Below are 57,461 nucleotides of genomic sequence, written 5' to 3' on the forward strand. Positions count from 1 at the left end.
ATGACGGCCTGCGCGGCGAACTTATACGCCTGCGCGCGCGGCATTCCACCAAGCACGGCGGCGTCGGCCATCGCTTCTAAAAACATGAACACATAGGCTGGGGCTGAGCCACTCACGCCGACCACCGGATGGATCATCGATTCGGCAATCACTTCTGCTTCACCGAAGCAGCGGAAAATATTCAGCACGTCGGCCACTTCTTCTGTGGTCACCAGCGCGTTAGGCGTGACGGAGGTCATGCCGGCATTGACCAGCGAGGGGGTGTTGGGCATCGCGCGGACGATTTTACGATCGTGACCGAGCGCGCGCGCCAGCTGATCGAGCGTGACGCCTGCGGCAATCGACACGACCAGCGTCTCTTTATTCAGGCTGGAGGTGATATCGCTCAGCACTTTGATCATGATGTTCGGCTTGACGGCGCCAAAGACGATATCGGCGACCTGGGCCACTTCCTGCGCGCTTTCGGCGGCGTTGATCCCGTATTGATCGCGCAGCGCGGCGACTTTGTCTGGTGACGGGGTATAGACCCAGATCTGACCCGGCAGCACCTGCCCGCTGGCGATCAGACCGCCCAGGATGGCTTTGCCCATGTTACCGCAGCCGATAAACCCGATTTTCTTGTCCATCACGATTCTCCGTCATTATGCGTTGTTTTCTCTGATTGATAGCTTAACAACGAAATGCAGGCGACAATAGTCGGCAGAGTCATTATGGGGAGACAATATGGCGATTTGGGTTGATGCGGACGCGTGTCCGAATGTGATTAAAGAGATTTTATTTCGCGCCGCCGAGCGCGTTCAGATGCCGCTGACGCTGGTGGCTAACCAGAATATTCGCGTACCGCCTTCGCGGTTCATCCGCTCTTTGCGCGTGCCGGCCGGGTTTGACGTGGCGGATAACGAAATTGTTCGCCTGTGCAGCGCTGAGGATCTGGTGATCACGGCGGATATTCCGCTGGCTGCCGAAGTGCTCGAGAAAGGGGCGGCGGCGCTCAATCCGCGCGGTGAGCGTTACTCGCCTTCGACCATTCGCGAAAAGCTCACCATGCGCGATTTTATGGATACGATGCGGGCCAGCGGCGTTCAGACCGGGGGACCGGACAGCCTGTCCCAGCGCGACCGTCAGCAATTCGCTGCCGAGCTGGATAAATGGCTGCTGGAAGTGAAGCGCCGCACAGCGTAATGATAATTATTGTCAATTTGTGGTACAGTGTGGCCTCCACAGGGTTGTCATCCCGTACCGCTTTGCAGTAAAGTAATCGCAACATCTTCTGCAATTATTTCTTTACACTCTTCAGCCATTCGGCATCAAGGGGAACACCTGGCATGACCCAACCCATCTTTTTAGTTGGCCCCCGCGGCTGTGGGAAAACCACCGTTGGCCTGGAGCTGGCACGCGTGTGTCATCGCCAGTTTGTTGATACCGACCACTGGCTGCAAACCGAGGCCGGAAAAACCATCGCCGAGATCGTTGAACAAGAGGGATGGGAGAGCTTTCGCGCGCGCGAAACGGCCGCGCTGAAAGCGGTCACTACCCCGTCTGCCGTGATCGCGACCGGCGGTGGCATCGTTCTGGCGGAGTGCAATCGTCACTTTATGCGCGAAAAGGGGATTGTGATTTATCTCAGCGCGCCGGTGTCGGCTCTGGTAGGGCGGCTGGAAGCCTTTCCGGAAGAGGGGCAACGCCCCGCGCTGACCTCCAGGCCGCTCAGCGAAGAGGTGAGCGAAGTGCTGGCCGAACGCGATGCGCTATACCGCGAAGCGGCTCACCACGTGGTGGATGCGTCAGCCTCTCCCGAAGACGTTGTGATTCAGATTATTACCGCCCTGCGTTTGGCTTGTGCCAGCTAACCGGCGTCTATACTTATAGCTCAGACATAAAAAAAGGATGAGCTATGCCAACCAGACCTCCCTATCCGCGTGAAGCGCGCGTTGTTACCGTTGAAAAAGGCCATACGGGTCATACCGTGACCTGGTATCAACTGCGTGCCGATCACCCCAAACCGGACTCGCTGATCAGTGAACACGAGACTGAACAGGAAGCGCTGGACGCGAAACGGCGCTACGAAGATCCCGATAAAACCTGACCGTTTTCCTAAACGCTCCAATATCGTGCCTGAATCACACTTTTTACTCATCGGGAAAGTTAAGCAGGAGTTAATATTTAGTTATTACAAGTAACTCCGGTATCGGCAGGCGATCTTTACATTTCGATGTCGGGATCACCTGCTACGCTTGGTGCTGTTTTGTTGAAAAAATGAACTGTGCAGCGTAGTGAGCCTGTACCTGTGTGCACGATGTTGGAGTAATGGAAGGCGATCAAGATGAAGGCAACGTTGGCGATCCTCACCATTGGTGTGGTCCCTGTAAGCGAAGTGTTACCGCTCTTAACCGAGCATGTATCTGAACAACAGATAACGCATCTTAGCCTGCTGGGTAAGATGAGTCGGGAAGAGGTCATGGAAGACTACGCTGTCGAGGCGGGGGAGGATCCCCTGGCGACGTTATTAAGCGACGGTAAACTGGCGCATGTTTCACGTCAGAAAATCGAGCGCTCGCTGCAGGGCGTAATAGAAGTGCTCGATAATCAAGGTTATGACGTTATTTTGCTGATGAGTACCGCGCCCATTAAGGGCCTCACGGCGCGTAATGCAATTTTGCTGGAGCCGATGCGGATCATTCCACCGCTGGTGGCCTCCATCGTGGATGGTCATCAGGTGGGGGTGATTGTACCTATTGAGGAGCTCATGGATAACCAGGAGGCAAAGTGGCACGTGCTGGAAAAAGTGCCCTTGTATGCGCTGGCAAATCCGTTCTGGGACAGTGAGGCCAAGCTCATTGCTGCCGGGAAGGAGCTGCTTGAGAGAGGGGCAGATGTCTTGATTCTGGACTGCCTCGGTTTCCATCAGCATCATCGTGATCTGCTGCAAAAAGCGCTGGATGTCCCCGTGCTGTTATCTAACGTTCTGATGGCTCGCCTGGCCTCGGAACTCCTCATGTAATGATTTTTCGTGACAGGTGATGAGCATGGCCCCTATAGTGAATTTTTATCTAAAAATATAAGGGCCAGTTCATGCTTCAGAGTAACGAATACTTTTCCGGTAAAGTGAAATCCATTGGTTTTACCAGCAGCAGCACTGGCCGCGCCAGTGTCGGCGTTATGGCGGAAGGGGAATACACCTTTGGCACGGCGGAAGCTGAAGAAATGACGGTCGTCAGCGGGGCGCTGAACGTCTTACTGCCGGGTGAAACGGAATGGAAAGTTTACGCTGCCGGGCAAGTTTTCAACGTCCCTGGCCACAGCGAATTTCATTTGCAGGTGGCTGAACCTACCTCTTATCTGTGCCGCTACCTGAAATAAAAAATAAGCCGGGTGGCGCTCACGCTTACCCGGCCTGCGTTTTGCCTGTTATCTCTGCGCTTCACCGCCGAGACCTTCCACCAGATTCTGAATCAACGCGGCCAGCTCGCCGGTCATGAGGATGAAGTCCGCGTCAAAACGCTGGGCGTAATCTTCCCTGTCGATATCTTCGTTCTGATCGCGCAGCTCGTCGCAGAACTTCAGACGCTTCACGGAGCCGTCGTCGCACATCACGAACTGAATGCGCTGCTGCCAGTCGAGCGCCAGTTTAGTGACCACTTTGCCCGCTTCGATATGGACGGCGATCTCGTCGCTCACCAGATCCTGCTTCTTCGCGCGGATCACGCCGCCATCTTCCAGCAGGGCTTTCAGCTCGGCTTCATCAAGGATCTGGAAACCCTGAGCCGCAGCGCCGCTGCGTACCCATTCGGTCAGCGTCAGCTCGATCGGCGTTTCCAGCGCCAGCGGAACGACCGGTAAAGAGCCGATGCTTTTACGCAGCAGGGCCAGCGTATCTTCTGCTTTCTTGGCGCTGGCGCAGTCCACCATGATCAGCCCGTTGACGGTGTCGATCCACATCATGGTCTGGCTGAAGCGGCTGAAGGCGCGCGGCAGCAGGGAGTGCAGCACTTCGTCTTTTAGCGAATCTTTCTCGGTCTTTTTCAGCTTGCGGCCCTGTTCGGCTTCCAGCTTGAAAATTTTCGCTTCGAGCGCCTGCTTAACCACCGGCGTCGGCAGAATTTTCTCTTCTTTACGGGCGCAGACGATGATTTGACCCGTGCTGCTGGCGTGGGTCAGTGCATCGCTTTGTGAACCCATTGGCGGAACCCAACCGGTTTTCGCCATATCCTGGCTACCGCAAGGGGAAAAGGTATAAGCGGCTAACTGTTTTTCCATCTCTTCTGCACGCAGCGAAACGTCGCGGCTGAGACGGTAAACCATCAAATTTTTGAACCACAGCATGATAATTTCCACGGCCTTGTCGTTAAATCAGCGGGCATGATAACGAATTGTCGCATCGCTTGCATTGCTAATCGGGAAGCGTGCTTCTACTCTGTTGATAATCAAAATAATGAGGAGAGTCTTGTGCGTATTGGGATCGATTTGGGCGGCACCAAAACAGAAGTCATCGCACTGAGCGAGCAGGGGGAGCAGCTGTTCCGCCACCGTCTGCCGACGCCGCGCGATGATTATCGCCAGACTATCGAGACGATTGCCAGTCTGGTTGAGATGGCAGAGCAGGCGACAGGGCAAACCGGCAGCGTCGGGATGGGGATCCCGGGGTCGATCTCGCCGTATACCGGGGTGGTTAAAAATGCCAACTCCACCTGGCTCAACGGTCAAACGTTTGATAAGGATTTGAGCCAGCGTCTGAACCGGGAAGTGCGTCTGGCCAACGACGCTAACTGTCTGGCAGTGTCTGAGGCCATCGACGGCGCGGCGGCCGGTGCTCAGACCGTGTTTGCCGTGATCGTCGGTACCGGCTGCGGCGCGGGCGTGGCGTTCGGCGGGCGCGCCCATATCGGCGGTAACGGCACTGCGGGCGAGTGGGGACACAACCCGCTGCCGTGGATGGATGAAGACGAGCTTAAATACCGCGCTGAAGTGCCGTGCTACTGCGGAAAGCAGGGCTGTATTGAGACGTTTATCTCCGGCACCGGTTTTGCGACCGACTACCACCGTCTGAGCGGCCAGCCGCTTAAGGGCAACGAAATCATGCGTCTGGTCGAAGAACAGGATCCGGTCGCCGAGCTGGCCCTTAGCCGCTACGAAATGCGGCTGGCGAAATCCCTGGCGCACGTGGTGAATATTCTCGACCCGGACGTGATTGTGCTCGGCGGCGGCATGAGCAACGTTGACCGGCTGTACGCCACGGTACCGAACCTTGTCAAACAGTGGGTGTTTGGCGGCGAGTGTGAAACCCCGATCCGCAAAGCTGTCCACGGTGACTCCAGCGGCGTGCGCGGCGCGGCGTGGCTGTGGCCGGAATAAAAGCAAATAATGTTTATTCCCTCTCCCTGTGGGAGAGGGCCAGGGTGAGGGCACCAGACCGCACCATCCCCCCATTTATTCCACCGCAAACACCTTATCCAGCCTGCTGTACCCCAGCCCGTTGATCTTCTTCACCTTGATCTGCACCGGAATGCGCTCTTTCATCGCCTCTACGTGGCTGATCACGCCGATGGTTTTCCCGGTGGCGTTCAGCGCGTCGAGCGCATCCAGCGCGGTATCCAGCGTTTCACTGTCGAGCGTGCCGAACCCTTCATCCAGGAACAGGGAATCGATCCGCGTCTTATGACTCACCAGATCGGAAAGCGCCAGCGCCAGCGCCAGGCTGACCAGGAAGCTCTCGCCGCCCGAGAGGGTGCGGGTATCGCGCACCGCGTCCGCCTGCCAGGTATCGACCACTTCCAGCTCCAGCGCGTCGCTGGCCTTACGCTGCAGCAGATAGCGCCCGTGCAGACGGTTAAGCTGCTGGTTAGCAAGCCAGACAAGATTGTCCAGCGTCAGCCCCTGCGCGAATTTACGGAACTTGTCGCCGGTGCTGGAGCCGATCAGCGCGTTCAGATAACCCCAGTCGTCCGCCTGGCGCGCGGCCTCTTCAATTTGCTGCATCAACGCCAGCTGGTGCTGACGGTTATCGCTGTCCTGCTTCAGCTGCTGGCGGATCTCGCCCTGATGCGTCGTGTTCTCGCGAAGCCGTTGCGCCAGCTGCTGCAGCTGGCTTTGCAGCGCAGGAGCATCTGCATCGAGACCTTCCGGCCGCAGCGCCAGATGAGCCTGTAGCTGCTGGTTAGCCTGGCCGGAAAGGGCCGCGGCCTGCTGTATCTGGCTTTCCAGCGACTGTTTCAGCTGTTCGAGGCGACGTATAGCGTCGTCATCCAGCAGAGCGGCAAGGAAGGCGTCCCGATCGGCAAAACAGCTCGCTGAGAGCGCCGCGGTGAACTGCGTCTGCGACTGAAGCAGGCGCTCTTGCTCTAGCTTTTCCTGCTGCTGCTGCGCGGTGAGCTGGCTCTGTAGCGACACGCATTCGTCGTGCACATCGCGCCAGCCGTCAGGAATGGCCGGTTCGGCCTCTTCGCCGTTCGTTTCCGGAAGCGTGTCGAGCAGCGGCTTCAATGCGTTTATGCGTTCCAGAAGCACGCCGTGATGCGTTTGTTTCTCCTGCCACTGCGCGAATTCCGCTTCGCGGGCGTGCAGCCAGGCTGCTTCATTGCCGTCTTCAGGTACGTTAAGCGATAGCGAAAGCAGGGTGCTTTCCAGCGCCTGACGCGCGGCCGTCAGCTGCTGCTGATGCTGTCGCTCCTGCACTTCCTGATCGTTTAGCTGGGTTTGCAGGGTCAGACGCTGGCTGAGCTGATAGAGCTGGCGCTCGTACTGTTCCTGCTCGTTCATCCATGGTGTGATATCTTCCTGAATATTCAACGCGATGTTCAGGGAAGTGCAGGCTTCCATCCACTCTTTAGTGAGCGCCTGCTCTTCCTGAGAGAGCACCTGCGCGTCGTCACTCTCGCGCTGGATCTGCTGCGTCAGGGCATTAACCTGTCCCAGCACCAGCAGACCTTCCTCTTTAAGCGCGGCGACCTCTTTTTCCAGAGCATCACGGCGGCGCTGGTTATCCGTCAGCTCAAGAGACTGGTATTGCTCAACGGCGGGATGCTCGCTGGAGCCGCACAGCGGACAGGGTTTGCCTGCCTCAAGCCGGGAACGATAGCTTTCCAGGTCTTTAATCGTCGCTTCGCGTTCGCACAGGGCCTTCAGGTCCAGATAGTGCTGGTGTTTCTCTTTGTACTGCTGGCGGCGCAGCGTCAGCGTTTCATTGAGTTTATATTGATCGGCCTGGGCCTTCTGCACGCTTTCACCGCTCTGGCGCAGTCGCTTTTGCAGCGGCTGATAGCGGGCATGCAGCGACGTTAGCCGCTGGCGCAGCGTGCGTGACCGGGACTGCTGCTCCATGGCCGCGCTGACCTCATTCGCCGTCAGCGTCAGCGCATTTTCCGGCATCTCGGCCAGCCTGTTGCGTAATTCACTCATCTTCGCAGCAAGCGAGGCTAACTGCGTTTTATCGCGGTTAAGCTGTGAGAACTGAGCACGCCAGCCGGCAATCTCCTGCCCCAGCAGGCGATAGCGCTCGTGCTCCGCCAGCCACTGCGCCAGCGCCGTCAGTTCGGTCTGAAGCTGCTGATGATTCCGCTGGGCGGTATGACGGATCCGCGCGCGCAGCGCGGTTTTGGCTTGTAAGCGAGTATTTACTTCGATAATTCGCTGCTGGGTTTGCGTCAGGCGAGCGGTTTGCTCCTGCTGATGCTCCCAAAGCGGTCGAAGCTGGGCGGCAGGCAGAGCAAGCTGGAGCTTTGCCAGCTCTGGCGCAGCGTTCGTCAGCGCCTGCTGCGCCTGCTGCTGCATCGCGGTGACGCGCTGTTGCTCAAGCACGAGCTCATCATGGCGCGTAAGCCACTGAAAATCTTTCTGCTGGCTTTGCTGCTGAACCAGCAGAGTTTTCTCTTCGTCAGTAAGTGCCTGCAAACTTTGCTGCAACTGCTGCTGTTGCTCTTCGCTCAACAGCACGACGCCCGCCGCCTGCGCCTCGCATTTTTCAAGCACGCTGCGGGCGGCTTTGTGTTTCTCAAACACCATGGCGGAAATCTGGCCGTAGATCTCTGTGCCGGTCAGCTCCTCCAGCAGCTCGGCGCGATCGCTCGGCTTGGCATTGAGGAAGGCGGCAAACTGCCCCTGTGAGAGCAGCATGGAGCGGGTAAAGCGGCCATAGTCCAGCCCGGTGAGCGCGGCGGTTTGCTCCAGTTTATCCGTCACTTTATCGGCCAGGATTTTGCCATCTTCACAGCGCGCCAGCTCCACGCGCGGCGCCTGCAGGTTCCCGTCCGGCTGGTTGCGCGCCCGGTTCTGGCTCCAGAAGGCGCGATAGGCGGTGCCTTTTACCTCGAACTCCACTTCCGCCAGGCACTCGGCGGTGTCGCGCGTCATCAGGTCGTTTTGCGCCTGAGAAACCTTCTGCAGTCGCGGCGTTTCGTGATAAAGCGCCAGACAGATGGCGTCGAGCAGGGTGGTTTTGCCTGCCCCGGTCGCACCGGTGATGGCAAACAGACCGTTGCTGGCAAACGGCTCCGCGGTAAAGTCAATTTTCCACTCGCCCTTGAGGGAGTTGAGGTTTTTCAGGCGCAGGCTCAAAATTTTCATGCGTTTTCTTCCTCATCATTGAGCGCATGCAGGGTATGGCTGAACAGTTCGCTGAGTCTTGCACGCTTCGCGTCGTCAATTTCCTCCTGCGAGAGCCTGCGTTCAAACACTTCTTCAACCCGAAGCTCACTGAGCGTTTCGCGTTGCGCGCTTAACAGAATTTTCTCGCGCTGCTCGCGGCTGCGGCGTACCAGTAAGACTTCGACGGGCAAATCTTCCGTCAGCGCCTGAATTTTACGCTGCATATCGTGCAGGTAGTCATCGGTGGTGATTTCGATATCCAGCCAGACGGGCGGGTTAAGCGTCGCGCCGCGCCACTGCTCAAGCTGGGCGGTAATGGTGTCGAGATCGCCCTTCAGCACCGCCAGCGGCTGGGTGACAGGCACCGCCAGCGTCTCGACGGCGTGAAGTTTCCCTTCGGAGAAGCTCACCAGATGGACGGACTTGGCCTTGCCCGTTTCGTCAAAGCTGAGCGAAATTGGCGAACCGCAGTAGCGGATGTGCTCGCTGCCGCCGACGATCTGCGCCCGGTGAATGTGTCCGAGCGCAATGTAGTCGGCTGGCGGGAAGTTTTGCGCCGGAAAGGCGTCCAGCGTGCCGATATAGATCTCACGTACGGCGTCACTTTTACTGGCCCCGACGGTGGTGAGATGGCCGGTCGCAATCACTGGAATCGGCTGGTCGCCGCGCAGGGCGCAGGCATCGGCGTGCTGCTGGTGATAATAGTCGGTGATGGCCTGTAATAAATGCTGCTGCTTTTCCGCACCCGACAGCCCCGCCTGGCTTTGCACGATGTCGCGCGGGCGCAAAAACGGAATGGGGCACAGCACCGCCCCCGGCGTGCCGTCGCGTTTTTTCAGGATCTGCGGGGCGTGCCCGGCGCTGGCGACGACGGTGGTATTGAGAAATGCCAGGATGTCGCGGGATTCATTGAGCGTCGCGACGGAATCATGGTTACCGGCGACAATCACCAGATGACAGCCGGTTTGCTGCAAATTCACCACGAAGCGGTTGTACAGTTCACGCGCATAGCTGGGGGGCGAGCCGGTATCAAAGATGTCACCCGCCACAATAATCGCGTCCACCTCGTGCGTCCGGGCCGTTTCCAGCAGCCAGTTCAGGAACGCTTCATGTTCAGCCGCACGGCTTTTGCTGTAAAAATTTTGACCCAGATGCCAGTCCGAGGTGTGAAGTATGCGCATAGCTGATCCGTGGCAAAAAAGAGAAAGCAGGATTATAAACGTTCAGAGACGGGAAAATAACCGCTGTAATAAAACAACAGTTTGCCCGTTATCGTGGTACTGTTTTTCATAAATCTGTCATAAATCTGACGCATAATGGCGCCGAATTACAAACTTGTAACTTAAATAAGATAAGACAGGGCAAAGTATGGCGAGACGTATTCTGGTCGTAGAAGATGAAGCTCCAATTCGTGAAATGGTGTGCTTCGTGCTCGAGCAAAACGGCTTCCAGCCGGTTGAAGCGGAAGATTATGACAGCGCAGTGAACCAGTTGAATGAACCCTGGCCCGATCTGATTCTGCTGGACTGGATGTTGCCCGGCGGCTCCGGACTGCAGTTTATCAAACACCTGAAGCGTGAGGCGCTGACCCGCGACATCCCGGTTGTGATGCTCACGGCGCGCGGAGAAGAAGAGGATCGCGTTCGCGGTCTGGAGACCGGCGCGGACGATTACATTACTAAACCGTTTTCCCCAAAAGAGCTGGTTGCCCGCATTAAAGCCGTGATGCGCCGTATTTCGCCGATGGCGGTGGAAGAGGTGATTGAGATGCAGGGGCTGAGCCTTGACCCCACCTCACACCGCGTGATGACCGGTGAAAATCCTCTCGACATGGGGCCTACCGAATTTAAACTCCTGCACTTCTTTATGACCCACCCGGAACGCGTGTACAGCCGCGAGCAGTTGCTGAATAACGTCTGGGGAACTAACGTGTATGTCGAAGACCGGACGGTTGACGTACATATTCGCCGCCTGCGAAAAGCACTGGAACTGAGCGGCCACGATCGCATGGTGCAGACGGTCCGCGGCACGGGTTATCGTTTTTCTACCCGTTTCTGAACAATGACAGGAGTGTGACGCGTGCTGGAACGTCTGTCATGGAAAAGGCTCGTCTTTGAACTGATCTTATGCTGTATTCCGGCCTTCCTTCTGGGGGCCTTTCTTGGACACCTGCCGTGGTTTCTGCTGGCGTCGGTCACCGGGCTGCTGATCTGGCATTTCTGGAACCTGCTGCGCCTCTCGTGGTGGCTGTGGGTTGACCGAAGTATGACGCCGCCGCCGGGAAGCGGCAGCTGGGAGCCGCTGCTGTACGGTCTGCATCAGATGCAGATGCGTAATAAAAAGCGTCGCCGCGAGCTGGGAAGCCTGATTAAGCGTTTTCGCAGCGGTGCAGAGTCGCTGCCGGATGCCGTTATTCTGACAACCGAAGAAGGGACAATCTTCTGGTGTAACGGCCTTGCGCAACAGCTGCTGGGCCTGCGCTGGCCCGACGACAATGGCCAGAATATCCTCAACCTTCTGCGCTATCCCGAGTTCACGCTGTATCTGAAAAAGCGTGATTTTACCCGCCCGCATAATCTGAAGCTCAATAATGGTCGCCATCTGGAAATCCGCGTGATGCCCTACAGCGATAAGCAGTGGCTGATGGTGGCGCGCGATGTTACCCAGATGCACCAGCTGGAAGGGGCGCGTCGCAACTTCTTCGCCAACGTCAGTCACGAACTACGTACCCCGCTGACCGTGCTTCAGGGCTACCTGGAGATGATGCAGGAGCAAACGCTTGAAGGCGCGCCGCGTGAAAAAGCGCTGCACACCATGCGCGAGCAAACGCACCGGATGGAAGGGCTGGTCAAGCAGCTGCTGACGCTCTCGAAGATTGAAGCGGCGCCGACGCTCGCGCTAAATGACACCATTGATGTCCCGATGATGCTGCGGGTCGTTGAGCGTGAAGCGCAGACGTTAAGCCACAAAAAGCATCACCTGACCTTTGAGGTCGACAATACGCTGAAGGTGCTGGGCAGCGAAGATGAACTGCGTAGCGCCATTTCCAACCTGGTGTATAACGCGGTGAATCATACACCGGAGGGGACGAATATCGTGGTGCGCTGGCACCATGCCCCAACGGGGGCGGAGTTTAGCGTGGAAGACGACGGGCCGGGGATCGCGCCTGAGCATATTCCGCGCCTGACCGAGCGCTTTTACCGTGTGGATAAAGCGCGATCCCGGCAGACAGGCGGAAGCGGCCTGGGGCTGGCGATTGTTAAACACGCGGTGAATCACCATGAAAGCCGTCTCGATATTCAGAGCACGCTGGGTAAAGGAACCCGCTTCAGTTTCGTTATTCCGGAACGATTAATTGCCAAAAAAATAGCCTGACGGCAGGCGTGTCATTTTACCTTTCCACGGGTCAGCGTCTGCTGGCCCGTTTGCTTTGCAGTCAAGCGAAACGCGGATGAATTTTATACGGCTGACTGTTTTTTGTTCGCATGATTAGCCATGGGTTTTTCTTATAAATAGCGTATTATTCTAACGTGCATTTTCATGCTGGCATATTGTTCTGGTTTTACGATCCCACCTTGCCTTTAAACGTTATAAGCGTTTAAATTGCGCCCCAGATACTGTCAGACCGACTGTATTTGCGTGGTAAATCGAAAAACTATTCTTCTCCACGCCAGGACGGGAGCATTTCCCGCTGAAATTGAGCAAATTTTCGGCTGTATCGTCCCGTCTGGGATATCGAAAATCTCAATATTTTCAACACCACATCCACAGGCAGTAAGGTTTTATGACCCATCACTTAAAATCGCGTGACATCATCGCGCTGGGCTTTATGACATTTGCGCTGTTCGTTGGCGCAGGCAACATCATTTTCCCTCCAATGGTTGGCCTTCAGGCGGGTGAACACGTCTGGACCGCCGCGTTTGGTTTCCTGATTACTGCCGTGGGTCTGCCGGTTCTGACCGTTGTCGCGCTGGCTAAAGTCGGCGGTGGCGTGGATAGCCTCAGCACCCCGATTGGCAAAGTGGCGGGCGTTCTGCTGGCAACCGTCTGCTATCTCGCCGTTGGCCCGCTGTTTGCGACCCCGCGTACGGCAACCGTGTCCTTCGAAGTGGGTATTGCTCCCCTGACCGGTGACGGTGCGATGCCGCTGTTTATCTACAGCCTGATCTACTTTGCGATCGTGATTCTGGTTTCCCTCTATCCGGGCAAGCTGCTGGATACCGTGGGTAACTTCCTGGCTCCGCTGAAAATTGTGGCGCTGATTGTTCTGGCGGTTGCGGCCATCGTCTGGCCAGCGGGCCCGATTAGCGACGCGATGGACGCCTATAAAAACGCCGCGTTCTCTAACGGCTTTGTGAACGGCTACCTGACGATGGATACGCTGGGCGCGATGGTCTTTGGTATCGTTATCGTTAACGCCGCGCGTTCCCGCGGTGTGACCGAAGCGCGTCTGCTGACCCGCTATACCATCTGGGCTGGCCTGATGGCCGGCGTGGGGCTGACGCTGTTGTATCTGGCGCTGTTCCGCCTGGGCTCCGACAGCGCCATGCTGGTCGATCAGAACGCCAACGGTGCGGCTATCCTGCACGCCTACGTTCAGCACACCTTCGGCGGTGCGGGCAGTATGCTGCTGGCGGCACTCATCTTCCTGGCCTGTCTGGTCACCGCGGTTGGCCTGACCTGCGCCTGCGCAGAGTTCTTTGCGCAGTATCTGCCGCTCTCTTACCGCACCCTGGTGTTTATCCTCGGTATCTTCTCTATGGCGGTGTCAAACCTCGGTCTGAGCCACCTGATTCAGGTCTCGATTCCGGTGCTGACGGCGATTTATCCGCCGTGTATCGTGCTGGTGGTGCTGAGCTTTACTCGCCCGTGGTGGAACAACTCTTCACGAATTATTGCGCCAGCCATGTTTATCAGCCTGATTTTTGGTATCCTTGACGGGATTAAAGCATCAGCTTTCGCGCACATACTGCCGGCATGGACACAGCGTCTGCCGCTGTCCGAGCAGGGGCTGGCCTGGCTGATGCCTACCGTTGTTGCACTGGTTCTGGCGATTATCTGGGACCGTGCTGCAGGGCGTCAGGTCGCATCGAACGCTCATTAATCAACGGCAACAAACTGTTTAACCACGGGGCTTAAGGCCCCGTGGTTTTTTGTTTTTTTCGTGTTGAATGGCAAGATTTAAATGGAAAGCACTAACAAACTTAAACGTGGATTGAGCACGCGCCACATCCGCTTTATGGCGCTGGGCTCTGCTATCGGCACCGGTCTTTTTTATGGCTCGGCAGATGCCATCAAAATGGCCGGTCCCAGCGTTCTGCTGGCGTACATCATCGGCGGCGTGGCGGCGTATATCATCATGCGCGCCCTCGGCGAAATGTCGGTTCACAACCCGTCCGCCAGCTCCTTCTCCCGCTACGCGCAGGAAAACCTCGGCCCGCTGGCCGGGTTTATCACCGGCTGGACCTACTGCTTTGAAATCCTGATTGTGGCGATTGCCGACGTGACCGCGTTTGGCATCTATATGGGCGTCTGGTTCCCGGCGGTGCCGCACTGGATTTGGGTGCTGAGCGTAGTGCTGATCATTTGCGCCGTCAACCTGATGAGCGTGAAGGTGTTCGGCGAGCTGGAGTTCTGGTTCTCCTTCTTCAAGGTCGCCACCATTATCATCATGATCGTGGCCGGTTTCGGCATCATCATCTGGGGAATCGGCAACGGCGGGCAGCCGACCGGTATTCACAACCTCTGGAGCAACGGCGGCTTCTTCAGCAACGGCTGGCTCGGCATGGTGATGTCGCTGCAGATGGTGATGTTCGCCTACGGCGGTATCGAGATTATCGGTATCACCGCCGGGGAAGCGAAAGATCCGGAGAAATCCATTCCGCGCGCCATCAACTCGGTGCCGATGCGTATTCTGGTGTTCTACGTGGGTACGCTGTTCGTGATTATGTCCATCTACCCGTGGAATCAGGTCGGCACCAACGGTAGCCCGTTTGTTCTGACCTTCCAGCATATGGGCATTGCCTTTGCGGCCAGCATTCTGAACTTTGTGGTGCTCACCGCGTCGCTCTCCGCGATTAACAGTGACGTCTTTGGCGTGGGCCGTATGCTGCACGGCATGGCGGAGCAGGGCAGCGCGCCGAAGGTGTTCGCCAAAACCTCACGCCGCGGCACGCCGTGGGTGACGGTAGTGGTCATGACCGTAGCGTTGCTGTTCTCGGTTTACCTGAACTACATCATGCCGGAGAACGTCTTCCTGGTGATCGCATCGCTGGCGACCTTCGCGACGGTGTGGGTGTGGATTATGATCCTGCTGTCGCAGATCGCGTTCCGCCGTCGTCTATCGCCGGATGAGGCAAAAGCGCTGAAGTTCAAAGTTCCGGGCGGCGTTGCGACGACCGTCGTCGGGCTGATCTTCCTAGTGTTTATCATTGCCCTGATTGGCTACCATCCTGATACCCGCATTTCCCTGTACGTGGGCTGCGCGTGGATCGTCCTGCTGCTGGTGGGCTGGATGTTCAAATGCCGCCGCGACCGTCAGCTGGCAGAAGCGCAGTAATCTTTTTTCTCCCTCTCCCTGTGGGAGAGGGTTGGGGTGAGGGCATCAGGCCGCACTGATGCCTCCTCCTCCTTTCTCCTCCCCCAATAATCCCGAACGTGATGAGCTATCCTTAACCACCCTGTGGCAAGGTGACGTCAATTTCATCAAAGGGGATTCGTGATGTTAAACGCCTGGCACCTTCCGGTTGCCCCATTTGTTAAGCAAAACAAAGACAACCTTGTGATTACGCTCTGGCTGGCGGGGGAAAATCAGCCTGAACGCGTGACGCTCCGCGCCGAAATAGATAACGAAGAGACCGGGCTGAAAATGCACAGGCTGCGCAGCCAGCCGCAGCCGGGGATCACGGCGTGGCGGGCGAATATCGACCTGAGCAGCGGGCAGCCGCGCCGTCGCTACAGCTTTAAGCTTTTGTGGAATAACCGCCAGCTGTGGTTTACCCCTCAGGGGGTTAGCCGTTTCCCGCCTGCACGGCTGGAGCAGTTCGCGGTCGATTACCCGGATAACGGCCCGCAGTGGGTTAACGATCAAGTGTTTTACCAGATTTTCCCGGACCGTTTTGCGCGCAGCGAAAAACGCACCGCCGACCAGGATAAGATCTATCACCACCATGCGGCGGGCCACGACATTATTCTGAAAGCGTGGGACGAGCCCTTAACCGCGCAGGCTGGCGGCTCGACGTTTTACGGCGGCGATCTCGACGGCATCAGCGAAAAGCTGCCGTACCTGAAAAAGCTCGGCGTGACGGCGCTGTATCTCAATCCGGTATTTAAAGCCCCGAGCGTGCACAAATACGATACCGAAGATTATCGCCACGTTGACGCGCAGTTTGGCGGTGACGAGGCGCTGCTGCGCCTGCGCAAGAACACCCAAAACGAAGGCATGCGCCTGATTCTGGACGGCGTGTTCAACCACAGCGGAGATTCGCACGCCTGGTTTGACCGCCATAACCAGTCGATGGGCGGGGCATGTCATAACCCGGACTCGCCGCAGCGTGACTGGTACAGCTTTAACGAGGAGGGCCGCGCGCTGGACTGGCTGGGCTACGCGAGCCTGCCGAAGCTGGATTTCCAGTCGCCAACGCTCGTGAATGAAATCTACGGCGGCGAAGACAGCATCGTCCGACACTGGCTGAAGGCGCCGTGGAACATGGACGGCTGGCGGCTGGACGTGGTGCATATGCTGGGTGAAGCGGGCGGGGCGCGGAATAACCTTCAGCACGTCGCCGGGATTACGCGCTCGGCGAAAGCGGCCCAGCCGGAGGCGTTCGTCTTTGGCGAGCACTTTGGCGACGCGCGCCAGTGGCTGCAGAACGATGCGGAAGATGCGGCGATGAACTATCGCGGCTTTACCTTCCCGCTGTGGGGATTCCTCGCTAACACCGACATCTCCTACGATCCGAATCATATCGACGCTGAAACCTGCATGGCGTGGATGGAGAACTATCGCGCCGGTCTGTCTCATCAGCAGCAGCTGCGGATGTTTAACCAGCTCGATAGCCACGATACCGCCCGCTTTAAGTCGCTGCTCGGCAAGGATGCGGCGCGTCTGCCGCTGGCGGTGACCTGGCTTTTCACCTGGCCGGGCGTGCCGTGCATCTATTATGGCGACGAAGTGGGGCTGGACGGCAACAACGATCCGTTCTGCCGCAAAACCTTCCCGTGGGAGCCAGAGAAGCAGGACAAGGTGCTGTTCAGCCTGTATCAGCGGCTGGCAAAGCTGCGCAAGCAGAGTCTCGCCCTGCGCTACGGCGGCTGTCAGGTGGTGTATGCCCACGATAACGTGGTGGTATTTGCTCGCGTCTATAACCAGCAGCGCGTGCTGGTGGCGATTAACCGGGGCGAAGCCTGCGAAGTGGTGCTGGATGATTCACCGCTGCTGAAGGTGGCGGCGTGGAAGAATAAAGAGGGCAAGGCGACGATACAGGACGGCGTGCTGGCGCTGCCTGCGATATCCGCGACGATCTGGTTCGGCAGCTAAGACCTGCTAATGTTTCCACCTTTTAAGATGGCGCAAATGCAACTATTTGTGTCAATCTTAACGAATCGTTTACGGTGAAGGTGGAAACATGGACGAGCTTTACATCCTTGGCTGTTTGTTCCTGGTATTTGCGCTGGTGGTGGCACCCGTGCTTGCGGTTATCGGCTTTAACCGAAGTACGGCGGCGCGACAGGAGATCGCCCGGCTACGCCAGCGCATTGAGGCGCTTGAGCAGCGCGGCGTACCTGAAAGCGCGCCGGAGCCGGTGCGGGCCACCGCGCCGGTGGCTGTGACCGCGTCGGTGGTTGAGGACTCTCCCGCGCCTGTCGATCCCTGGCGCCCCGATACTCCAGCGGCCGTGGCAGATCCCGCCTCGGCCCATGCGCCTGCTGCAAAACAGCCTTCTGCCTTTGGCGGCATACTGACGTCGCTGGTGCGCTGGTTTATGCAGGGTAACCCGCTGGCGAAGCTTGGGATCCTGCTTCTCTTCCTCGGTCTTTCATTCCTGCTGCGCTATACCGTGGAACATTCCCTGTTCCCGCTTGAGCTGCGCCTCGTGGCAACGGCGCTGTTTGCCATCGTTCTGTTGGCGGCCGGGTGGCGGCTGCGGCAAAAGCAGCGTGTCTATGCGCTGATCCTCCAGGGCGGGGCGACCGGCGTGCTCTACCTGACGGTGTTTGGCGCATTCCGGCTCTGGCAAATGCTGCCGATGACGCTGGCCTTTGCGCTGCTGGTGGTGATTTGCGCGGCGAGCGTCGGGCTGGCGGTGCTGCAGAAGGCGCTGAGCCTGGCCATGCTGGCGAGCCTCGGCGGGTATCTTGCGCCGCTGCTCTTGTCTACCGGGGGCGGTAGCTTTGTGGCGCTGTTCTCTTTCTATCTCCTGCTTTCCATCGGCATTCTCGCTATCAGCATCTGGCAGCACTGGCGCGAGCTGAACCTGCTCGGTCTGCTGTTTACGTTCGGCGTGGGCGGCCTGTGGGGGCTGAATGACTATCAGCCTGAAGACTATTGGGTCTGCCAGCTGTTCCTGATTGCCAATACATTGATATTTGGCGTCCTGAGCGTGGCGCTGTCGCTGCGGGCGCAGGAGAAAGGGAAGCAGATTATCGACGGCGTGCTGCTGTTTGCCCCGCCGCTGATCGGTTTCGGGATGCAGTACGGCATGACCCGACACTGGGAGTATGGCCCGGCGATGAGCGCGCTGGGCTACGGCGCATTTTATCTGGCCCTCGCGTTCCTTGCGCTGCGGCGCTATCCCTCTATCGGGCGACCACTGGTCATGGCGGCGCTGGCAATCGGCGGAGGATTTGCCACGCTCGCCATTCCGCTGGCGCTGTCGGCGCGCTGGACGGCGATGGCCTGGGCGCTGGAAGGGCTGGGTATCCTCTGGCTGGGCGTGCAGCAGCACCAGCGTCGCATGAGCTATAGCGGGACGGCGCTGCTGGTGCTGGCGCTCGGCAGCGCGCTGTGGGCGCAGACAAACGGCGTTACCTCGCTGAGCCTGCTGCTGATCTTCACCATCCTCAGCCTTTGCTGGCTGGCTGCGGCCTGGCTGTGGCGGACTCTCTTCCTGCCGGTCAGCCGGGTGCTGCTGGCCGGCGGGCTGCTGTTCTGGCTCGTGGCGCTGCTGGGCGCATCGCGGCTGGTGCTGACGCAGGAATTACCGATTCTGGCGGGCGTGCTGGCGCTGACGGCGGCATCGGTCTGGGGCTGGCGGCAGGTGGCTGCGCGTCTGGCGTGGCGGGAGCTGGATGCCAGCAAATGGCTGCTGTGGCCGGTTATGCTGCTGATGGTGGGGTATCAGCTCTGGCACCAGCAGATCGTTGCCGCCGGCTGGTCAAATCTCGCCTGGTGCGTTGCGCTTCCTGCCGCGCTGATGCTGTTGCGGCGCGACGGTGAAAGACTCCTGCCGCGCATCGCGATGGGGCTGCATTTGTCGCTGTTCTGGATGATTTTGCTGGCGCTGGCCGCTGAGCTTTACTGGTTTGCCCGGTCGTTGCCGTGGGGCATGGCGGCCTGGGGCAGCGGAGTAGCGATGGCAACAGGCGGCGGGGTGATTATAGCGCTCTCTGCAGCCGTACGGCGTCGTGGGTGGCCGTTCCGGGAGTGGCCTGCGCTCTACGCCTGCCTGGCACCGATCCCCGCGGTCGTGGCGCTGCTGGTATTGCTGGTGGTGACCAATTTCCAGGACGGCGTGGTCTATCGTCAGACCTGGCTGCCGCTGGTAAACCCGCTTGAGGAAGGCGCGGCGTTCGCGCTGCTGGGGCTGGTGGTCTTTTATCGGGCGGTGGATCGCTACTACCCGGCGTGGCTCTCGCAGGCCCGACCGTGGCCTGCCGTCGCGATGATGGCGTTTGGCTTCTGGTGGCTTAACGGTGCGCTGATGCGCGCCCTGGCCTGGTACGGCGACGTGGCCTGGAATATGGCATCGCTGTGGGATTCGCGGCTTATCCAGACCAGTTTTGCCCTGTTCTGGATGCTGAGCGCGCTGGTGGTCATGATCCATGCCACCCGTCGGTCTTCCCGGCAGGAGTGGCTCTGCGGTGCCGCGCTGCTGGGCGTGGTGATGGTTAAACTGATGCTGGTGGACAGCGCGGGCGGAGGCGGTTTGTCGCGCGCGGTGGCGTTTATCGGCGTGGCGATACTGGTTCTGATCGTGGGGTATTTCTCACCGCTACCGCCCAAAACAGGAGATGAAAAATGAAATGGATGAAAGCGGTAGCCTGTACCGCGCTTCTGGCGCTTTCCGGCCCGGCGTTTTGCGACGAGGGACAAACGGAATCGCCCCGGGACTATGCTTTTGGTCTTTCACTCCATACGTCTGTTCCTTCCCAGTGGTATCGGGTGATGCTGCCGCTCGCCGTCTATGAGCAAAGCACGTCGCCGGATCTGCATGATGTCCGCGTCTTTAACCAGTCGGGCGAGCCGGTTCCCTTCAGCCTGGTCAGCGCGACGCGTCCGCAGCCGCCAGCGCAATCCACCGCGCTGCGCCTCTTCCCGCTGGACGCCTCGCCGCTTGCGGCTTCGCAAGGATCCGGCGATAGCGATAAGATCCTGCTTCGTTCCGGAAACGGCGTTGAGATTGTGCTGGAGGGGCAAAAAGCCGCCGCAGCCGGGCAACATTATCTGCTGACCCTGCCGGAACAGGCGACGGGCGAGATCGCTATATCCCAGCTGCAGCTGCTCTGGAATACCCCTCAGACGCCGTGGCAGGGAACGGCGTCGGTCTATTACAGCGAGGATCTTAAGCGCTGGTATACCCTGCGTGAGGATATGCCATTGCTGGACGTCGTCAGCGGCCAGGACCGTCTTAAGCTCGATCGGATCGATACCGATACCGTTTTATCTCCTGATGCAAATCGCTATCTCATGGTGGTGCTGAACGCGCAGAGCCAGGGGATAACCTTGACAGGCGTAAACGCAATCAGCGCACCTGCCCAGGCGGCCCCGGAAGCTATCGACCTTGAGGGGGAAGGGGAGCAGCTATCGACAAGCGAAGCACAGTGGCACTGGGCGCGCCCGCAGCCGCTGAGTGCTGTCAGCATCTCACTGAATGGCGATGGCGTCCTTCCCGTGGAGATCGCGTGGCGGAGTTCGGAAAAAGACGCATGGCATCCTCTGAAGAAAGAGGTCCTTTACCGTCTTGAGAGAAAAGCGTCGCCACCGGTTTCGCTTAACGGGGGCCTGGTGCAGGCCGTGAAAATCACGACGCTTAATGCGCGTCTGCCAGAATACCTTCCGAGCGTCACGGGACATCGCGACCGCTACGATCTGGTGTTCAACGCGCAGGGGAAAGGGCCGTACGTGCTCGCCTGGGGCAACGGCGCCGCAAAGCCTGCCAGCGTGGAGCCCGGCATGCTGATTCCGGCCGACCTGCGCAAGACCTATGATATGGCGAACCTGCCGCAGGCCGATATTCAGGCTGATGTCGCGTTAGGCGGCCAGGAGCGTCTGACCGCTACCTCTGCGGCCGAGCGGGAGAGCAGGATGAACACGCTTCTGGTATGGGGTGTGCTGATTGCGGGGGTGATTCTGCTGGCGGGCATGGCCTGGCGCATCTGGCGAGAGACGCAGCGTAAGGCATAAAAAAAGGCCCGCATAAGCGGGCCTTTTTCGTAAACCGTGCCGATTACAGGCTGGATACGTTCTCAGACAGGTATTTAGCCACGCCGTCTGGAGACGCGTTCATGCCTTCTTTACCTTTTTCCCACTGAGCCGGGCACACTTCGCCGTGCTCTTCGTGGAACTGCAGCGCGTCAACCATGCGCAGCATTTCGTCGATGTTACGACCCAGCGGCAGATCGTTCACAACCTGGTGACGAACGATGCCGTTAGCGTCGATCAGGAAGGAACCACGCAGCGCAACGCCAGCGTCCGGATGTTCGATACCGTAAGCCTGCTGGATTTCGCGTTTGATGTCCGCAACCATTGCGTATTTCACCGCACCGATGCCGCCTTTGTCGACAGGGGTGTTACGCCATGCGTTGTGTACAAATTCAGAGTCGAAGGAGACGCCAACAACTTCCACGCCACGCTTCTGGAATTCTTCATAACGTTTGTCGAATGCGATCAGCTCAGACGGGCAAACGAAAGTGAAGTCCATTGGCCAGAAGAACAGAACGGTCGCTTTACCGTTGGTGTGCTGTTTGAAGTTGAAGTTTTCAACGATTTCACCGTTGCCCAGAACTGCTGCAGCTGTAAAATCCGGAGCCGGACGAGTTACCAGAACCATATGATTCTCCTGTAGATACTAAGGTTATTTGGAACGCAACGCGAGCCAGTATAGAGAGTGTTCATGGATAAGACAAAGAGGTGGTGACAATCGTTCCGCCAGCTTTTACCTATCAATGTGAATTCTGTCAGAGCTGTTTGTTTTTCGCCTGCACCATCATCCGCGGGTAAAACTGCCAAAAACGCGCTTCCAGCGCATCGTAATGTTCATCCAGGTCATACCAGGAGTCGCGCAGCGCATCCAGTCGCGGTCGGCGGCTTGCCATCCCGTTCAACACGTTCTGGATGAAATCCATCTCGCGATAGCGCTCCAGCCAGCGTTCCGACCACAGATAGTTATTCAGATTCACAAAGCGCGGCGGCGAGTCGGGCAGAATGATCGACACCTGCTGGTGGGCATAGCGCACAAACGCCGGCAAGGGCATCTCCGGCGACAGCTGTTCCCAGTGGCGCGACAGAAAGTGGTCCCACATCACGTCGAGCGTGATCGGCGCAACGCGGCGCGTTTCAGGGCGAAACCACGCTTTGGCTTCCGTCACTTCCGGCAGCTTATCCGTCAGCACGTCGATGCGGCGGTGCATAAAAATCCCGTCGACAACCTCAGGGGAATAGTCCTCAGCGGGGTTGCCGCGTACGAAATCGGCCAGCAAATTGCCGGACAGGGAACTGTCAGCGAGGTGAGCGAGATGCAGGTGAGCGAGAAAATTCATGCGTTTTATTTGTCCGGGGGCGGCTAGTTGTTGCAGCAAAAGGGTGTGAGCACTAGACTATGCCGCCTGTTTTTAAGTCACGAGTATACGTCATGCGCGTCGCCGATTTCTCCTTTGAACTACCTGAATCCCTGATTGCTCACTATCCCATGCCTGAGCGCAGCAGCTGTCGCTTACTGTCACTGGATGGGCCAACGGGCGAGCTGACGCACGGTACTTTCACCGATTTGCTCGACAAGCTCAACCCTGGCGATCTGCTGGTCTTTAACAATACCCGCGTGATCCCGGCGCGCCTGTTTGGCCGTAAAGCCAGCGGCGGCAAGATTGAAGTGCTGGTCGAACGTATGCTCGATGATAAACGTATTCTGGCACATATTCGCGCCTCCAAGGCGCCGAAGCCGGGCGCTGAACTGCTGCTGGGCGATGATGAGAGCATCAAAGCGACCATGACCGCGCGCCACGATGCGCTGTTTGAGGTGGCGTTCGATGACGAACGCACGGTGCTCGATATCCTGAACGCCATCGGCCACATGCCGCTGCCGCCGTATATTGAGCGTCCGGACGAAGAGGCCGATCGCGAGCTGTACCAGACCGTCTACAGCCAGAAGCCAGGCGCCGTCGCTGCGCCGACCGCTGGCCTGCATTTTGATGAGCCGCTGCTGGAGAAACTGCGCGCGAAGGGCGTGGAGATGGCGTTCGTGACGCTGCACGTCGGCGCGGGAACCTTCCAGCCGGTGCGCGTGGACAGCATTGAAGATCACATCATGCACTCTGAGTATGCCGAAGTGCCTCAGGATGTGGTGGACGCGGTGCTGGCGGCGAAAGGGCGCGGTAGCCGCGTCGTGGCGGTCGGTACAACGTCCGTGCGCTCACTCGAGAGCGCCGCGCAGGCCGCGAAGAGCGATCTTATCGAGCCGTTCTTTGGCGATACGCAGATCTTTATCTACCCGGGCTATCAGTACAAAGTGATTGATGCGCTGGTGACCAACTTCCATCTGCCTGAATCGACGCTGATTATGCTGGTTTCCGCGTTTGCCGGTTATCAGCATACGATGGCGGCCTACAAGTCTGCGGTAGAACAAAAATATCGCTTTTTTAGCTACGGGGACGCGATGTTTATCACGTACAATCCGCTGGCTTTGAATGAGCGTGTCGGGGAATAAGTCCGCGGCACCGTTTTACAACGTTGGACTGTTTTTCTGACGTCGGAGAAAAAATGAAATTTGAACTCGATACCACCGATGGCCGCGCGCGTCGCGGTCGCCTGGTGTTTGATCGCGGCGTGGTGGAAACCCCCGCGTTTATGCCTGTGGGCACGTACGGCACCGTAAAAGGGATGACGCCGGAAGAAGTAGAAGCCACTGGCGCGCAGATTATCCTCGGCAACACCTTCCACCTGTGGCTGCGTCCGGGTCAGGAGATCATGAAGCTCCACGGCGACCTGCACGATTTTATGCAGTGGAAAGGCCCAATCCTGACCGACTCCGGCGGCTTCCAGGTCTTCAGCCTGGGCGATATCCGCAAGATCACCGAGCAGGGCGTACACTTCCGTAACCCGATCAACGGCGATCCGATTTTCCTCGATCCCGAAAAATCAATGGAGATTCAGTACGATCTCGGCTCTGACATCGTAATGATCTTCGACGAATGTACGCCGTATCCGGCCGACTGGGATTACGCAAAACGCTCCATGGAGATGTCTCTGCGCTGGGCGAAGCGTAGCCGTGACCGTTTTGATTCCCTGCAGAACAAAAATGCGCTGTTCGGCATTATCCAGGGCAGCGTTTACGAAGATTTACGCGATATCTCTGTTAAAGGTCTGGTAGAGATAGGTTTTGATGGCTACGCTGTCGGCGGTTTGGCTGTGGGTGAGCCGAAGGAAGACATGCACCGCATTCTGGAGCATGTCTGCCCGCAAATCCCGGCGGATAAACCACGATACCTGATGGGCGTGGGTAAACCAGAAGATCTGGTTGAAGGCGTACGCCGCGGCATTGATATGTTCGACTGCGTCATGCCAACCCGCAACGCGCGTAACGGCCATTTGTTCGTTACCGATGGCGTGGTGAAAATCCGTAACGCGAAGCATAAGAGTGACACCAGCCCGCTCGATTCCGAGTGCGATTGCTATACCTGTCGCAATTATTCTCGCGCGTATCTGCATCATCTCGATCGTTGCAACGAGATTTTGGGCGCGCGTCTCAATACCATTCATAATCTTCGTTATTATCAGCGCTTAATGGCTGGTTTACGTAAGGCTATCGAAGAGGGTAAATTAGAGAGCTTCGTGACCGATTTCTACCAACGTCAGGGGCGGGATGTTCCACCGTTGAACGTTGATTAATTTTAATAATGAGGGAATTTGAATGAGCTTTTTTATTTCTGATGCGGTAGCGGCAACAGGTGCTCCAGCGCAGGGCAGCCCGATGTCTCTGATTCTGATGCTGGTTGTGTTCGGTCTGATCTTCTACTTCATGATCCTGCGTCCACAGCAGAAGCGCACCAAAGAGCACAAAAACTTGATGAACTCCATTGCGAAAGGCGATGAAGTACTGACTAACGGTGGTCTGGTGGGTCGCGTAACCAAAGTGGCTGAAAACGGCTACATTGCTATCGCCCTGAACGACACCACTGAAGTGGTCATCAAACGTGACTTCGTAGCTGCCGTTCTGCCGAAAGGCACCATGAAGGCGCTGTAATCCCAACTTTTCCCAAAGGGAACTGCCGTGTTAAACCGTTATCCTTTGTGGAAGTACATCATGCTGGTCGTCGTGATTCTCGTCGGCCTGCTGTACGCGCTTCCCAACCTGTATGGTGAGGATCCGGCTGTTCAAATCACTGGCGCGCGCGGTGTCGCCGCCAGTGAGCAAACGCTGATCCAGGTCCAGAAAACGTTACAAGAAGAAAAAATTACCGCTAAGTCTGTGGCTCTGGAAGAGGGTGCAATTCTTGCTCGCTTCGACACCACCGACACGCAGCTCCGCGCTCGCGAAGCGCTGATGGGCGTGCTGGGTGACAAATACGTCGTGGCGCTTAACCTTGCCCCTGCAACCCCGCGTTGGCTGGCTGCGATGAAAGCAGAGCCAATGAAACTCGGTCTTGACCTGCGTGGCGGCGTTCACTTCCTGATGGAAGTGGATATGGATACCGCGCTTGGCAAGCTGCAGGAGCAGAATATCGACAGCCTGCGCAGCGATCTGCGTGATAAAGGCATCGCTTACACCACCGTGCGTAAAGAAGATAACTACGGCATGAGCATCACGTTCCGCGACAGTGCGGCGCGCGATCAGGCTGTAGATTACCTGACCCAACGTCACCGTGACCTGGTAATCACCTCTCAGGGCAGCAACCAGCTGCGCGCGGTGATGACCGATGCGCGTCTGAAAGAAGCGCGTGAATATGCCGTTCAGCAGAACATCAACATTCTGCGTAACCGTGTAAACCAGCTGGGCGTGGCTGAGCCGCTGGTACAGCGTCAGGGTGCTGACCGTATCGTGGTTGAATTGCCGGGTATCCAGGATACCGCGCGTGCGAAAGAGATTCTGGGTGCGACCGCAACCCTGGAATTCCGTCTGGTGAACTCCAACGTCGATCAGTCCGCTGCTGCCGCAGGGCGTATTCCGGGTGACTCCGAAGTGAAACAGACCCGCGAAGGTCAGCCTGTTGTGCTGTACAAGCGCGTGATTCTGACCGGTGATCACATCACCGACTCCACGTCGAGCCAGGACGAATACAACCAGCCGCAGGTTAACATCTCGCTGGATAGCGCGGGTGGTAACATCATGTCTAACTTCACCAAGGACAACATCGGTAAACCGATGGCGACCCTGTTCGTGGAGTACAAAGACAGCGGTAAGAAAGATGCAAACGGTCGTGCGGTGCTGGTGAAAGAGGAAGAGGTGATTAACATCGCCAATATCCAGTCTCGTCTGGGTAACAGCTTCCGTATCACCGGTATTAACAACCCGAACGAAGCGCGTCAGCTCTCTCTGCTGCTGCGTGCCGGTGCGCTGATTGCGCCAATTCAGATTGTTGAAGAACGTACCATTGGTCCAACTCTGGGTATGCAAAATATCCAGCAGGGTCTGGAAGCGTGTCTGGCCGGTCTGGTGGTCTCTATCCTCTTCATGATCTTCTTCTATAAGAAGTTTGGTCTGATTGCGACGTCCGCGCTGATCGCCAACCTGGTGCTGATCATCGGCATTATGTCCCTGCTGCCGGGGGCGACGCTGACCATGCCGGGGATTGCGGGTATCGTTCTTACCCTTGCGGTGGCGGTCGACGCCAACGTACTGATTAACGAACGTATCAAAGAAGAGTTGAGCAACGGTCGCTCTATTCAGCAGGCGATTGACGAAGGCTATAAAGGCGCGTTCAGCTCCATCTTCGATGCGAACGTAACAACACTGATTAAGGTTCTTATCCTGTATGCAGTGGGTACTGGCGCGATCAAAGGCTTTGCGATTACAACCGGTATCGGTGTCGCAACGTCAATGTTTACCGCTATTGTCGGCACCCGTGCCATCGTGAACCTGCTGTACGGCGGCAAGCGCGTCAAAAAGCTGTCTATCTGAGGAGTGCGTTGTGGCACAGGAATATACTGTTGAACAATTGAACCACGGCCGTAAAGTCTGGGACTTTATGCGCTGGGACTACTGGGCCTTCGGCATTTCAGGTTTACTGCTGATTCTGTCCATCGGCATTATGAGCGTGAAAGGCTTTAACTGGGGTCTGGATTTCACCGGCGGTACGGTCATTGAGATCTCCCTGGAAAAACCGGTCGATATGGACCAGATGCGTTTGTCTCTGCAGAAAGCGGGCTTTGAAGAGCCGCTGCTGCAGAACTTCGGCAGCAGCCGCGACATCATGGTGCGTATGCCGCCGGTGCACGATGCCAACGGCAGCCAGGAGCTGGGCAGCAAGGTAGTTAGCGTAATTAACGAAACAACCAGCCAGAACGCGGCGGTCAAGCGTATTGAGTTCGTCGGCCCAAGCGTGGGTGCTGATCTGGCGCAGACCGGTGCGATGGCGCTGCTGGTGGCGCTGATCTCCATCCTGGTATACGTCGGTTTCCGCTTTGAGTGGCGACTGGCGGCCGGTGTGGTTATCGCTCTGGCGCACGACGTGGTGATCACCATGGGCATACTGTCGCTGTTCCACATTGAGATTGACCTGACGATTGTGGCATCCCTGATGTCCGTTATCGGTTACTCACTGAACGACAGTATCGTGGTATCTGACCGTATCCGTGAAAACTTCCGTAAGATCCGTCGCGGTACGCCGTACGAAATCTTTAACGTGTCGTTGACCCAGACGCTGCACCGTACCTTGATCACATCCGGCACCACCCTGATGGTGATCCTGATGCTGTTCCTCTTCGGTGGTCCGGTATTGGAAGGCTTCTCGCTGACCATGTTGATTGGTGTGACTATCGGTACGGCGTCGTCTATCTACGTCGCGTCCGCACTGGCACTGAAACTCGGCATGAAGCGCGAGCACCTGCTCCAGCAGAAAGTCGAGAAAGAAGGGGCGGATCAGCCGTCCATTCTGCCGTAAGGCGACGTTTAGCGCGTTATCGAAATCCCGGTCTGTTGACCGGGTTTTTTTTTATCTGATCCTGACAAACACTCCTGACAGTATGCTGTCAGGAGCCCTGTCGTAGACTTCTCCTGAACCCAAACAACAGGCAGGAGAATATATGAAAAGCGTAATTAACTGGTTTGAAATTCCGGTCGCGGATATGGATCGCGCCATCAAATTTTATGAGCCGGTGATGCAGCTCGCGCTGCGTCGCGAGAAAATGGACTGCGCGGAGCTGGCCGTTTTCCCGCATGAGGATCCGTATACCGGCGGGGCGCTGGCAAAATTTGACGGCGTTACACCGTCTTTGCAGGGCGCTATTATTTACCTGCATACTGACAATCTGGCGGCCACGCTCGATCGCATCGCCTCCGCGGGCGGCGAGGGCGTGTTTGGCCCGCTGGAACTGCCGCATGGCATTGGAACGATCGCATTGTTTACCGACAGCGAGGGTAACCGCGTCGGCCTCCATCAACCTGCCTGAGAGCGGAATAAGATATGACCCGACGCGCTGACCGTTTGTTTCAGATTGTGCAGATCCTGCGGGGCAGGCGTCTGACAACGGCAGCGCATCTGGCGGACCGGCTTGGCGTGTCCGAGCGCACGGTCTACCGCGATATCCGCGACCTGTCGCTTTCCGGCGTGCCGGTGGAAGGTGAGGCGGGGAGCGGATATCGGCTGATGTCGGGTTTTGACCTGCCGCCGTTGATGCTGACTAATAGGGAATCAGAGGCGCTGATCGTCGCGATTCGCCTGCTCAAAACCTGGGGAGGGGAATCGCTGTCGCGCGAGCTGGAGTCGGCTCAGGAGAAGGTGTTGGCTATCCTGCCCGAGGAGAGTCGTCGAAAGGCGGAGCAGACGCGGATCTACGCCCCGGATTTTTGTATGCAAAGCCACTCCCGCAGCGATTTTGACAGGATCCATCAGGCGATTTCCGCCCAGCGCGTGCTGGCGCTGCATTACCGTGATGAAGCGGGACAGCTCTCAAAGCGTGAGGTTCAGCCGCTGCGCTTGTTCTTCTGGGGAGAGCGCTGGCTGCTGGCAGCGTGGTGCGAACGGCGCGATGACTATCGCTGTTTCCGGCTCGACCGGTGCCTCAATATCGTGCAGACGGAGAGGCGGTTTAGCGAGAGTGCGGACAGGTCTCTGGCAGATTTTTTGCGGAAGGTTAAGCAGTAAAAAGCCTGGCGGCGAGGTAAAAGCAAAACGGCAACGTATGTTGCCGTTTTTAGTATTTGTTCCCTCTCCCTGTGGGAGAGGGTCAGGGTGAGGGCATCAGCCCGCACAGTCCCGAACAGGTTAGAAGTTATAACCCACAACCAGGTAACCACCCCAGCCGGTAGAGCGGACGCTGAAGTCGCCGTTGCCGAAGTTCAGGCTCGCGTCGTCGTTCCACTGACCACCGTTGTGCCAGTAACGCGCAACAACAGAGTAGTGCCAGTGATCGTAGTTCAGCGCCAGGATGTGGCTGGAGGCGATGGAGTCGTTGGTGCGCGCTTTCTTACCGTTCAGGTCGCGGAAGTCGTTGTCGCCCAGATCTGAACCCCAGTCAAAGTTGGTGAAGCCGATATAGCTCAGGTTGCCGCCCCACAGCTGGGTAATTGGCACAAAGTATTTCACTTTGAAACGGTAGCCATCCCACTCGTTTTCGTTCGCGGCGCCGTAGTTCTGCCACTGGTACTTAGCATACACGTTCAGAGACAGGCTCATTGGCAGGCCGGTATCGATGTCCGTACCCAGACCCATGTACCAGGTGCTCTGGCGACCGGACTTGTTGCGGCCCATGTCGTAGATGTAGTTGTTCGCGAAGTACCACTCTTTGAACGGACCAAACGCCAGGCTGGTACCGGTCAGTTTATCAATAGAGAAGCGTGGTTCAATTTCCATGAACAGTGGGGAACCGTGGTTCCAGATACCTTTCGCGTCGGTGTTACCGCCGAAGAATACCGGGGCATCCATATAGCCGTAGAAATCAAACCAGTCTTTCTTGGCGAATGCTTCGTACTCCAGGTAGGTATCGTTGCGGATCTGAGGTCCGAAACGGGTGTGGTAGCTGCCTACCACGTTAACGCTCTGGTGCCACCAGTCGGAGAGGTATTGTGGTTTATCGTTTTCCGCTGCGTTAACAGTGAAAGAAGAGGAGAGTGCCAGTACAGCGCCAGCTGCGAGTAATGTTTTTTTCATAATCATGCCACTGATTGAAATTCCCTTCCGGGAGTGAAAAATGCGCGATTTGCGTATCAAAATATTTCGTGTTTCTGCGGAGCCTATTATAGGAATCCTTGCTCACAAAAATATGTGTTGTTTCACATATCTCTCACATGCGTAATCGATTGCGTTCACGTTTGCGTACTTTAAACGGCCGGGATTGTAGCGGCAATCATTTATGTTGCCAATCCATACGAAATGTAAATGTTAGCGGAGTGACATTGCACTCCGCTAAAAGAGGGGTTACTGCGCGGCGGGCTGGATATCGTGAATGCGGATGAAACCTAACTGCTCCGGAGTGAGTCCGTTAAGCTGTAGCGGAATGTCAACATCGCTTGGAGCCAGCACGCTGGCCGGTGCGGTGAACAGCTGACTGTTAACATTTACCTCCTGGTAGCTCTCAGTGGTGCCCTGGATCTGTCCCCATTCGACGGTGCCGCTGAAGGCTGGTAGCGGATCGTTGGACTCGCCCTGGATGCGTAATGTTGCGCGAGTACCATTTGCATTCGCCGCCACATTCACCAGAGACATTTTCAGCGTGCCAATCTGGCTATTGAGACGCGCAGGCGTATTCGCTCCCGGCAGGAGATAAACCCCGCTGCTGGATTTGGCGTTCAGCGCGTTTTGCTGGGTGATTTTCACCGTTTCTTTGTTCAGTTTGTCCATCGCCGTATTGAGCGTATTCACGCTCTGTTTCATCTGACGGACTTCGGTTTGCTGTGCACAGGCGCTAAGGGTGAAGAGGCTCCCCACCAGCAAAATTTTAAGGTAACGTCTTGTCATTGCGTTTATTTCCTTGAAATAACGGATCGCCTTAATGGTAGCCAGCATCACCGTCTAAGACATAGATCCTTTGTCTCAAAAAGCTCTTCCTTTGTTGTCAGGCCAGATCAGGGTAAAATGAAAATTAGTTAACCAGATAACAGGGATACCGTATGCATTGCCCATTCTGCTCCGCTGTGGATACCAAAGTCATCGACTCTCGTCTTGTGGGCGAAGGGTCTTCCGTACGCCGTCGTCGGCAGTGTCTGGTGTGCAACGAGCGTTTCACGACCTTTGAGGTTGCAGAGCTGGTAATGCCGCGCGTAGTAAAAAGCAACGACGTGCGCGAGCCGTTTAATGAAGAGAAATTGCGCAGCGGGATGCTGAAGGCCCTGGAAAAACGTCCCGTCAGCGCGGACGACGTTGAGATGGCGTTAAACCACATAAAATCTTACCTTCGTGGTTTGGGCGAGCGTGAAGTGCCGAGCAAAATGATCGGCAACCTGGTGATGGAGCAGCTGAAAAAGCTCGATAAGGTCGCCTATATCCGCTTCGCCTCGGTCTACCGCAGCTTCGAAGACATCAAAGAGTTTGGCGAAGAGATCGCCCGCTTACAGGATTAAGCTCATGCAGGATGAGATTTACATGGCGAGAGCCATGAAGCTGGCGCAGCGCGGTCGTTTTACTACCCATCCCAACCCGAACGTCGGGTGCGTTATCGTTAAAGATGGCGAGATCGTAGGGGAGGGGTTTCACTATCGTGCTGGCGAGCCGCATGCCGAGGTTCATGCGCTGCGCATGGCCGGTGAGAAGGCGCGCGGTGCCACAGCCTACGTCACGCTGGAGCCCTGCAGCCATCACGGGCGTACGCCGCCGTGCTGCGAAGCGCTGATCGCGGCGGGTGTTTCACGCGTGGTCGCCTCAATGCAGGACCCGAATCCGCAGGTTGCCGGACGCGGTCTGTATCGCCTGCAGCAGGAAGGCATTGACGTCAGCCATGGTCTGATGATGCAGGACGCGGAAGCGATCAACAAAGGATTTCTGAAGCGCATGCGTACGGGGTTCCCGTATATTCAGCTCAAGCTGGGCGCCTCGCTGGATGGACGTACGGCGATGGCAAACGGCGAAAGCCAGTGGATCACGTCGCCACAGGCAAGGCGCGATGTGCAACGTCTTCGCGCGCAAAGCCATGCTATTCTCACCAGCAGTGAAACCGTTCTGGCTGACGATCCGGCCATGACCGTGCGCTGGGACGAGCTTAATGCCGATACCCAGGCGCTGTACCCGCAGGAGAACCTGCGTCAGCCGCTGCGTATTATCATTGATAGCCAGAACCGCGTGACGCCGGCGCACCGCATCGTCCAGCAGCCGGGTGAAACCTGGATTGCCCGCACCAAAGAAGATACGCGCGAATGGCCGGAAGGCGTGCGCAGCATTATGGTGCCGGAGCATAACGGTCATCTGGATCTGGTGGTGCTGATGATGCTGCTCGGCAAGCAGCAGGTGAACAGCATCTGGGTTGAAGCGGGGCCAACGCTCGCCGGTGCGCTTTTACAGGCCGGGCTGGTGGATGAGCTGATTGTTTACGTTGCGCCTAAACTGTTAGGTCACGACGCGCGCGGCCTGTTTGTGCTGCCCGGCCTTGAAAAACTGGCCGACGCACCGCAACTCAAATTTAGCGAGATTCGTCCGGTAGGCCCGGATGTCTGCCTCCACTTAACGACAGCGTAATTGCTCCTGAAATAGGGAAGCAGTGCGCAAAGTATTATGATAAAATCCGCCCCCCTGCGGGGCCAAATGAACCCGTAAAGGAAGAGTATGAACATTATTGAAGCTGCTGTAGCTACCCCGGACGCTCGCGTCGCCATCACCATTGCGCGTTTCAACAACTTCATCAACGACAGCCTGCTGGAAGGTGCGATTGACGCCCTGAAACGTATCGGCCAGGTTAAAGATGACAACATTACCGTTGTTTGGGTTCCAGGCGCTTACGAACTGCCACTGGCGGCGGGCGCGCTGGCGAAAACCGGTAAATACGACGCGGTGATTGCGCTGGGTACCGTTATTCGTGGCGGCACTGCGCACTTCGAATACGTTGCGGGCGGTGCAAGCAACGGTCTGGCACACGTTGCGCAGGATGCTGAAATTCCTGTCGCGTTCGGCGTGCTGACCACCGAAAGTATTGAACAAGCCATCGAACGTGCTGGCACCAAAGCCGGTAACAAAGGTGCAGAAGCTGCACTGACCGCGCTTGAAATGATCAATGTATTGAAAGCCATCAAGGCCTGATTTTTTTGTAAGGGGAATTCCGTGAAACCTGCTGCTCGTCGCCGCGCCCGTGAATGTGCCGTCCAGGCACTTTACTCCTGGCAGTTGTCCCAGAACGACATCGCTGATGTTGAATACCAGTTCCTGTCAGAACAGGACGTAAAAGATGTTGACGTTCTGTACTTCCGCGAACTGCTGTCGGGAGTGGCGACTAATAGCGCGTATCTCGATGGCCTCATGAAGCCATACCTGTCCCGCCTGCTCGAGGAGCTGGGTCAGGTAGAAAAAGCAGTGTTGCGTATCGCGCTGTTTGAGCTGTCTAAACGTGATGATGTGCCGTATAAAGTGGCCATCAACGAAGCGATCGAGCTGGCGAAAACCTTCGGCGCTGAAGACAGCCACAAGTTTGTAAACGGCGTACTTGATAAAGCAGCACCTGCGATCCGTCCCCACAAAAAGTGATCCGCAAACCGGAGTCCTGCATTGCCTGACGGGCAGTGCGGCTCCGGTTTTTTCTTTTATTTGCTGAGGCATAACGTATGGCATGCGGCGAATTCTCCCTGATTGCCCGTTATTTCGACCGTGTCAGAACCTCTCGTCTTGATGTTGAAACCGGCATTGGCGATGACTGTGCACTTCTCAATATTCCCGAAAAACAGACGCTGGCAATCAGCACCGACACCCTGGTGTGCGGCCGTCATTTCTTACCCGATATCGATCCTGCCGATCTGGCGTATAAAGCGCTGGCGGTTAACGTCAGCGATCTGGCAGCGATGGGCGCCGATCCCGCGTGGCTGACGCTGGCTTTGACCCTGCCAGAGGTGGATGAAACCTGGCTGGAAGCCTTTAGCGACGCGCTGTTTGAACAGCTGAATTATTACGATATGCAGCTGATTGGCGGTGATACCACTGCCGGGCCGCTGTCGATGACGCTGGCGATCCACGGCTATGTGCCGCTTGGCCGCGCGCTGAAGCGCTCGGGCGCAAAACCGGGCGACTGGATCTACGTGACCGGTACGCCGGGCGACAGCGCGGCTGGGCTGGCGATCCTGCAGAACCGTTTAACGGTTGAAGATGCTGACGATGCGGCATATCTGGTGAAGCGCCACCTGCGGCCAACACCGCGTATTCTGCACGGCCAGGCGCTGCGCGAACGGGCAAGCTCGGCTATCGATCTCTCTGACGGTCTCATCTCCGATCTTGGCCATATTCTGAAGGCCAGCGGCGTAGGTGCGCGCGTTGACCTGGATCTCTTCCCGCTGTCTGAGCAGCTGCTACGCCATGTGGAGCCTGAGCAGGCCCTGCGCTGGGCGCTCTCCGGTGGTGAAGACTATGAGCTGTGCTTCACGGTGCCTGAGCTCAACCGTGGAACGCTGGACGTGGCGTTAGCGCATCTCGGCGCGAAATTTACCTGCATCGGTCAGATTATGCCGGAGAGCGAAGGGCTGAAGTTTGTAAAAGACGGTGCGCCCGTTACGCTGGACTGGCAAGGGTACGATCACTTCGCGTGATGTTGTGCGCTCTGTATTGCCGGGTGGCGGCTTCGCCTTACCCGGCCTACCAAAGATGGAGCTTACTTAAACCCCACCACCGGATGCTGCTGATACGGCGTCTCCAGCTCGGCAATCTGCTCCGGCGTCAGCGTGATATCCACCGCATTCAGCAGCTCATCCAGCTGTTCTTCCCGCGACGTTCCAATAATCGGTGCCGCGACCCCGCGCTTGCCCAGCAGCCACGCCAGCGCTACCTGCGCGCGAGTGGCACCGGTATCGTCGGCAATTCCGGCTAAGCGTTCGGCAATCAGCGCATCGCTGGCTTCTGTACCGGAATAAAGATTTTTTCCCACTTCATCCGATACCAGGCGAGCCGTGGTTTCCCCCCACGGGCGGGTCAGGCGGCCGCGCGCCAGCGGGCTCCACGGGATCACCGCCACGCCCTCCTGATGACACAGCGGCAGCATCTCGCGCTCTTCTTCACGATAGATCAGATTGTAATGATCCTGCATGGTGACAAAGCGCGCCCAGCCGTGCTGCGCCTGGAGATCCAACGCCTGGGCAAACTGCGACGCGTGCATAGACGACGCGCCGATGTAGCGGGCTTTCCCGGCTTTGACCACGTCATTCAGCGCTTCAAGGGTCTCTTCAATGGGCGTGTTGTAATCCCAGCGGTGGATCTGCAGCAGGTCGACGTAATCCATGTTCAGGCGTCTGAGGCTGTCATCAATAGAGCGCAGGATCTGCGCGCGAGAAAGACCCTCCGCCAGATCGCCCACCGGGTAGTAGACCTTGGTGGCGACGACGATGTCATCACGACGGGCAAAATCGCGCAGGGCGCGGCCGACAATCTCCTCGCTGCTGCCGTCGGAGTAGCTGTTGGCGGTGTCAAAGAAGTTAATGCCGCCCTCGATGGCGCGTTTGATGATCGGACGGCTGCTCTCTTCCGGCAGCGTCCAGGCGTGGTTTCCCCGATCGGGCTCGCCAAAGGTCATGCATCCCAGACAAAGTCGGGAAACCTTAAGGTCCGTTTTTCCTAATGTTGTGTATTGCACGGTTCCGCTCCTGCTGTTTAAACACCAGGTTTAAGCATAGCAGGAGCGGAAAAGGGGAAGGGGTCAGTCCAGCCAGGCGCGGATTTTGGCTTCGATACCGGCGGCGTCCAGGCCAATAGCCGCACGGGCTTCATCCTGGGTACCCTGAGGAATGAAATGATCCGGCAGGCCGAGGTTCAGCACCGGCACGGCTTTACGGTTCGCCATCAGCACCTCGTTCACGCCACTGCCCGCGCCGCCCATGATGGCGTTTTCTTCCAGCGTGACCAGCACGTCATGCGTCTCAGCCATACTCAGGATCAGAGATTCGTCGAGCGGCTTCACAAAGCGCATGTCCACCAGGGTGGCATTCAGCGCTTCAGCCGCTTTAGCCGCCTCTGGCATCAGCGTGCCGAAGTTCAGGATCGCCACTTTTTCACCGCGACGCTTCACCAGACCTTTACCGATCGGCAGTTTTTCCAGCGGCTGAAGCTCAACGCCTACCGCATTGCCGCGCGGGTAGCGAACGGCGCTTGGGCCATCCTGATAGTGGTAGCCGGTAAACAGCATCTGACGACATTCGTTCTCGTCGCTTGGCGTCATGACAACCATATCCGGAATACAGCGCAGGAACGACAGATCAAACGCGCCCTGGTGGGTCTGGCCGTCGGCACCGACGATGCCCGCACGATCGATAGCAAACAGTACCGGCAGCTTCTGAATCGCCACGTCGTGGATCACCTGATCGTAGGCGCGCTGCAGGAAGGTGGAGTAGATAGCGACAACCGGCTTGTAGCCGCCAATGGCGAGGCCCGCTGCAAACGTCACCGCATGCTGCTCGGCAATGGCGACGTCGAAATACTGGTCAGGGTATTTTCTGGAGAACTCTACCATGCCGGAGCCTTCACGCATGGCAGGCGTCACCGCCATCAGCTTGTTGTCTTTGGCTGCGGTTTCGCACAGCCAGTCGCCGAAGATTTTTGAATAGCTCGGCATGCCGCCGCTGCTTTTTGGCAGACATCCGCTGGATGGGTCAAATTTCGGTACCGCGTGGAAGGTGATCGGATCTTTTTCCGCCGGTTCGTAGCCACGCCCTTTCTTGGTCATGATGTGCAGGAACTGCGGGCCTTTCAGGTCGCGCATGTTCTTGAGCGTGGTAACCAGACCCAGCACGTCATGGCCGTCAACCGGGCCAATATAGTTAAAGCCCAGCTCTTCAAACAGGGTGCCCGGCACGACCATGCCTTTGATGTGTTCTTCGGTACGCTTGAGCAGCTCTTTAATCGGCGGTACGCCGGAGAAGACTTTTTTGCCGCCTTCACGCAGCGAGGAGTAAAGCTTGCCGGAGAGCAGCTGGGCCAGATGGTTGTTCAGCGCGCCGACGTTCTCGGAGATCGACATTTCGTTATCGTTAAGGATAACCAGCATGTCCGGCTTGATGTCGCCCGCATGGTTCATGGCTTCAAAGGCCATACCGGCGGTAATGGCGCCGTCGCCAATGACGCAGACGGTGCGGCGCTGCTTGTTCTCTTTCTCGGCGGCAACGGCAATACCGATGCCCGCAGAAATGGAGGTGGAGGAGTGGCCGACGCTCAGCACGTCATACTCGCTCTCACCGCGCCACGGGAACGGATGCAGGCCGCCTTTCTGACGAATGGTGCCAATCTTATCGCGACGTCCGGTCAGAATTTTGTGCGGATAGGCCTGGTGGCCCACGTCCCAGATGAGCTGATCGAACGGCGTGTTATAGACATAGTGCAGCGCCACGGTCAGCTCAACCGTGCCAAGCCCGGAGGCGAAATGGCCGCTGGAGCGGCTAACGCTGTCGAGCAGGTAGCGACGCAGCTCGTCGCACAGCTTCGGCAGGCTCTCTTTCGGCAACAGACGTAACTCCTGGGTGGAGTCAACTAACGCCAGTGTCGGGTATTTGGCAATATCAAAACTCATCAAAGGCTCATCGAGATATATAGTTTATTTATTACGCTGGATTATATAGTCCGCTAGCGCTTCCAGTGCCGAGGTATCCAGCGATTGCGCGGCCAGTTCATTTAGCGACTGGCGGGCATCATCAATCAGATCCCGGGCTTTACGTTGGGCTTGCTCAAGGCCCAGCAGGGCGGGGTAGGTACTTTTGCCAAGCTGCTGGTCCGCACCCTGACGTTTACCCAATGTTGCAGTATCGCCCACCACATCCAGAATGTCATCCTGAACCTGGAATGCCAGACCGATACTTTCTGCATATCTGTCCAGAATCGGCAGGGCTTTGCGCCCTTGTTCACCCGCGCTCAGCGCGCCCAGGCGAACGGCGGAACGAATCAACGCCCCGGTTTTATGGCGGTGAATACGCTCCAGCTGTTCCAGATTAACCTGACGTCCTTCCGCTTCAAGATCCAGCGCCTGTCCGCCGCACATGCCGGCCACGCCGCTGGCCATGGCCAGCTCGGAGATCATCGCCAGGCGGTCGCGGTCGGCCACTTCCTCCATCGGCGCGTCGCTCAGAATCGAGAACGCCAGCGTTTGCAGGGCATCACCCGCCAGAATGGCATTCGCCTCGCCAAACTTGATATGGCAGGTGGGTTGACCCCGACGCAAATCGTCGTCGTCCATGGCCGGGAGATCGTCGTGGATCAGCGAGTAGGCGTGGATGCACTCAACGGCGGCTGCCGGGGCGTCCAGCGTGTTATCGCTGATGCCAAACATATTGCCCGTGGCGTACACCAGGAACGGGCGCAGGCGCTTTCCACCCAAGAGTGCGCCATAGTGCATGGCTTCAACCAGTGGAGTGTTCTGAAAAGGCTGTGGCGCAATAAAACGGCGCAGGGCGTCGTTGGCGCGTACGACACGCGCCTGAAGCTCGTTGGCAAAATCCATTTACTCGGCGTCCGGTGTGAAAGGCGTGGTTTTCGCGTCTTCGCTGTCGGAAAGCAGGATCTGCACGCGCTGCTCGGCCTGCTGCAGTTTGACCTGCCCCTGGCGCGCCAGCTGCACGCCACGCTCGAATTCGTTGAGCGCCTCTTCCAGCGGGAGATCGCCGCTCTCAAGACGGGTAACGATTTGCTCCAGTTCACTCAGCGCAGTTTCGAAACTGGCCGGTGCGTCGTTCTTCTTCGGCATAGTGAATTGACTCTTATATTCTCAGCCCCGACATGGTAACGGACTCAGGGCAATTATCAAATAACGCGCAATGTGCACAGGAGCGGCGCGATGGTGGTATACTTGCGCGCCTGGATGCAGCCACGGGTGTGGGCTGCTGTACTCTTTTCCATTACAAGCCTTAACACGCTTGCCTAAGAAACATTGCCGCCATGAAGTTTATCATTAAATTGTTCCCTGAAATCACCATCAAAAGCCAATCTGTGCGTTTGCGCTTTATTAAAATTCTCACCGGGAACATTCGTAACGTATTAAAGCTCTACGACGAAACCCTCGCCGTGGTGCGCCACTGGGACCACGTTGAAGTGCGCGCCAAAGACGAAAACAAACGTCAGGATATTCGCGACGCGCTGACCCGTATTCCGGGGATCCACCATATCCTGGAAGTGGAAGATGTTCCGTTCAGCGATATGCACGACATCTTCGAGAAAGCGCTGGTCCAGTACCGCGATCAGATCGAAGGCAAAACCTTCTGCGTGCGCGTGAAGCGTCGCGGCAAGCACGAGTTCAGCTCTATTGAAGTGGAACGTTACGTCGGCGGCGGTTTGAACCAGCACGTTGAAACGGCGCGCGTTCGTCTGACCAACCCGGACGTGACCGTGAACCTGGAGATCGAAAACGATCGCCTGCTGCTGGTGAAAGGGCGCTATGAAGGTATCGGCGGCTTCCCGATTGGCACCCAGGAAGACGTATTGTCCCTGATCTCCGGCGGCTTCGACTCCGGCGTCTCCAGCTATATGCTGATGCGTCGCGGCTGCCGCGTGCACTACTGTTTCTTCAACCTGGGCGGTGCGGCGCACGAAATCGGCGTTCGTCAGGTCGCGCATTACCTGTGGAACCGCTTCGGCAGCTCACACCGCGTGCGTTTCGTGGCGATCAACTTCGAACCCGTGGTTGGCGAAATCCTCGAAAAAGTGGACGACGGCCAGATGGGCGTGGTCCTGAAGCGCATGATGGTGCGCGCGGCGTCCAAAGTGGCTGAACGCTACGGCGTGCAGGCGCTGGTCACCGGCGAAGCGCTGGGCCAGGTCTCCAGCCAGACGCTGACCAACCTGCGTCTGATCGACAACGTGTCTGATACGCTGATTCTGCGTCCGCTGATCTCCCACGACAAAGAGCACATCATCGACCTTGCGCGCGAAATCGGCACCGAAGATTTTGCCCGCACCATGCCTGAATACTGCGGCGTGATCTCAAAAAGCCCAACAGTGAAGGCGGTGAAGGCGAAGATCGAAGCGGAAGAAGAGAACTTCGATTTCAGCATTCTGGAAAAGGTGGTGGAGGAAGCCTCCAACATCGACATCCGCGAGATTGCCCAGCAGACCGAGCAGGAAGTCGTTGAAGTTGAAACCGTGAGCGGTTTTGGTGCCAGCGATGTGATTGTGGATATTCGTTCTATTGATGAACAGGACGCCAGCCCGCTGAACGTCGAAGGCGTGGAGGTGGTTTCTCTGCCGTTCTACAAGCTGAGCACGAAGTTTGGCGATCTCGACAAGAGCAAAACCTATCTGCTGTGGTGCGAGCGCGGGGTGATGAGCCGCCTGCAGGCGCTGTATCTGCGCGAGCAGGGCTTTGCGAATGTGAAGGTGTATCGCCCATAGTTTCTAGCCGGGGAGTGCGGCCTGATGCCCTCACCCCGGCCCTCTCCCACAGGGAGAGGGAGAACACCTATTCATAGTAATTATAAATTCCCGCCGGCATCACCAGCGATGACGCTACTTCGTACGCTTTCTCGCGCCCGACCAGCAGGTCAATAATCTTTAAGCCAAAATCAATCGCGGTGCCTGGCCCCTGGCTAGTCAGCAGGTTGACGCGCGGATCCCAGACGACGCGTTTATCCACCCAGTGCTCTTCCGGGATCGTATCCTTAAGCCCCGGGAAACCGGTCATGTTGCCAATGGGGAAGATATCGTGCGGAATCAGAACCGTTCCGGCGGCGGCACAGATTGCCGCGACGATGCGGCCGGATAAATGAAACTGACGCACGGTCTCGACCAGCAGCGGGCTGTCGCGAAAACATTCCGCGCCTTTTAAGCCGCCGGGCAGCACGATGATGTCGTAATCGCCGTCAGCCACCTGAACAAGGGGGGCATCCGCGAGAATTTTCACCCCGCGTGAACAGGTGATTGCCAGATTGCCGTCGCTGGCGACGCTGGCGGTGGTGACCTTAATGCCGCCGCGCACCATCAAATCAATGGTGGTGACCGCTTCCATCTCTTCGCTACCAGGGGCGAGACAGATCAGTGCTGACGCGCTCATATTCACTCTCCTTACGTTTAACCAGGTCATACAGACGGGCGTTTTCCGGCACGGCGATGCCGTGCGCGCGGGCGCGTTTTAGCAGATAGCCGGTGATGTAGTCGATCTCCGTGTGGCGTAATGCCCGAACGTCCTGCAGCATTGAGGAGATATTTTCTGCCGTGCTCTCAATGACCTGCTCGACATAGCAGCGCAAATCGTCCGCCGAGGTATGCAGACCTTCCCGCTCAACGACCGCCGCGACTTCCGCACACAAAACCGCAACGTCCTGCGGATGATTTTTCAGCTCACCGTTCGGGCAGTCCCACAGTGCCGTCAGCGGATTGATCACGCAGTTTACCGCCAGCTTGCGCCACAGCTGAGGGCGAATATTGTTGTGCCAGGCCACGTCCGGCAGCACCTTTTGAAGCACATCGGCCAGATAGCTGTAGTCGCCATCCTGCGTTCTGGCGGGGCCGATGTGCGTCACGCCGCTGGCGACATGCACGATGATGTTGCCGTCGCGACGTGCAGCGTGCGTGGTCGTCGCCATCAGCAGGGGCTGCGGGACGTTTTTCAGCTCATCAAGCGTCCCCATGCCGTTATGCAGCAGCAGAATGGGGGAAGTGGAGGGGAGCTGCGCGGCCAGCGTTTTTACCGCGTCTGAGACCTGCCACGCTTTGAGCGTCACCAGTAAAAGATCGCTTTGCGCCAGGAAATCAGGATCGTTCGCGGTGAGGGATTCGTTAAAGATGCTTCCGTCTTCACCTATCAGGTTTACACTGCAATAGGGCTGGGGCACGCGCAGCCAGCCCTGAACCTCATGTCCGTGCTTGCACAGCGCGGTCAGCCACAGCTGACCAAGCGCTCCGCATCCGAGCACCGTAATTTTCATTGTTCCTCCTCACCTGCAACTGCGCCAGGTGTTACAGCTTAATTATACAGCTAAGCTTCTGTTGAGTTATGCCTCGTAGCGGGTATTATGCAACGCAACAAAAGTGAAGGGAGAAGAAAAGATGCCATCTTTCGATATTGTTTCCGAAGTTGATATCCAGGAAGTTCGCAACGGCGTTGAGAACGCAACCCGCGAAGTTGAGTCACGTTTCGATTTTCGCGGCGTTGAGGCGTCGTTTGAGCTGAACGACGCAAATAAGACCATTAAGGTGCTGAGCGAGTCTGATTTCCAGGTGAATCAACTGCTCGACATTCTGCGTGCCAAGCTGTTAAAGCGCGGCATCGAAGGGACGTCTCTGGACGTGCCGGAAGAGTTTGTGCACAGCGGTAAAAACTGGTTTGTTGAAGCCAAGCTGAAGCAGGGCATCGAGAGCGCGGTGCAGAAGAAGATCGTTAAGCTCATTAAAGACAGCAAGCTGAAGGTGCAGGCGCAGATCCAGGGCGAAGAAATTCGCGTGACCGGTAAGTCCCGCGATGATCTCCAGTCCGTAATGGCGCTGGTGCGCGGCGGCGATCTGGGTCAACCGTTCCAGTTTAAAAACTTCCGCGATTAATATAAAAAAGCCCGGTTTAACCGGGCTTTTTTTCACGCTTTGAGCGCCTGCTCGACTTCGAAGCGGTTGGTCATTTTACTGTCTATTTTGACGTAAGCGCTGCGCTCTTCCGGGACGATGAGCACTTCCGTCACACCCTCTTTGGCTTCCAGACGCTGCTTAAGCATATCGCTGATTTCCACATCATCCGGGATTTCCACGCGCAGGCTGCTCACGTAGCGTGGCTCTTTCATGGTGCTGGCGACCAGCAGCCAGACTGTTGCCAATAGCGCACCGGCGAGGAACACGGTTTGTGAATCAAACAGGCCGTCCACCCAGCCGCCGAGCGAGCCGCCGATCGCCACGCCGAGAAACTGGCTGGTGGAGTAGATGCCCATCGCGGTACCTTTATACCCGGCGGGGGATTCTTTGCTGATCAGCGACGGCAGCAGCGCTTCCATCAGGTTAAAGGCCAGGAAGAACAGCTGTACGCCGGCAATCAGTTCCCAGAAGTGCGGACCGGCACCCCAGAGCACAATTTCGGCAATCAGCAGGACCGCCACGCAGCCCACGAAGACGCGCTTCATTTTGCGCTTCACTTCGGCGTAGATGATGAACGGCACGACGGAGACAAACGAAATCAGCATCGTGACCAGATAGATTTTCCAGTGCTCAGCCGCCGGGAAACCCGCCGCGGCAAGCTGGCCGGGCAGGGCGACAAAGGTCGACATCAGCAGGATGTGCAGACACATAATGCCAAAATTCAGCTTCAGCAGGCGCGGCTCGACTATCACTTTGCTGAAGCAGCCTTTTACCATCCCCGATTCACGGTTCAGAACGTGGTTCTTGCTGTCCGGCACGACCCACAAGGTTAAGGCAATACCGATGGTTGCCAGCACGGCAATCATCCAGAACAGGGCGTGCAGACCCAACGTGTGCGTAATGATGGGGCCCAGCACCATGGCAATCGCAAACGTCACGCCAAAGCTCACGCCGATGAACGCCATCGCTTTGGTGCGGTTCTGCTCGCGGGTTAAGTCGGACAGCAGCGCCATCACCGCGGCGGCAATCGCGCCGGAGCCCTGCAGGGCGCGGCCGAGAATAATCCCCCAGATGGAGTGGGAGAGGGCGGCAATCACGCTTCCGAGCACAAAGACCAGCAGCCCGCCGACGATCAGCGGCTTTCGACCCACCCGGTCAGAGAGCAGGCCAAACGGGATCTGGAATACCGCCTGCGCCAGACCGTAGATGCCGATCGCGAACCCAATCAGCGCCTCACTGGCCCCCTGCAGCGCCATACCGTACGTGGTCAGAACAGGCAGGACCATAAACATGCCAAGCATCCGTAGCGAGAAGACAGTCCCTAAGCCCCAGGTCGCGCGTAGCTCGCCTGGCGTCATTTTATAATCGTTCATTACCACCTCAGTTCAAAAGCAGGCCATAGTGTAGTGCGGGGAAGGGGCGGGGTAAATAAAGGGTTATTTAACAAATATTACATGCGTTATTAGTAGATTCAGTGAAAAAAAAAGGGTGCCGAAGCACCCCTTTATTCGCCTGTTTTGGCTTACCAGACGTAAGTCAGCAGGTTGTGTGAATCTGGCACCATGAAGTCCACGGACATCATCACGGACAGCGAGGTGATGGCCACAATCGAGAACACAAACAGTTTGCGCGCCCAGACTTTGTCATCTTCCACTTTGTAACCGCGCAGCGCCATACCGAGCCACCAGACGCTCACCGCGGCCGCTACCGCCAGATATTTGTATCCAGCGTAACCGCCCAGAGAGAGCATCAGCGTTGCCACGGCAAAAGCGATGATGTACAGCGTGATGTGGTTCTTGGCAACGGAAATGCCCTTCACGACCGGCAGAACCGGGATGTTCGCTGCCTGATAATCCTTAAAGCGGAAAATCGCGATGGCATAGGAGTGCGGCATCTGCCACAGGCTAAAGATAGCCAGCAGGATCAGCGCACCGCTGTCGAACTCGTTCGTGACCGCGCAGTAGCCAATCACCGGCGGCGCAGCGCCGGAGAGAGAACCAATCAGCGTGCCGTAGACGGAATGGCGTTTCATATACAGGCTGTAGACGCCCACATACACCACGAACCCCATCACCCCCAGCCAGCAGGCCAGCGGGTTAGCACCAAACCACAGCAGCATAAAGCCAGCAATACCCAGCAAGGTGGCGTACACCAGCGAGACGGAAGGGGCGATCAGGCCTTTCACCAGCACCCGATTTTTGGTCCTTTCCATCTTCTTGTCGATATCCATGTCGATGTAGTTGTTAAATACACAACCGGACGCAACAACCAGTGACACACCGACCAGCGTGTAGATAAAGAGGGTGTAATCAATGCTGCCCTTAGAGGCCAGCAGGAACCCTCCGATCACGGAGATCAGGTTGCCAAAGATGATGCCTGGTTTCGTTACTTGCAGGTATTGCTTAAACATACTCGCCGCTCTTAGTGAACCATCATGTTGTAGTTGAGGTTCCACATAATCCAGATGGAACCGACTACCAGGATAGCGATGATAATCACGGTAAAGATAAAGGCGGTCATATTCCAGCCTTCATCGGACTTGGTGTTCATGTGCAGGAAGCAAACCAGATGCACCAGAATCTGAATCACCGCGGTCACCAGGATTGCACCCAGAATAACCGGCTTAGACGCAGAACCGCTCATCACCATCCAGAACGGGATCACCGTCAGGATGATCGACAGGATGAAACCTGTCATGTAGGTTTTTACGCTACCGTGGGAAGCGCCATGATCGTTTGAATGACTCATTACATCGCCCCCATCAGATATACAACAGAGAACACACAGATCCACACCACGTCCAGGAAGTGCCAGAACAGGCTCAGGCACATGATACGGGTACGGTTAGTGCTGGTCAGGCCGCGACGGGATACCTGGAACATCAGTACCGCCATCCAGATCAGACCAGAGGTCACGTGCAGACCGTGGGTACCGACCAGCGCGAAGAACGCTGACAGGAAGCCACTGCGATCCGGACCGAAACCTTCCAGAATCAGGTGATGGAATTCATAGATTTCCATCCCGATAAATCCAGCACCAAACAGCCAGGTCAACGCCAGCCAGGACACAACCTGGCTCTTGTTGTTTTTGTACATGGCGATAGCCGCCATGCCGTAAGTGATGGAGCTGAATAACAGCAGTGCGGTTTCAACCAGAACGAACGGCAGTTCAAAGATGTCCTTGCCAGCCGGGCCGCCCGCCGTGCCGTTCACCAGAACGGCATAGGTCGCGAACAGACAGCAGAACAGAATGCAGTCGCTCATCAGGTAGATCCAGAAACCGAAGACTTTAGTCGGTCCTGTATCGTGGTGCGCATGCTCATGCGCGTGGGCAGTTGAGTGCGCCAGAGTATCAGTTGCCATTTTTCAGCCCCGCTTTAGAAATCTCGTCGAAATGCTGGTTTTCCAGCTTCTCAACTTCACGGACTGGTACGTAGTAGTCCACGTCCTCGTCAAAGCTCTTCACAATCCAGCTGATTACGATGCCGGCGAAGCCAACAATCGCCATCCACCAGATGTGCCAGATCATTGCGAAACCAAATACCGTTGCGAAGGCGGCAATCACAATGCCCGCACCGCTGTTTTTCGGCATGTGGATCTCTTCGTAATGAGCAGGTTGCTTGTACGCTTCACCTTTTTCTTTCATTTCCCAGAATGCGTCGCGTTCATGAACCTGCGGCACGATGGCAAAGTTATAGAAAGGAGGTGGAGAAGAGGTCGCCCACTCCAGCGTACGGCCACCCCATGGGTCACCGGTCAGGTCACGGTTCTGGTCGCGGTCGCGAATAGACACGTAGAACTGAATCAGCTGAGACGCGATACCACAGGCAATCAGCACCGCACCGCCCGCTGCAACCATCAGCATTGGGTGGAACTGCGGATCGATCTGCTGGCTCAGACGACGGGTCATACCCATGAAGCCCAGCACGTACAGCGGCATAAATGCGACGAAGAAGCCGATGATCCAGAACCAGAACGCGCGTTTACCCCATTTTTCGTTCAGCGTGAAGCCGAACGCTTTTGGCCACCAGTAGGTTACGCCAGCGAAGCAGCCGAAGACCACGCCACCGATGATAACGTTATGGAAGTGCGCAATCAGGAACAGGCTGTTGTGCAGAACGAAGTCAGCACCTGGTACCGCCAGCAGTACGCCGGTCATCCCACCTACGGAGAAGGTAACGATGAAGCCGATAGTCCACAGCATCGCTGAGTGGAACACGATACGGCCCTGATACATGGTGAACAGCCAGTTGAAGATCTTCACCCCGGTAGGGATGGCGATAATCATGGTGGTAATACCGAAGAAGGCGTTTACGTTCGCGCCCGCACCCATGGTGAAGAAGTGGTGCAGCCAAACGATGAACGACAGAACGGTAATACACACGGTTGCCCACACCAGAGAGGTGTAACCAAACAGACGTTTACGCGAGAAGGTTGCCGCGATTTCGGAGAACACACCGAACACAGGCAGAACCAGAATGTACACTTCCGGGTGACCCCAGGCCCAAATCAGGTTGATGTACATCATCATGTTGCCACCCATATCATTCGTGAAGAAATGGGTGCCCAGGTAGCGGTCCAGGGTCAGCAGCGCAATGGTGACGGTCAGAATTGGGAAGGAGGCAATAATCAGGATGTTGGCGCACAGAGATGCCCAGGTAAATACCGGCATCTTGAACATGGTCATGCCTGGGGCACGCATCTTGATAATGGTCACGAAGAAGTTGATACCGGTCAGGGTAGTACCGACACCGGAGAGCTGAAGCGCCCAAATCCAGTAGTCGACGCCAACGCCCGGACTGTACTCAATTCCTGACAGCGGCGGGTAAGCCAGCCAGCCGGTCTGCGCGAATTCGCCCACACCCAGTGACAGGTTAACCAGGATAACGCCGACAACCGTGAACCAGAAGCTCAGGTTGTTCAGGAACGGGAACGCCACGTCGCGCGCGCCGATTTGCAGCGGAACGACAACGTTCATCAGACCGATAACCAGCGGCATCGCCACGAAGAAGATCATGATAACGCCGTGGGCGGTAAAGATCTGATCGTAGTGGTGCGGTGGAAGGAAGCCGGCTTCACCCGCAGAAGCGAGTGCCTGCTGGCTACGCATCATGATCGCATCCGCAAAGCCACGAATTAACATGACGATACCGACGATGCAGTACATGATACCGAGTTTTTTGTGGTCAACCGAAGTCAGCCACTCGTTCCACAGGTAGCTCCACTTACCGAAGTAAGTGATCAGGGCCAGTAAGGCCGCGCCACCAATGATAATTGCAGCCACCGTAACCACGATAATCGGTTCATGGTAGGGCACTGCATCCAGTGTCAATTTTCCGAACATTTTCTTCCTCGGCCCCTTAGTGAGCGGTTTCCGCGTGGCTCATGTCCATGCCTTCCATACCTTCGTGCGCGCTGTGCTCGCCTTCAGGCTGGGTCATGTCCATGCTCTTGCCGTGATCCATAAATTTGCCAATAACGTCTTTGAACAAATCTGGTTTCACATTAGAGAAGTACTCCACCTTGTTGTATTCGCTTGGTGCAGCCACTTTTTCGAACGCCGCCATGTCAGACATGGTGTTTGGAGACTGCTTCGCTTTTTCAACCCACTGGTCGAAAGCGGCACGGTCTGGCGTCGCAATAGCTTTGAACTTCATACCTGAGAAGCCCGGGCCGCTATAGCTGGCGGAGATACCATCATAGGTGCCTGCTTCATTCGCGATCAGGTGCAGGTTGGTCTGCATACCGGCCATCGCGTAAATCTGGCTACCCAGACGTGGGATGAAGAAGGAGTTCATTACGGAGTTGGAGGTCACTTTGAACTGAACCGGAGTGTTCGCCGGGAAGGCGATTTCATTCACGGTAGCAATACCCTGCTCTGGATAGATGAAGAACCATTTCCAGTCCATGGAGACCACTTCAATGGTAATAGGTTTCTCATCGTGAACCAGCGGTTTGCTTGGCTCAAGTGCGTGAGTGGTTTTCCAGGTCAGTACGGCAAGGAACAGGATGATCAGAATAGGAACCGTCCAGACCACAGCTTCCACTTTATTGGAGTGTGACCAGTTAGGGCTATACTTCGCATCTTTATTGCTCGCACGATACTTCCAGGCGAAACCAACAGCCATCAAAATGGCAGGAATAACCACAATCAACATCAGGCCAAAAGCCGTCAATATCAGTGAACGTTGTTCCAGTCCAATCTGCCCTTTGGGGTCTAGTAGTGCAGAATCGCAGCCACTGAGTAATACAGTGCCCGCGAATAATGACAACCATCCCAAACTTTTATTGTATTTCCCGAGTCTCATTTAACGACCTCAATTCCACGGAGTCTGGTGGCGTTTAAAGTGTGCGGGCATTTTACGGGAAGGTTACATTACTGTAAACATCATTAGGCCTGTGTCAGGAAGGTGTTACCGGGTTCTGCCGCACGTGTCACAAGTGTTGCAAATTATGTCGGTTTTTATGACCGAAGCCGCACGGCATGGGCTTTATAACGAAAGGACCCCCAAGCATACCCTAAAAGGGGCAATTGGTATAACCATTGTTAAAAATAAACAAAAAATTAACAATTAATTATCAATAAAAAGACATCTAAAAAACGAAAAATCAAACTCTCTTATGCTGAATCGTTTAATGAAAAATAGCGTTTTGGGATGGGAGCCAATAATTTCCAAATCCTATCCCGCACAAAACAACAAATATTTTTTTTAGCGGCCGGTGGCTATTTCACCGTTATAATTTCGCTTAGTGATTACAACGGGAAATAACCTTTCGCATTTTTCTTCAGGTCATCTGCGTTTTACGCAACGCCATGAAATCAAGCAGACCTCCGATCAGGATCCCGGCGATAGCCAGCAGGGCGCCTGCGTCCAGCAGAAGGGCTTCAAAGGGGAGTGCCAGTGACGTGCTGGCATTAATAATGAGCACCCCCAGCCAGAGTGCGAGAGCCGCGCAGCCCACCATTAACAGACGTAACGCAAAACGGTAGGCGCGGTGATATTCGGTGCGCGGCATAAAGTGTTCCGTCCGCTGGGTATATTCCAGCGTCTGACGGCAGACCAGCAGCAATAAAATTCCCGGTACGGCAGCCACGACCGAGAAGAGATAAAATGTTGGCCAGCCGTGGGCTTCCACGAACCAGCCGGCAATCGGGCCAACGTACACGCGGCCAACGGCGGAGAGCGCCGAGAGCAGAGCGAACTGGGTGGCGGAAAACGACTTGTTGCACAGAGTCATCAGCAGGGCAACAAACGCCGCGGTTCCCATGCCGCCGCAGAGGTTTTCGAAGAACACCGCCGCGGCCATGCTGATCGTATGTTTGTCGGTAATCGACAGCAGCCAGTAGCCTGCGTTAGAGGCGCCCTGAAGGATGCCAAAAATCAGCAGCGCGCGAAACAGCGTCAGGCGCTGCATCAATACGCCGCCATAAAGCGCGCCGACGATGGTTGCAAACAGCCCCAGCGTTTTATTCACCACACCCACTTCACCGGCGTCAAAACCGACGCCCCGGATCAGGAAGGTGGTGGTCAAACTCATGGCAAAGGCATCGCCCAGCTTATAAAGGACGATGAGCAGCAGGATCAGCCAGGCGTTGTTGCGGCCAAAGAAGTCACGGAGCGGTTCGGCGACGGCCTGCTCCAGCGAGCGTGGAACCGGGATGACGTCACTCGGTTCGGGCGCGAACAGCGTCGCGATAATGCAGGGGATCAGCAGGGCGGCCATCAGCCAGTACATGCCCTGCCAGCCGAGGTAACGGTCGGCGAGCCACAGCGCCAGCCCGCCGGAGACCAGCATCCCGAGCCGATAGCCCAGCACACTGATTGCCGCACCGGCGCCGCGCTCTTCCGCAGGTAAAACGTCCGTCTTCCAGGCGTCGAACACGATATCCTGAGAGGCGGAACAGAAGGCAATCACCACCGCAAGCGCGGCCATCCAGCGAAGCTGGGTGGTGGGTTCAAGAAATCCCATCGCCGCAATGGCCAGCAGCAGCAGGATCTGCGTCATCACTAACCAGCCGCGTCGACGCCCGAGGAAAGGCGGCGTATAGCGATCCATGACCGGAGACCACAGGAACTTAAAGACATAGGCCTGGCCGACAAGCGAGAAGAAACCGATGGTTTTAAGATCGATGTTCTCGACCGTCATCCATGCCTGTAGCGTGCCGGAAGTGAGTGCGAGGGGTAAACCCGAGGCGAAGCCGAGGATCAGCAGGATAGCTGATTTCGGTTGCTGGAAAATGCGTAAGTAATGGCTGGACATGTTTTTATAAAACTGACCCGGTGATACACCGGGCCAGAGAGCGGGATTAACGCGCGTTTTGCTTGATGAAGTCGTGAATGCTTGTGTCCTGCGCCATATCGGCGATGGTGTCGGTCAGCACGCTGTTCACGGCGTTAGCAATGTTCTGGTTAGAAGCCTGGAAGGCACCTTCAACAGAGTAGCTGGCGCGGTAGTTTTTGGTCATCTTGTTGCCATTCTTCGCGGTGGCAATGATGGCGATATCCGCTTTGGTCGCAATGTTGTAGCGCACGTTGCCCTGAGACACGTCAGCGTACAGGTTGTTGACGATGATCTGCAGATCGACCGCGCCGCTTGGGCCAATCATGTAGCCGCGAGCGGTCATCTGTTTCTCCAGCACTTCCTGGAGCAGGAAGCGCAGGTCGCGGGACGCGGTGAGGGTAACCTGCTGGTTATCGCGGGTCACTTTAGCCAGCGCCTGATCCTGACGCTGATCGGCACCGTTAATGCTCACGGTGACGCCCATCAGGCTTGGGTCCTGCTGAGGCAGGGTGATTTTTGGTGAGACATCAATAGTGGTAGGCGGGGTAGCGCAGCCTGCCAGCATGAAAAGGGCTACCAACGGAAAGAAGAGTTTTTTTAACATTTTCGGGTTCTCAACGAATCGTAAGCATATAAAGAGAAAAATTGCCGCCATCATAACATCGCCAACGGCGAGGGGAAGTGGTCAACGCATGTAAATTCATCGCCTTGTCCGAAAACTGACCAGATCACCCTTTTTCCCAATCCGTGTATGACAAAACGTATGAGTCTCACAGTGAACTTCATTCGTTTGAATGAGAAAATCAGACGAAAGCTAAATATTTGTTGTCAAGGTGTAATGGAAACGGTAAAAGCGGCTAACATTTAAAGGGATGGGTGACATCCTGGCGTTGTCGGAGGAGTAATTTCATGATGATACGTGAGCATATAGAAGATAAATTAAGGGCAGCGTTCAACCCTGTGTTCCTCGAAGTCGTCGACGAAAGCTATCGTCATAACGTGCCGGCAGGTTCTGAAAGCCACTTTAAAGTGGTTCTGGTTAGCGATCGCTTCACGGGAGAACGTTTCCTGAATCGACACCGCTTGATCTACAGCACCTTGACGGAAGAACTCTCCACGACCGTGCATGCGCTGGCACTGCATACCTATACCATTAAGGAATGGGAAGGTTTGCAGGATACGGTTTTCGCATCGCCGCCCTGTCGCGGTGCAGGCACTATCGCCTGATAAATCGGATTTGCAACGGCTGGAGCTTTTCCAGTATGTTGCTTACAGATTTCCTCAAAACGGCCTCCGGGCCGTTTTGTTTTGTTTGAGTTTTGAGCAGATGGTGCGATTTTAAGGCTAAAAATAGCCTTAAAGTGTGAAAAAAGCCGCAGCAACATGCCCCAACCGTTCTCGACTCACCTAAGTGATGCCGCTATAATGCCGCGTCTTATTGAATGTCTTCGGGATGATTCTGGCGACAGGGAATGTGAATCTGCACTAAGAGAGCATCCCGGTATAACAGACAGATTCAGAGTTGACCGAGCACTGTGATTTTTTTGAGGTAACAAGATGCAAGTTTCAGTTGAAACCACTCAAGGCCTTGGCCGCCGTGTAACGATTACTATCGCTGCTGACAGCATCGAAACTGCTGTGAAAAGCGAGCTGGTCAACGTAGCAAAAAAAGTACGTATTGACGGCTTCCGCAAGGGCAAAGTACCAATGAATGTTGTTGCTCAGCGTTATGGCGCTTCCGTGCGTCAGGATGTGCTGGGTGAACTGATGAGCCGCAACTTTATTGATGCGATCATCAAAGAAAAAATCAATCCGGCCGGCGCGCCGAACTACGTTCCAGGCGAATACAAACTGGGCGAAGACTTCACCTACTCCGTAGAGTTCGAAGTGTACCCGGAAGTTGAGCTGAAAGGTCTGGAATCTATCGAAGTTGAAAAACCAGTTGTTTCCGTGACTGACGAAGACGTTGACGGCATGCTGGATACCCTGCGTAAGCAGCAGGCGAACTGGAAAGAGAAAGAAGGCGCTGTTGACGCTGAGGACCGTGTCACCATCGACTTCACCGGTTCCGTAGACGGCGAAGAGTTCGAAGGCGGTAAAGCGTCTGACTTCGTACTGGCTATGGGCCAGGGTCGTATGATCCCAGGCTTCGAAGACGGTATCAAAGGCCACAAGGCTGGCGAAGAGTTCACCATCGACGTGACCTTCCCGGAAGAATACCACGCTGAAAACCTGAAAGGGAAAGCAGCGAAGTTCGCTATCAACCTGAAGAAAGTTGAAGAGCGCGAACTGCCAGAACTGACTGAAGAATTCATCAAGCGTTTCGGCGTGGAAGATGGTTCCGTAGCGGGTCTGCGTACCGAAGTGCGTAAGAACATGGAACGCGAACTGAACGGCGCGGTGCGTAACCGCGTGAAATCTCAGGCGATCGAAGGTCTGGTGAAAGCCAACGAAATCGACGTTCCTGCTGCCCTGATCGACAGCGAAATCGACGTTCTGCGCCGTCAGGCTGCACAGCGTTTCGGTGGCAACCAGCAGCAAGCGATGGAACTGCCACGCGAGCTGTTCGAAGAGCAAGCGAAACGCCGCGTTGTTGTTGGCCTGCTGCTGGGCGAAGTGATTCGTACCCACGAGCTGAAAGCTGACGAAGAGCGTGTGAAAGGCCTGATCGAAGAGATGGCTTCTGCATACGAAGATCCATCAGAAGTGATCGAGTTCTACGGTAAGAACAAAGAGCTGATGGACAACATGCGCAACGTTGCCCTGGAAGAGCAGGCTGTTGAAGCGGTACTGGCGAAAGCGAAAGTGACCGAAAAAGCGACCTCTTTCAACGAACTGATGAACCAGCAGGCGTAATTTCGCCCCAACGGTTTAAAGTTTGAACAGAAAACCCGTTGCCTTGCGGCAGCGGGTTTTTTTTATCGCAGCGATAGCCCAGGAAGAGTGCTAAAACGCCCTTTCGGTGTTAGCGTAACAACAAAAGGTTGTTATGCTTGAAATAGGGCACTGTGAACCCCATAAGTACGTAATCATGATGAATGAGACTGGCTGATAATCCGTCCGTAAGGTTACAATCAGTACAGCAGGTGTTTTCAATTTTGATCCAGGAGACGGAAATGTCATACAGTGGCGAACGAGATAACTTTGCACCCCATATGGCTCTGGTGCCAATGGTTATTGAACAGACCTCACGTGGTGAGCGTTCTTTTGATATCTATTCCCGTCTGCTCAAGGAACGCGTTATCTTTCTGACTGGCCAGGTGGAAGACCACATGGCTAACCTGATCGTGGCGCAGATGCTGTTTCTGGAAGCGGAAAACCCGGAAAAAGACATTTACCTGTACATTAACTCCCCGGGTGGCGTGATTACAGCAGGTATGTCCATTTATGACACCATGCAATTCATCAAGCCTGATGTAAGCACTATCTGTATGGGTCAGGCTGCATCTATGGGCGCATTCCTGCTAACAGCAGGGGCGAAAGGTAAGCGTTTCTGCTTGCCAAATTCCCGCGTGATGATTCACCAGCCGCTGGGCGGTTACCAGGGGCAGGCGACGGATATCGAAATCCACGCCCGCGAAATTCTGAAAGTAAAAGCGCGCATGAATGAACTTATGGCGCAGCATACGGGTCAACCACTCGAGCAGATCGAGCGCGATACCGAGCGCGATCGCTTCCTCTCTGCTCCAGAGGCAGTTGAGTACGGCTTAGTCGACTCCGTGTTGACCCATCGTAATTGATGCCCGCGACGCGAGTGTGCCGCTATACTAAGGTAGGGCGGCACGCTGCTGATTGCAGCTTGCGTCTTAGAATGGCATTTGCGTCGTCATGTGCGGCACAAAGAACTTAAAAAGAGGTTTGGACTCATGACAGATAAACGCAAAGATGGTTCGGGCAAACTGCTGTACTGCTCTTTTTGCGGCAAAAGCCAGCATGAAGTGCGTAAACTGATTGCCGGGCCGTCCGTGTATATCTGCGACGAATGTGTCGATTTATGTAACGACATCATTCGCGAAGAGATTAAAGAAGTCGCACCGCACCGTGAGCGCAGCGCGCTGCCAACGCCGCATGAAATTCGTCATCACCTTGACGACTACGTCATCGGACAGGAGCAGGCCAAGAAAGTGCTGGCGGTAGCGGTCTATAACCACTACAAACGTCTGCGTAACGGCGACACCAGCAATGGCGTAGAACTGGGTAAAAGTAACATTCTGCTGATCGGCCCAACCGGTTCCGGTAAAACGCTGCTGGCTGAAACCCTGGCGCGCCTGCTTGATGTTCCGTTCACGATGGCGGATGCCACCACCCTGACCGAGGCCGGTTATGTGGGTGAGGACGTCGAAAACATCATCCAGAAACTGCTGCAGAAGTGCGATTACGACGTACAGAAAGCCCAGCGCGGGATTGTTTACATCGATGAGATCGACAAGATCTCCCGTAAATCTGACAACCCGTCCATTACCCGTGACGTATCGGGTGAAGGCGTACAGCAGGCACTGCTGAAGCTGATCGAAGGTACGGTTGCCGCCGTTCCGCCGCAGGGTGGTCGTAAACACCCGCAGCAGGAGTTCCTGCAGGTTGATACCTCCAAGATCCTGTTCATCTGTGGCGGCGCGTTTGCTGGTCTGGACAAAGTCATCTCCCACCGTGTTGAAACCGGCTCCGGCATTGGTTTTGGCGCAACGGTGAAATCGACGTCCGAAAAACCAAACGAAGGCGAACTGTTGTCTCAGGTTGAACCGGAAGATCTGATCAAATTCGGTCTGATCCCTGAATTCATCGGCCGTCTGCCGGTAGTGGCAACGCTGAATGAGCTGAGCGAAGACGCGCTGATCCAGATCCTGAAAGAGCCGAAAAATGCGCTGACCAAGCAGTATCAGGCGCTGTTCAATCTGGAAGGCGTCGATCTGGAATTCCGTGACGAAGCGCTGGATGCTATTGCCAAGAAAGCGATGGTCCGTAAAACCGGTGCGCGTGGTCTGCGTTCAATTGTTGAAGCGGCACTGCTCGACACCATGTACGATCTGCCGTCGATGGAAGACGTTGAGAAAGTGGTGATTGACGAGTCCGTGATTAGCGGCCAAACCAAGCCGCTGCTGATTTACGGCAAACCGGAAGCGCAGCAGGCATCTGGCGAATAATTAACCAAATCATACAAGCAGTTAATCAAAAAGGGGGGATTTTATCTCCCCTTTACTTTTTCCGTATTCATAGCGTTGAATGTGTGGGAAACATCCCCATATACTGGATACATGTTAATGGTTATGTGAAGCACAGTGACATGACCAGCTTACCTGGCGGACACTAACTAAGAGAGAGCTCTATGAATCCTGAGCGTTCTGAACGCATTGAAATCCCCGTATTGCCGTTGCGCGATGTGGTGGTTTATCCGCACATGGTCATACCCTTATTTGTAGGGCGGGAAAAATCTATCCGTTGCCTCGAAGCCGCCATGGATCATGATAAAAAAATCATGCTGGTGGCGCAGAAAGAAGCATCAACGGATGAGCCGGGTGTAAACGATCTTTTCACCGTCGGGACCGTGGCCTCTATTTTGCAGATGCTGAAGCTGCCTGACGGCACCGTAAAGGTGCTGGTAGAAGGCCTGCAGCGTGCGCGTATTACCACTCTGTCAGATGACGGCGAGCACTTCTCTGCAAAGGCAGAGTACCTTGATTCGCCTGAGCTTGATGAGCGTGAACAGGAAGTGCTGGTTCGCACCGCGATTAGCCAGTTTGAAGGCTATATCAAGCTGAACAAGAAAATTCCACCAGAAGTGCTGACGTCGCTGAACAGCATCGACGATCCTGCGCGTCTGGCGGACACCATCGCTGCACATATGCCGCTGAAGCTGGCTGACAAACAGTCCGTGCTGGAAATGTCCGACGTTAACGAACGTCTGGAATACCTGATGGCGATGATGGAGTCTGAAATCGATCTGCTGCAGGTTGAGAAGCGCATTCGCAACCGCGTCAAAAAGCAGATGGAGAAATCTCAGCGTGAGTACTATCTGAATGAGCAAATGAAGGCCATTCAGAAAGAGCTGGGCGAGATGGACGACGCGCCGGACGAAAACGAAGCGCTGAAGCGTAAGATCGACGCGGCGAAGATGCCGAAAGAGGCGAAAGAGAAGGCCGAAGCAGAACTGCAGAAGCTGAAAATGATGTCTCCAATGTCGGCTGAAGCGACCGTTGTACGCGGCTACATTGAGTGGATGGTGCAGGTTCCGTGGAACGCCCGCAGCAAGGTCAAAAAAGACCTGCGTCAGGCGCAGGAAATCCTGGATACCGATCACTACGGCCTGGAACGCGTGAAAGACCGCATTCTTGAGTACCTCGCGGTACAAAGCCGTGT

Annotated in this window: 54 protein-coding genes (2 of these 54 cut by a window edge); 32 read left to right on the plus strand and 22 right to left on the minus strand. The window is 56.3% G+C overall.

The genetic code is table 11. The annotated features are described in order from the left end of the window. Positions 1-626 carry the 5' portion of a pyrroline-5-carboxylate reductase gene (proC, locus tag ACJ69_RS00280; protein WP_024906789.1) on the minus strand. Its footprint begins 184 nt before the window's first position, so the window shows 626 of its 810 coding nt (coding positions 1-626); the start codon lies at positions 624-626; its stop codon lies off the left edge, out of view. Between the two features lie 97 nt (positions 627-723). Between proC and ACJ69_RS00285 the strand changes: the two genes are divergently transcribed. The 5 genes from ACJ69_RS00285 (at position 724) to ppnP (ending at position 3,360) form a co-directional block, all read left to right on the plus strand. Then, positions 724-1,182: a YaiI/YqxD family protein gene (locus ACJ69_RS00285; protein WP_010428006.1), complete on the plus strand. Its 459-nt coding sequence runs from the start codon at positions 724-726 to the stop codon at positions 1,180-1,182. A gap of 143 nt (positions 1,183-1,325) precedes the next feature. Further along, a complete protein-coding gene (aroL, locus tag ACJ69_RS00290) occupies positions 1,326-1,850 on the plus strand; it encodes a shikimate kinase AroL (protein WP_029739752.1) in 525 nt (174 codons plus the stop codon). Between the two features lie 44 nt (positions 1,851-1,894). Then, positions 1,895-2,086 (plus strand): protein YaiA, encoded by a 192-nt coding sequence (yaiA, locus tag ACJ69_RS00295; RefSeq protein WP_029739753.1) that lies wholly within the window; start codon positions 1,895-1,897, stop codon positions 2,084-2,086. A gap of 237 nt (positions 2,087-2,323) precedes the next feature. Then, on the plus strand, positions 2,324-3,001 hold the full coding sequence (locus ACJ69_RS00300) for an AroM family protein (protein ID WP_008503271.1): 678 nt from the start codon (positions 2,324-2,326) through the stop codon (positions 2,999-3,001). 71 nt (positions 3,002-3,072) lie between these two features. Beyond that, on the plus strand, positions 3,073-3,360 hold the full coding sequence (ppnP, locus tag ACJ69_RS00305) for a pyrimidine/purine nucleoside phosphorylase (RefSeq protein ID WP_008503270.1): 288 nt from the start codon (positions 3,073-3,075) through the stop codon (positions 3,358-3,360). A 48-nt stretch (positions 3,361-3,408) separates the two neighbouring features. Here ppnP and rdgC read toward each other — a convergent pair whose 3' ends face one another. Then, positions 3,409-4,323 carry a recombination-associated protein RdgC gene (gene rdgC, locus ACJ69_RS00310; protein ID WP_023310540.1) on the minus strand — a complete coding sequence of 305 codons (915 nt, stop codon included), beginning with the start codon at positions 4,321-4,323 and terminating at the stop codon, positions 3,409-3,411. A 123-nt stretch (positions 4,324-4,446) separates the two neighbouring features. Between rdgC and mak the strand changes: the two genes are divergently transcribed. Next, a complete protein-coding gene (mak, locus tag ACJ69_RS00315; protein WP_059346241.1) occupies positions 4,447-5,352 on the plus strand; it encodes a fructokinase in 906 nt (301 codons plus the stop codon). Positions 5,353-5,427: 75 nt separating this feature from the next. Here mak and sbcC read toward each other — a convergent pair whose 3' ends face one another. Together sbcC and sbcD are read right to left on the minus strand one after the other, a co-directional pair. Next, positions 5,428-8,559 carry an exonuclease subunit SbcC gene (gene sbcC, locus ACJ69_RS00320; protein WP_059346242.1) on the minus strand — a complete coding sequence of 1,044 codons (3,132 nt, stop codon included), beginning with the start codon at positions 8,557-8,559 and terminating at the stop codon, positions 5,428-5,430. Then, the gene (gene sbcD, locus ACJ69_RS00325) at positions 8,556-9,761 is read right to left on the minus strand and encodes an exonuclease subunit SbcD (RefSeq protein WP_059346243.1); all 1,206 of its coding nucleotides are present in this window, start codon (positions 9,759-9,761) and stop codon (positions 8,556-8,558) included. Before sbcD ends, sbcC begins: the two co-directional genes overlap by 4 nt. 187 nt (positions 9,762-9,948) lie before the next feature. Here sbcD and phoB point away from each other — a divergent pair, with 187 nt between their 5' ends. From phoB to ACJ69_RS00360, 7 genes are all read left to right on the plus strand, one after another. Beyond that, complete coding sequence (gene phoB / locus ACJ69_RS00330) at positions 9,949-10,638, plus strand: phosphate response regulator transcription factor PhoB (protein ID WP_008503265.1); 690 nt, start codon at positions 9,949-9,951, stop codon at positions 10,636-10,638. Between the two features lie 21 nt (positions 10,639-10,659). Further along, the gene (gene phoR, locus ACJ69_RS00335) at positions 10,660-11,955 is read left to right on the plus strand and encodes a phosphate regulon sensor histidine kinase PhoR (protein ID WP_029739757.1); all 1,296 of its coding nucleotides are present in this window, start codon (positions 10,660-10,662) and stop codon (positions 11,953-11,955) included. A gap of 409 nt (positions 11,956-12,364) precedes the next feature. Continuing rightward, on the plus strand, positions 12,365-13,684 hold the full coding sequence (brnQ, locus tag ACJ69_RS00340; protein WP_024906795.1) for a branched-chain amino acid transporter carrier protein BrnQ: 1,320 nt from the start codon (positions 12,365-12,367) through the stop codon (positions 13,682-13,684). Positions 13,685-13,765: 81 nt separating this feature from the next. Further along, positions 13,766-15,139, plus strand: coding sequence for a proline-specific permease ProY (proY, locus tag ACJ69_RS00345; RefSeq protein ID WP_033144753.1), 1,374 nt, complete (start codon positions 13,766-13,768; stop codon positions 15,137-15,139). A gap of 162 nt (positions 15,140-15,301) precedes the next feature. Continuing rightward, entirely contained in the window at positions 15,302-17,119 is a 1,818-nt protein-coding gene (gene malZ / locus ACJ69_RS00350; RefSeq protein WP_059346244.1) for a maltodextrin glucosidase, read from the plus strand. Positions 17,120-17,207: 88 nt separating this feature from the next. Beyond that, positions 17,208-19,823, plus strand: coding sequence for a DUF2339 domain-containing protein (locus tag ACJ69_RS00355; protein ID WP_059346245.1), 2,616 nt, complete (start codon positions 17,208-17,210; stop codon positions 19,821-19,823). Beyond that, the gene (locus ACJ69_RS00360) at positions 19,820-21,205 is read left to right on the plus strand and encodes a DUF3999 domain-containing protein (protein ID WP_054829740.1); all 1,386 of its coding nucleotides are present in this window, start codon (positions 19,820-19,822) and stop codon (positions 21,203-21,205) included. The genes ACJ69_RS00355 and ACJ69_RS00360 overlap by 4 nt, the downstream gene beginning before the upstream one ends. 43 nt (positions 21,206-21,248) lie before the next feature. On the opposite strand, the gene ACJ69_RS00365 is transcribed toward ACJ69_RS00360, so the two are convergent. Both ACJ69_RS00365 and acpH read right to left on the minus strand, forming a co-directional pair. After that, entirely contained in the window at positions 21,249-21,851 is a 603-nt protein-coding gene (locus tag ACJ69_RS00365; RefSeq protein ID WP_014168840.1) for a peroxiredoxin, read from the minus strand. Between the two features lie 127 nt (positions 21,852-21,978). Further along, positions 21,979-22,560, minus strand: coding sequence for an ACP phosphodiesterase (gene acpH / locus ACJ69_RS00370; protein ID WP_029741678.1), 582 nt, complete (start codon positions 22,558-22,560; stop codon positions 21,979-21,981). Positions 22,561-22,652: 92 nt separating this feature from the next. Here acpH and queA point away from each other — a divergent pair, with 92 nt between their 5' ends. From queA to ACJ69_RS00405, 7 genes are all read left to right on the plus strand, one after another. Beyond that, positions 22,653-23,723, plus strand: coding sequence for a tRNA preQ1(34) S-adenosylmethionine ribosyltransferase-isomerase QueA (gene queA / locus ACJ69_RS00375; RefSeq protein WP_059346246.1), 1,071 nt, complete (start codon positions 22,653-22,655; stop codon positions 23,721-23,723). A gap of 53 nt (positions 23,724-23,776) precedes the next feature. Then, positions 23,777-24,904 carry a tRNA guanosine(34) transglycosylase Tgt gene (gene tgt / locus ACJ69_RS00380; RefSeq protein WP_003859110.1) on the plus strand — a complete coding sequence of 376 codons (1,128 nt, stop codon included), beginning with the start codon at positions 23,777-23,779 and terminating at the stop codon, positions 24,902-24,904. Between the two features lie 22 nt (positions 24,905-24,926). Further along, positions 24,927-25,259 carry a preprotein translocase subunit YajC gene (gene yajC, locus ACJ69_RS00385; protein WP_003859109.1) on the plus strand — a complete coding sequence of 111 codons (333 nt, stop codon included), beginning with the start codon at positions 24,927-24,929 and terminating at the stop codon, positions 25,257-25,259. Positions 25,260-25,286: 27 nt separating this feature from the next. Further along, positions 25,287-27,134 (plus strand): protein translocase subunit SecD, encoded by a 1,848-nt coding sequence (secD, locus tag ACJ69_RS00390; RefSeq protein WP_071789390.1) that lies wholly within the window; start codon positions 25,287-25,289, stop codon positions 27,132-27,134. Positions 27,135-27,144: 10 nt separating this feature from the next. Beyond that, positions 27,145-28,116 carry a protein translocase subunit SecF gene (gene secF, locus ACJ69_RS00395; protein WP_023334689.1) on the plus strand — a complete coding sequence of 324 codons (972 nt, stop codon included), beginning with the start codon at positions 27,145-27,147 and terminating at the stop codon, positions 28,114-28,116. A gap of 142 nt (positions 28,117-28,258) precedes the next feature. Further along, positions 28,259-28,624 carry a VOC family protein gene (locus tag ACJ69_RS00400; protein ID WP_054829741.1) on the plus strand — a complete coding sequence of 122 codons (366 nt, stop codon included), beginning with the start codon at positions 28,259-28,261 and terminating at the stop codon, positions 28,622-28,624. 14 nt (positions 28,625-28,638) lie between these two features. Next, a complete protein-coding gene (locus ACJ69_RS00405; RefSeq protein ID WP_059346247.1) occupies positions 28,639-29,319 on the plus strand; it encodes a helix-turn-helix transcriptional regulator in 681 nt (226 codons plus the stop codon). Positions 29,320-29,439: 120 nt separating this feature from the next. Here the strand turns inward: ACJ69_RS00405 and ACJ69_RS00410 are convergent, their stop codons facing one another. Both ACJ69_RS00410 and ACJ69_RS00415 read right to left on the minus strand, forming a co-directional pair. Next, on the minus strand, positions 29,440-30,324 hold the full coding sequence (locus ACJ69_RS00410; RefSeq protein WP_025756198.1) for a nucleoside-specific channel-forming protein Tsx: 885 nt from the start codon (positions 30,322-30,324) through the stop codon (positions 29,440-29,442). Positions 30,325-30,591: 267 nt separating this feature from the next. Further along, positions 30,592-31,131, minus strand: coding sequence for a SadB/YajI family lipoprotein (locus ACJ69_RS00415; RefSeq protein ID WP_032661748.1), 540 nt, complete (start codon positions 31,129-31,131; stop codon positions 30,592-30,594). Positions 31,132-31,283: 152 nt separating this feature from the next. Between ACJ69_RS00415 and nrdR the strand changes: the two genes are divergently transcribed. From nrdR to thiL, 5 genes are all read left to right on the plus strand, one after another. Beyond that, a complete protein-coding gene (gene nrdR / locus ACJ69_RS00420; RefSeq protein WP_008503337.1) occupies positions 31,284-31,733 on the plus strand; it encodes a transcriptional regulator NrdR in 450 nt (149 codons plus the stop codon). A gap of 4 nt (positions 31,734-31,737) precedes the next feature. Continuing rightward, positions 31,738-32,841, plus strand: a complete 1,104-nt coding sequence (gene ribD, locus ACJ69_RS00425; protein ID WP_059346248.1) for a bifunctional diaminohydroxyphosphoribosylaminopyrimidine deaminase/5-amino-6-(5-phosphoribosylamino)uracil reductase RibD — start codon at positions 31,738-31,740, stop codon at positions 32,839-32,841. 87 nt (positions 32,842-32,928) lie between these two features. Beyond that, positions 32,929-33,399 carry a 6,7-dimethyl-8-ribityllumazine synthase gene (ribH, locus tag ACJ69_RS00430; RefSeq protein ID WP_006176874.1) on the plus strand — a complete coding sequence of 157 codons (471 nt, stop codon included), beginning with the start codon at positions 32,929-32,931 and terminating at the stop codon, positions 33,397-33,399. Between the two features lie 21 nt (positions 33,400-33,420). Next, complete coding sequence (nusB, locus tag ACJ69_RS00435) at positions 33,421-33,840, plus strand: transcription antitermination factor NusB (protein WP_006809908.1); 420 nt, start codon at positions 33,421-33,423, stop codon at positions 33,838-33,840. A 77-nt stretch (positions 33,841-33,917) separates the two neighbouring features. Then, positions 33,918-34,889, plus strand: coding sequence for a thiamine-phosphate kinase (gene thiL, locus ACJ69_RS00440; protein WP_059346249.1), 972 nt, complete (start codon positions 33,918-33,920; stop codon positions 34,887-34,889). Between the two features lie 62 nt (positions 34,890-34,951). Here the strand turns inward: thiL and ACJ69_RS00445 are convergent, their stop codons facing one another. The 4 genes from ACJ69_RS00445 to xseB all read right to left on the minus strand — a co-directional run bounded on the left by ACJ69_RS00445 (position 34,952) and on the right by xseB (position 39,019). After that, a complete protein-coding gene (locus ACJ69_RS00445) occupies positions 34,952-35,926 on the minus strand; it encodes an aldo/keto reductase (protein ID WP_059346250.1) in 975 nt (324 codons plus the stop codon). Positions 35,927-35,989: 63 nt separating this feature from the next. Beyond that, positions 35,990-37,852, minus strand: coding sequence for a 1-deoxy-D-xylulose-5-phosphate synthase (gene dxs / locus ACJ69_RS00450; protein ID WP_029741670.1), 1,863 nt, complete (start codon positions 37,850-37,852; stop codon positions 35,990-35,992). A 24-nt stretch (positions 37,853-37,876) separates the two neighbouring features. After that, positions 37,877-38,776 (minus strand): (2E,6E)-farnesyl diphosphate synthase, encoded by a 900-nt coding sequence (gene ispA / locus ACJ69_RS00455; RefSeq protein WP_054829743.1) that lies wholly within the window; start codon positions 38,774-38,776, stop codon positions 37,877-37,879. Further along, positions 38,777-39,019 carry an exodeoxyribonuclease VII small subunit gene (gene xseB / locus ACJ69_RS00460; RefSeq protein ID WP_008503331.1) on the minus strand — a complete coding sequence of 81 codons (243 nt, stop codon included), beginning with the start codon at positions 39,017-39,019 and terminating at the stop codon, positions 38,777-38,779. It abuts the gene before it with no gap. A 191-nt stretch (positions 39,020-39,210) separates the two neighbouring features. Between xseB and thiI the strand changes: the two genes are divergently transcribed. Next, complete coding sequence (gene thiI, locus ACJ69_RS00465; protein WP_059346251.1) at positions 39,211-40,659, plus strand: tRNA uracil 4-sulfurtransferase ThiI; 1,449 nt, start codon at positions 39,211-39,213, stop codon at positions 40,657-40,659. Positions 40,660-40,726: 67 nt separating this feature from the next. Here the strand turns inward: thiI and yajL are convergent, their stop codons facing one another. Further along, entirely contained in the window at positions 40,727-41,317 is a 591-nt protein-coding gene (yajL, locus tag ACJ69_RS00470; RefSeq protein ID WP_023310563.1) for a protein deglycase YajL, read from the minus strand. Next, positions 41,280-42,191 (minus strand): 2-dehydropantoate 2-reductase, encoded by a 912-nt coding sequence (gene panE / locus ACJ69_RS00475; RefSeq protein WP_047648563.1) that lies wholly within the window; start codon positions 42,189-42,191, stop codon positions 41,280-41,282. The genes yajL and panE overlap by 38 nt, the downstream gene beginning before the upstream one ends. 121 nt (positions 42,192-42,312) lie before the next feature. Here panE and ACJ69_RS00480 point away from each other — a divergent pair, with 121 nt between their 5' ends. After that, positions 42,313-42,804 (plus strand): YajQ family cyclic di-GMP-binding protein, encoded by a 492-nt coding sequence (locus ACJ69_RS00480; RefSeq protein ID WP_023334701.1) that lies wholly within the window; start codon positions 42,313-42,315, stop codon positions 42,802-42,804. Between the two features lie 32 nt (positions 42,805-42,836). On the opposite strand, the gene ACJ69_RS00485 is transcribed toward ACJ69_RS00480, so the two are convergent. The 8 genes from ACJ69_RS00485 to ACJ69_RS00525 all read right to left on the minus strand — a co-directional run bounded on the left by ACJ69_RS00485 (position 42,837) and on the right by ACJ69_RS00525 (position 51,711). Further along, positions 42,837-44,198 (minus strand): MFS transporter, encoded by a 1,362-nt coding sequence (locus tag ACJ69_RS00485; protein WP_059346252.1) that lies wholly within the window; start codon positions 44,196-44,198, stop codon positions 42,837-42,839. A gap of 149 nt (positions 44,199-44,347) precedes the next feature. After that, positions 44,348-45,235, minus strand: coding sequence for a heme o synthase (gene cyoE, locus ACJ69_RS00490; protein ID WP_013095848.1), 888 nt, complete (start codon positions 45,233-45,235; stop codon positions 44,348-44,350). Between the two features lie 11 nt (positions 45,236-45,246). Next, a complete protein-coding gene (locus ACJ69_RS00495; protein ID WP_006176899.1) occupies positions 45,247-45,573 on the minus strand; it encodes a cytochrome o ubiquinol oxidase subunit IV in 327 nt (108 codons plus the stop codon). Further along, complete coding sequence (locus ACJ69_RS00500) at positions 45,573-46,187, minus strand: cytochrome o ubiquinol oxidase subunit III (RefSeq protein WP_023334703.1); 615 nt, start codon at positions 46,185-46,187, stop codon at positions 45,573-45,575. Before ACJ69_RS00500 ends, ACJ69_RS00495 begins: the two co-directional genes overlap by 1 nt. Continuing rightward, positions 46,177-48,168: a cytochrome o ubiquinol oxidase subunit I gene (cyoB, locus tag ACJ69_RS00505; protein WP_014168864.1), complete on the minus strand. Its 1,992-nt coding sequence runs from the start codon at positions 48,166-48,168 to the stop codon at positions 46,177-46,179. The genes ACJ69_RS00500 and cyoB overlap by 11 nt, the downstream gene beginning before the upstream one ends. A 16-nt stretch (positions 48,169-48,184) precedes the next feature. Continuing rightward, positions 48,185-49,132, minus strand: a complete 948-nt coding sequence (gene cyoA, locus ACJ69_RS00510; RefSeq protein WP_014882770.1) for a cytochrome o ubiquinol oxidase subunit II — start codon at positions 49,130-49,132, stop codon at positions 48,185-48,187. A 478-nt stretch (positions 49,133-49,610) separates the two neighbouring features. After that, entirely contained in the window at positions 49,611-51,086 is a 1,476-nt protein-coding gene (gene ampG, locus ACJ69_RS00520; RefSeq protein ID WP_059346253.1) for a muropeptide MFS transporter AmpG, read from the minus strand. Positions 51,087-51,132: 46 nt separating this feature from the next. Then, positions 51,133-51,711, minus strand: a complete 579-nt coding sequence (locus ACJ69_RS00525) for a lipoprotein (RefSeq protein WP_023310568.1) — start codon at positions 51,709-51,711, stop codon at positions 51,133-51,135. 305 nt (positions 51,712-52,016) lie between these two features. Between ACJ69_RS00525 and bolA the strand changes: the two genes are divergently transcribed. The 5 genes from bolA to lon all read left to right on the plus strand — a co-directional run. Continuing rightward, positions 52,017-52,334 carry a transcriptional regulator BolA gene (bolA, locus tag ACJ69_RS00530; protein WP_021241655.1) on the plus strand — a complete coding sequence of 106 codons (318 nt, stop codon included), beginning with the start codon at positions 52,017-52,019 and terminating at the stop codon, positions 52,332-52,334. A gap of 330 nt (positions 52,335-52,664) precedes the next feature. Further along, entirely contained in the window at positions 52,665-53,963 is a 1,299-nt protein-coding gene (gene tig / locus ACJ69_RS00535) for a trigger factor (protein WP_023310569.1), read from the plus strand. Between the two features lie 260 nt (positions 53,964-54,223). After that, positions 54,224-54,847, plus strand: coding sequence for an ATP-dependent Clp endopeptidase proteolytic subunit ClpP (gene clpP / locus ACJ69_RS00540; protein WP_010428105.1), 624 nt, complete (start codon positions 54,224-54,226; stop codon positions 54,845-54,847). Positions 54,848-54,973: 126 nt separating this feature from the next. Then, on the plus strand, positions 54,974-56,248 hold the full coding sequence (gene clpX, locus ACJ69_RS00545) for an ATP-dependent protease ATP-binding subunit ClpX (protein ID WP_023310570.1): 1,275 nt from the start codon (positions 54,974-54,976) through the stop codon (positions 56,246-56,248). 182 nt (positions 56,249-56,430) lie between these two features. After that, positions 56,431-57,461, plus strand: the beginning of a protein-coding gene (lon, locus tag ACJ69_RS00550; RefSeq protein WP_023334706.1) for an endopeptidase La. 1,324 nt of this gene lie beyond the right edge of the window; 1,031 of the gene's 2,355 nt are visible here — the first part of the coding sequence; its start codon is at positions 56,431-56,433; its stop codon lies off the right edge, out of view.

It is taken from the genome of Enterobacter asburiae (genome assembly GCF_001521715.1).
Lineage (GTDB): Bacteria > Pseudomonadota > Gammaproteobacteria > Enterobacterales > Enterobacteriaceae > Enterobacter > Enterobacter asburiae.

Coding starts and splice junctions, on each gene's coding strand:
- ACJ69_RS00500 (WP_023334703.1), bottom strand. CDS start 46,187: ATGGCAACTGATACTCTGGCGCACTCAACTGCCCACGCGCATGAGCAT.
- ACJ69_RS00360 (WP_054829740.1), top strand. CDS start 19,820: ATGAAATGGATGAAAGCGGTAGCCTGTACCGCGCTTCTGGCGCTTTCC.
- tgt (WP_003859110.1), top strand. CDS start 23,777: ATGAAATTTGAACTCGATACCACCGATGGCCGCGCGCGTCGCGGTCGC.
- nrdR (WP_008503337.1), top strand. CDS start 31,284: ATGCATTGCCCATTCTGCTCCGCTGTGGATACCAAAGTCATCGACTCT.
- cyoB (WP_014168864.1), bottom strand. CDS start 48,168: ATGTTCGGAAAATTGACACTGGATGCAGTGCCCTACCATGAACCGATT.
- yajC (WP_003859109.1), top strand. CDS start 24,927: ATGAGCTTTTTTATTTCTGATGCGGTAGCGGCAACAGGTGCTCCAGCG.
- ribD (WP_059346248.1), top strand. CDS start 31,738: ATGCAGGATGAGATTTACATGGCGAGAGCCATGAAGCTGGCGCAGCGC.
- ACJ69_RS00365 (WP_014168840.1), bottom strand. CDS start 21,851: ATGGTTCTGGTAACTCGTCCGGCTCCGGATTTTACAGCTGCAGCAGTT.
- cyoE (WP_013095848.1), bottom strand. CDS start 45,235: ATGTTTAAGCAATACCTGCAAGTAACGAAACCAGGCATCATCTTTGGC.
- yajL (WP_023310563.1), bottom strand. CDS start 41,317: ATGAGCGCGTCAGCACTGATCTGTCTCGCCCCTGGTAGCGAAGAGATG.
- sbcD (WP_059346243.1), bottom strand. CDS start 9,761: ATGCGCATACTTCACACCTCGGACTGGCATCTGGGTCAAAATTTTTAC.
- malZ (WP_059346244.1), top strand. CDS start 15,302: ATGTTAAACGCCTGGCACCTTCCGGTTGCCCCATTTGTTAAGCAAAAC.
- yaiA (WP_029739753.1), top strand. CDS start 1,895: ATGCCAACCAGACCTCCCTATCCGCGTGAAGCGCGCGTTGTTACCGTT.
- rdgC (WP_023310540.1), bottom strand. CDS start 4,323: ATGCTGTGGTTCAAAAATTTGATGGTTTACCGTCTCAGCCGCGACGTT.
- ispA (WP_054829743.1), bottom strand. CDS start 38,776: ATGGATTTTGCCAACGAGCTTCAGGCGCGTGTCGTACGCGCCAACGAC.
- ACJ69_RS00410 (WP_025756198.1), bottom strand. CDS start 30,324: ATGAAAAAAACATTACTCGCAGCTGGCGCTGTACTGGCACTCTCCTCT.
- thiI (WP_059346251.1), top strand. CDS start 39,211: ATGAAGTTTATCATTAAATTGTTCCCTGAAATCACCATCAAAAGCCAA.
- clpX (WP_023310570.1), top strand. CDS start 54,974: ATGACAGATAAACGCAAAGATGGTTCGGGCAAACTGCTGTACTGCTCT.
- phoB (WP_008503265.1), top strand. CDS start 9,949: ATGGCGAGACGTATTCTGGTCGTAGAAGATGAAGCTCCAATTCGTGAA.
- ampG (WP_059346253.1), bottom strand. CDS start 51,086: ATGTCCAGCCATTACTTACGCATTTTCCAGCAACCGAAATCAGCTATC.
- proY (WP_033144753.1), top strand. CDS start 13,766: ATGGAAAGCACTAACAAACTTAAACGTGGATTGAGCACGCGCCACATC.
- ACJ69_RS00400 (WP_054829741.1), top strand. CDS start 28,259: ATGAAAAGCGTAATTAACTGGTTTGAAATTCCGGTCGCGGATATGGAT.
- queA (WP_059346246.1), top strand. CDS start 22,653: ATGCGCGTCGCCGATTTCTCCTTTGAACTACCTGAATCCCTGATTGCT.
- aroL (WP_029739752.1), top strand. CDS start 1,326: ATGACCCAACCCATCTTTTTAGTTGGCCCCCGCGGCTGTGGGAAAACC.
- ACJ69_RS00415 (WP_032661748.1), bottom strand. CDS start 31,131: ATGACAAGACGTTACCTTAAAATTTTGCTGGTGGGGAGCCTCTTCACC.
- sbcC (WP_059346242.1), bottom strand. CDS start 8,559: ATGAAAATTTTGAGCCTGCGCCTGAAAAACCTCAACTCCCTCAAGGGC.
- ppnP (WP_008503270.1), top strand. CDS start 3,073: ATGCTTCAGAGTAACGAATACTTTTCCGGTAAAGTGAAATCCATTGGT.
- tig (WP_023310569.1), top strand. CDS start 52,665: ATGCAAGTTTCAGTTGAAACCACTCAAGGCCTTGGCCGCCGTGTAACG.
- panE (WP_047648563.1), bottom strand. CDS start 42,191: ATGAAAATTACGGTGCTCGGATGCGGAGCGCTTGGTCAGCTGTGGCTG.
- ACJ69_RS00355 (WP_059346245.1), top strand. CDS start 17,208: ATGGACGAGCTTTACATCCTTGGCTGTTTGTTCCTGGTATTTGCGCTG.
- dxs (WP_029741670.1), bottom strand. CDS start 37,852: ATGAGTTTTGATATTGCCAAATACCCGACACTGGCGTTAGTTGACTCC.
- clpP (WP_010428105.1), top strand. CDS start 54,224: ATGTCATACAGTGGCGAACGAGATAACTTTGCACCCCATATGGCTCTG.
- ACJ69_RS00300 (WP_008503271.1), top strand. CDS start 2,324: ATGAAGGCAACGTTGGCGATCCTCACCATTGGTGTGGTCCCTGTAAGC.
- xseB (WP_008503331.1), bottom strand. CDS start 39,019: ATGCCGAAGAAGAACGACGCACCGGCCAGTTTCGAAACTGCGCTGAGT.
- ACJ69_RS00485 (WP_059346252.1), bottom strand. CDS start 44,198: ATGAACGATTATAAAATGACGCCAGGCGAGCTACGCGCGACCTGGGGC.
- cyoA (WP_014882770.1), bottom strand. CDS start 49,132: ATGAGACTCGGGAAATACAATAAAAGTTTGGGATGGTTGTCATTATTC.
- ACJ69_RS00405 (WP_059346247.1), top strand. CDS start 28,639: ATGACCCGACGCGCTGACCGTTTGTTTCAGATTGTGCAGATCCTGCGG.
- ribH (WP_006176874.1), top strand. CDS start 32,929: ATGAACATTATTGAAGCTGCTGTAGCTACCCCGGACGCTCGCGTCGCC.
- ACJ69_RS00525 (WP_023310568.1), bottom strand. CDS start 51,711: ATGTTAAAAAAACTCTTCTTTCCGTTGGTAGCCCTTTTCATGCTGGCA.
- thiL (WP_059346249.1), top strand. CDS start 33,918: ATGGCATGCGGCGAATTCTCCCTGATTGCCCGTTATTTCGACCGTGTC.
- ACJ69_RS00480 (WP_023334701.1), top strand. CDS start 42,313: ATGCCATCTTTCGATATTGTTTCCGAAGTTGATATCCAGGAAGTTCGC.
- ACJ69_RS00495 (WP_006176899.1), bottom strand. CDS start 45,573: ATGAGTCATTCAAACGATCATGGCGCTTCCCACGGTAGCGTAAAAACC.
- brnQ (WP_024906795.1), top strand. CDS start 12,365: ATGACCCATCACTTAAAATCGCGTGACATCATCGCGCTGGGCTTTATG.
- ACJ69_RS00285 (WP_010428006.1), top strand. CDS start 724: ATGGCGATTTGGGTTGATGCGGACGCGTGTCCGAATGTGATTAAAGAG.
- acpH (WP_029741678.1), bottom strand. CDS start 22,560: ATGAATTTTCTCGCTCACCTGCATCTCGCTCACCTCGCTGACAGTTCC.
- bolA (WP_021241655.1), top strand. CDS start 52,017: ATGATGATACGTGAGCATATAGAAGATAAATTAAGGGCAGCGTTCAAC.